At 34.5% G+C, this 57,671-nt stretch carries 47 protein-coding genes and 2 tRNA genes (1 of these 49 running past the window's edge); 20 read left to right on the top strand and 29 right to left on the bottom strand.

All coding sequences use genetic code 11. The annotated features are described in order from the left end of the window. From FEF17_RS03770 to FEF17_RS03735, 8 genes are all read right to left on the bottom strand, one after another. Positions 1 to 778 carry the 5' portion of an ABC transporter permease gene (locus FEF17_RS03770; RefSeq protein ID WP_139001026.1) on the bottom strand. The gene continues 5 nt to the left of window position 1, outside the view, so 778 of the gene's 783 nt are visible here — the first part of the coding sequence; the start codon lies at positions 776 to 778; its stop codon lies off the left edge, out of view. Continuing rightward, positions 771 to 1,478, bottom strand: a complete 708-nt coding sequence (locus tag FEF17_RS03765) for an ABC transporter ATP-binding protein (RefSeq protein ID WP_139001025.1) — start codon at positions 1,476 to 1,478, stop codon at positions 771 to 773. Before FEF17_RS03765 ends, FEF17_RS03770 begins: the two co-directional genes overlap by 8 nt. Beyond that, positions 1,472 to 2,707 (bottom strand): nitrous oxide reductase family maturation protein NosD, encoded by a 1,236-nt coding sequence (locus FEF17_RS03760; protein ID WP_139001024.1) that lies wholly within the window; start codon positions 2,705 to 2,707, stop codon positions 1,472 to 1,474. The genes FEF17_RS03765 and FEF17_RS03760 overlap by 7 nt, the downstream gene beginning before the upstream one ends. A gap of 4 nt (positions 2,708 to 2,711) precedes the next feature. Next, complete coding sequence (locus tag FEF17_RS03755) at positions 2,712 to 3,116, bottom strand: nitrous oxide reductase accessory protein NosL (protein ID WP_425552620.1); 405 nt, start codon at positions 3,114 to 3,116, stop codon at positions 2,712 to 2,714. 62 nt (positions 3,117 to 3,178) lie between these two features. After that, positions 3,179 to 3,778, bottom strand: a complete 600-nt coding sequence (locus FEF17_RS03750; RefSeq protein ID WP_139001022.1) for a hypothetical protein — start codon at positions 3,776 to 3,778, stop codon at positions 3,179 to 3,181. A gap of 116 nt (positions 3,779 to 3,894) precedes the next feature. Continuing rightward, positions 3,895 to 5,859 (bottom strand): Sec-dependent nitrous-oxide reductase, encoded by a 1,965-nt coding sequence (nosZ, locus tag FEF17_RS03745; protein ID WP_139001021.1) that lies wholly within the window; start codon positions 5,857 to 5,859, stop codon positions 3,895 to 3,897. A 25-nt stretch (positions 5,860 to 5,884) separates the two neighbouring features. Then, positions 5,885 to 6,454 (bottom strand): fasciclin domain-containing protein, encoded by a 570-nt coding sequence (locus FEF17_RS03740; protein ID WP_139001020.1) that lies wholly within the window; start codon positions 6,452 to 6,454, stop codon positions 5,885 to 5,887. Positions 6,455 to 6,460: 6 nt separating this feature from the next. Further along, positions 6,461 to 6,961, bottom strand: coding sequence for a c-type cytochrome (locus FEF17_RS03735; RefSeq protein WP_139001019.1), 501 nt, complete (start codon positions 6,959 to 6,961; stop codon positions 6,461 to 6,463). Positions 6,962 to 7,078: 117 nt separating this feature from the next. Between FEF17_RS03735 and FEF17_RS03730 the strand changes: the two genes are divergently transcribed. Then, a complete protein-coding gene (locus tag FEF17_RS03730; protein WP_139001018.1) occupies positions 7,079 to 7,510 on the top strand; it encodes an RrF2 family transcriptional regulator in 432 nt (143 codons plus the stop codon). A 2-nt stretch (positions 7,511 to 7,512) separates the two neighbouring features. Here FEF17_RS03730 and FEF17_RS03725 read toward each other — a convergent pair whose 3' ends face one another. After that, the gene (locus tag FEF17_RS03725) at positions 7,513 to 8,043 is read right to left on the bottom strand and encodes an alpha-ketoglutarate decarboxylase (protein WP_139001017.1); all 531 of its coding nucleotides are present in this window, start codon (positions 8,041 to 8,043) and stop codon (positions 7,513 to 7,515) included. A 156-nt stretch (positions 8,044 to 8,199) separates the two neighbouring features. Here FEF17_RS03725 and FEF17_RS03720 point away from each other — a divergent pair, with 156 nt between their 5' ends. Together FEF17_RS03720 and odhB are read left to right on the top strand one after the other, a co-directional pair. Beyond that, positions 8,200 to 10,941, top strand: a complete 2,742-nt coding sequence (locus tag FEF17_RS03720; protein ID WP_139001016.1) for a 2-oxoglutarate dehydrogenase E1 component — start codon at positions 8,200 to 8,202, stop codon at positions 10,939 to 10,941. A gap of 29 nt (positions 10,942 to 10,970) precedes the next feature. Then, complete coding sequence (gene odhB, locus FEF17_RS03715; protein WP_139001015.1) at positions 10,971 to 12,182, top strand: 2-oxoglutarate dehydrogenase complex dihydrolipoyllysine-residue succinyltransferase; 1,212 nt, start codon at positions 10,971 to 10,973, stop codon at positions 12,180 to 12,182. 566 nt (positions 12,183 to 12,748) lie between these two features. Here the strand turns inward: odhB and FEF17_RS03710 are convergent. Together FEF17_RS03710 and FEF17_RS03705 are read right to left on the bottom strand one after the other, a co-directional pair. Beyond that, positions 12,749 to 13,381: a response regulator gene (locus FEF17_RS03710; RefSeq protein WP_139001014.1), complete on the bottom strand. Its 633-nt coding sequence runs from the start codon at positions 13,379 to 13,381 to the stop codon at positions 12,749 to 12,751. Positions 13,382 to 13,423: 42 nt separating this feature from the next. Beyond that, positions 13,424 to 13,879, bottom strand: a complete 456-nt coding sequence (locus FEF17_RS03705; protein ID WP_139001013.1) for a retropepsin-like aspartic protease — start codon at positions 13,877 to 13,879, stop codon at positions 13,424 to 13,426. Positions 13,880 to 13,930: 51 nt separating this feature from the next. Here FEF17_RS03705 and FEF17_RS03700 point away from each other — a divergent pair, with 51 nt between their 5' ends. From FEF17_RS03700 to FEF17_RS03665, 8 genes are all read left to right on the top strand, one after another. Further along, complete coding sequence (locus tag FEF17_RS03700) at positions 13,931 to 14,698, top strand: TatD family hydrolase (protein ID WP_139001012.1); 768 nt, start codon at positions 13,931 to 13,933, stop codon at positions 14,696 to 14,698. 3 nt (positions 14,699 to 14,701) lie between these two features. Continuing rightward, entirely contained in the window at positions 14,702 to 15,733 is a 1,032-nt protein-coding gene (locus tag FEF17_RS03695; RefSeq protein WP_139001011.1) for an asparaginase, read from the top strand. Positions 15,734 to 15,812: 79 nt separating this feature from the next. Beyond that, positions 15,813 to 15,900 (top strand) — tRNA-Ser (locus FEF17_RS03690). Positions 15,901 to 15,975: 75 nt separating this feature from the next. Further along, on the top strand, positions 15,976 to 16,749 hold the full coding sequence (locus FEF17_RS03685; RefSeq protein WP_139001010.1) for a MotA/TolQ/ExbB proton channel family protein: 774 nt from the start codon (positions 15,976 to 15,978) through the stop codon (positions 16,747 to 16,749). A 52-nt stretch (positions 16,750 to 16,801) separates the two neighbouring features. After that, complete coding sequence (locus FEF17_RS03680) at positions 16,802 to 17,173, top strand: hypothetical protein (protein ID WP_139001009.1); 372 nt, start codon at positions 16,802 to 16,804, stop codon at positions 17,171 to 17,173. Between the two features lies 1 nt (position 17,174). Then, entirely contained in the window at positions 17,175 to 17,783 is a 609-nt protein-coding gene (locus tag FEF17_RS03675) for an ExbD/TolR family protein (protein ID WP_139001008.1), read from the top strand. Between the two features lie 24 nt (positions 17,784 to 17,807). Further along, entirely contained in the window at positions 17,808 to 18,287 is a 480-nt protein-coding gene (locus tag FEF17_RS03670; RefSeq protein ID WP_139001007.1) for an ExbD/TolR family protein, read from the top strand. A 115-nt stretch (positions 18,288 to 18,402) separates the two neighbouring features. Continuing rightward, a complete protein-coding gene (locus tag FEF17_RS03665; RefSeq protein WP_139001006.1) occupies positions 18,403 to 19,095 on the top strand; it encodes a porin family protein in 693 nt (230 codons plus the stop codon). Here the strand turns inward: FEF17_RS03665 and FEF17_RS03660 are convergent. From FEF17_RS03660 to FEF17_RS03595, 14 genes are all read right to left on the bottom strand, one after another. Beyond that, a complete protein-coding gene (locus tag FEF17_RS03660; RefSeq protein ID WP_170180958.1) occupies positions 19,090 to 19,695 on the bottom strand; it encodes a hypothetical protein in 606 nt (201 codons plus the stop codon). The genes FEF17_RS03665 and FEF17_RS03660 overlap by 6 nt on opposite strands. Beyond that, entirely contained in the window at positions 19,695 to 21,149 is a 1,455-nt protein-coding gene (gene rpoN / locus FEF17_RS03655; RefSeq protein WP_139001005.1) for an RNA polymerase factor sigma-54, read from the bottom strand. The genes FEF17_RS03660 and rpoN overlap by 1 nt, the downstream gene beginning before the upstream one ends. A gap of 69 nt (positions 21,150 to 21,218) precedes the next feature. Then, complete coding sequence (gene asnS / locus FEF17_RS03650) at positions 21,219 to 22,655, bottom strand: asparagine--tRNA ligase (RefSeq protein WP_139001004.1); 1,437 nt, start codon at positions 22,653 to 22,655, stop codon at positions 21,219 to 21,221. Between the two features lie 80 nt (positions 22,656 to 22,735). Beyond that, a complete protein-coding gene (locus tag FEF17_RS03645; RefSeq protein WP_139001003.1) occupies positions 22,736 to 25,123 on the bottom strand; it encodes an efflux RND transporter permease subunit in 2,388 nt (795 codons plus the stop codon). A 58-nt stretch (positions 25,124 to 25,181) separates the two neighbouring features. Then, positions 25,182 to 26,432 carry a hypothetical protein gene (locus FEF17_RS03640; RefSeq protein WP_139001002.1) on the bottom strand — a complete coding sequence of 417 codons (1,251 nt, stop codon included), beginning with the start codon at positions 26,430 to 26,432 and terminating at the stop codon, positions 25,182 to 25,184. Between the two features lie 47 nt (positions 26,433 to 26,479). After that, on the bottom strand, positions 26,480 to 27,037 hold the full coding sequence (gene frr / locus FEF17_RS03635; protein WP_139001001.1) for a ribosome recycling factor: 558 nt from the start codon (positions 27,035 to 27,037) through the stop codon (positions 26,480 to 26,482). Between the two features lie 48 nt (positions 27,038 to 27,085). After that, positions 27,086 to 27,793, bottom strand: coding sequence for a UMP kinase (pyrH, locus tag FEF17_RS03630; protein ID WP_139001000.1), 708 nt, complete (start codon positions 27,791 to 27,793; stop codon positions 27,086 to 27,088). A gap of 139 nt (positions 27,794 to 27,932) precedes the next feature. Then, entirely contained in the window at positions 27,933 to 28,907 is a 975-nt protein-coding gene (tsf, locus tag FEF17_RS03625; protein ID WP_139000999.1) for a translation elongation factor Ts, read from the bottom strand. Between the two features lie 85 nt (positions 28,908 to 28,992). Next, positions 28,993 to 29,766 carry a 30S ribosomal protein S2 gene (gene rpsB, locus FEF17_RS03620; RefSeq protein WP_139000998.1) on the bottom strand — a complete coding sequence of 258 codons (774 nt, stop codon included), beginning with the start codon at positions 29,764 to 29,766 and terminating at the stop codon, positions 28,993 to 28,995. 191 nt (positions 29,767 to 29,957) lie between these two features. Next, positions 29,958 to 30,344, bottom strand: a complete 387-nt coding sequence (gene rpsI, locus FEF17_RS03615) for a 30S ribosomal protein S9 (protein ID WP_139000997.1) — start codon at positions 30,342 to 30,344, stop codon at positions 29,958 to 29,960. Then, the gene (gene rplM / locus FEF17_RS03610) at positions 30,344 to 30,799 is read right to left on the bottom strand and encodes a 50S ribosomal protein L13 (protein WP_139000996.1); all 456 of its coding nucleotides are present in this window, start codon (positions 30,797 to 30,799) and stop codon (positions 30,344 to 30,346) included. The genes rpsI and rplM overlap by 1 nt, the downstream gene beginning before the upstream one ends. 218 nt (positions 30,800 to 31,017) lie before the next feature. Next, complete coding sequence (locus FEF17_RS03605; protein WP_139000995.1) at positions 31,018 to 32,043, bottom strand: hypothetical protein; 1,026 nt, start codon at positions 32,041 to 32,043, stop codon at positions 31,018 to 31,020. Between the two features lie 200 nt (positions 32,044 to 32,243). Then, on the bottom strand, positions 32,244 to 38,297 hold the full coding sequence (locus FEF17_RS03600; RefSeq protein WP_139000994.1) for a VPS10 domain-containing protein: 6,054 nt from the start codon (positions 38,295 to 38,297) through the stop codon (positions 32,244 to 32,246). A 210-nt stretch (positions 38,298 to 38,507) separates the two neighbouring features. Beyond that, complete coding sequence (locus FEF17_RS03595) at positions 38,508 to 39,467, bottom strand: L-threonylcarbamoyladenylate synthase (RefSeq protein ID WP_139000993.1); 960 nt, start codon at positions 39,465 to 39,467, stop codon at positions 38,508 to 38,510. Between the two features lie 116 nt (positions 39,468 to 39,583). Here FEF17_RS03595 and FEF17_RS03590 point away from each other — a divergent pair, with 116 nt between their 5' ends. Further along, on the top strand, positions 39,584 to 41,536 hold the full coding sequence (locus FEF17_RS03590; protein ID WP_139000992.1) for a YgiQ family radical SAM protein: 1,953 nt from the start codon (positions 39,584 to 39,586) through the stop codon (positions 41,534 to 41,536). Here the strand turns inward: FEF17_RS03590 and polA are convergent, their stop codons facing one another. Further along, a complete protein-coding gene (polA, locus tag FEF17_RS03585) occupies positions 41,537 to 44,386 on the bottom strand; it encodes a DNA polymerase I (RefSeq protein WP_139000991.1) in 2,850 nt (949 codons plus the stop codon). 175 nt (positions 44,387 to 44,561) lie between these two features. On the opposite strand from polA, the gene FEF17_RS03580 reads away from it, so the two are divergent. Beyond that, the gene (locus tag FEF17_RS03580; RefSeq protein ID WP_139000990.1) at positions 44,562 to 45,797 is read left to right on the top strand and encodes a metallophosphoesterase; all 1,236 of its coding nucleotides are present in this window, start codon (positions 44,562 to 44,564) and stop codon (positions 45,795 to 45,797) included. Between the two features lie 146 nt (positions 45,798 to 45,943). Then, positions 45,944 to 46,240 carry a thioredoxin family protein gene (locus FEF17_RS03575; RefSeq protein WP_139000989.1) on the top strand — a complete coding sequence of 99 codons (297 nt, stop codon included), beginning with the start codon at positions 45,944 to 45,946 and terminating at the stop codon, positions 46,238 to 46,240. Here the strand turns inward: FEF17_RS03575 and FEF17_RS03570 are convergent. Together FEF17_RS03570 and FEF17_RS03565 are read right to left on the bottom strand one after the other, a co-directional pair. Beyond that, on the bottom strand, positions 46,237 to 46,896 hold the full coding sequence (locus FEF17_RS03570; RefSeq protein ID WP_139000988.1) for a polysaccharide deacetylase family protein: 660 nt from the start codon (positions 46,894 to 46,896) through the stop codon (positions 46,237 to 46,239). The genes FEF17_RS03575 and FEF17_RS03570 overlap by 4 nt on opposite strands. Positions 46,897 to 46,901: 5 nt before the next feature. Then, positions 46,902 to 50,204, bottom strand: coding sequence for a glycosyltransferase family 117 protein (locus tag FEF17_RS03565; protein ID WP_139000987.1), 3,303 nt, complete (start codon positions 50,202 to 50,204; stop codon positions 46,902 to 46,904). 151 nt (positions 50,205 to 50,355) lie between these two features. Between FEF17_RS03565 and FEF17_RS03560 the strand changes: the two genes are divergently transcribed. The 5 genes from FEF17_RS03560 to FEF17_RS03540 all read left to right on the top strand — a co-directional run bounded on the left by FEF17_RS03560 (position 50,356) and on the right by FEF17_RS03540 (position 55,626). Then, positions 50,356 to 50,428 (top strand) — tRNA-Gln (locus FEF17_RS03560). Positions 50,429 to 50,577: 149 nt separating this feature from the next. After that, complete coding sequence (gene rimP, locus FEF17_RS03555; RefSeq protein ID WP_139000986.1) at positions 50,578 to 51,039, top strand: ribosome assembly cofactor RimP; 462 nt, start codon at positions 50,578 to 50,580, stop codon at positions 51,037 to 51,039. Positions 51,040 to 51,052: 13 nt separating this feature from the next. Further along, positions 51,053 to 52,285, top strand: coding sequence for a transcription termination factor NusA (gene nusA / locus FEF17_RS03550; protein ID WP_139000985.1), 1,233 nt, complete (start codon positions 51,053 to 51,055; stop codon positions 52,283 to 52,285). Positions 52,286 to 52,313: 28 nt separating this feature from the next. Further along, positions 52,314 to 55,025: a translation initiation factor IF-2 gene (infB, locus tag FEF17_RS03545; protein ID WP_139000984.1), complete on the top strand. Its 2,712-nt coding sequence runs from the start codon at positions 52,314 to 52,316 to the stop codon at positions 55,023 to 55,025. Positions 55,026 to 55,224: 199 nt separating this feature from the next. Next, positions 55,225 to 55,626 carry a phage tail protein gene (locus FEF17_RS03540; protein ID WP_139002128.1) on the top strand — a complete coding sequence of 134 codons (402 nt, stop codon included), beginning with the start codon at positions 55,225 to 55,227 and terminating at the stop codon, positions 55,624 to 55,626. Between the two features lie 66 nt (positions 55,627 to 55,692). Here the strand turns inward: FEF17_RS03540 and FEF17_RS03535 are convergent, their stop codons facing one another. Further along, positions 55,693 to 56,085 (bottom strand): SPOR domain-containing protein, encoded by a 393-nt coding sequence (locus tag FEF17_RS03535; RefSeq protein WP_139000983.1) that lies wholly within the window; start codon positions 56,083 to 56,085, stop codon positions 55,693 to 55,695. A gap of 213 nt (positions 56,086 to 56,298) precedes the next feature. On the opposite strand from FEF17_RS03535, the gene FEF17_RS03530 reads away from it, so the two are divergent. Continuing rightward, positions 56,299 to 57,597, top strand: a complete 1,299-nt coding sequence (locus tag FEF17_RS03530; protein ID WP_139002127.1) for a c-type cytochrome — start codon at positions 56,299 to 56,301, stop codon at positions 57,595 to 57,597. Positions 57,598 to 57,671: the final 74 nt, after the last annotated feature.

Raw genomic sequence — 57,671 nt, 5'->3', positions numbered from 1 at the left:
AATCTTTCTTTTTCGATTTAAAAACAATTCTTAATACAGGTAGAATTACCCAAACTATTAAGGTTGTAAAAGATACTATAAGGCCAAAATTTGTGCCGAAGAATTGTTTAAATATAGCTCCTGTATAGCCTAATAATGCTGAAATATCTAATTTCAATAAAATGAGAGTTCTTGATAAATCTATAGGATTAAGCATTGTACCAACTAAGGATAATTTATCTAACGGATAGTCTTCAAACATAATTAACGTCATTAAAAAGAGTCCGTCGTAAATAATGGCTAAAAACAGCCATAATAAAATGGCGTAACCAAAACCTTTAATTTTATTTTCGTTTGATAAAGCGATGTTAAAAGCTAATGCAGTGAATATTAATGTTAAAAATGTCCCTGTGATTAACAGTAATGAAAAATCCCAAATAGCATTACTTTTAAATAAACCATAAAACACAAATGGAATACCTAGACCTATGATTAAACTCACAGAAAGTGATAAAGCAACACCTAAATATTGTCCTAAAAATATAGATGAACGTTTTAATGGCTGTGCTAATAACAATTCTGTGAATTCTTTAGAATTATAGTAGTACATCACACCAAAAATAGCACCTATTAAAGGCACGAGAACGATAATGACATTCATTAATGTGATGACGGCTTTAGATAAGTCGTTGTTCAAGAACAGGAGTAAAATACCTAGTAACAAGTAAAATGCAAAATACACATAACTCCAACGGCTACGCATCAAATCATAAAAACTATATTTTAATATCTTAAGCATGGTTATCCGTTAATATTGATGCAATGGCATGTTCGAAATCAGGCTGATTGGTCTTTGTTTTCAATTCTTGAATCGGTCCTTTGAAGTAAATTTCCCCTTCTAACAAGAATACGATTTCGTCGGAGACCTCTTCAACAAAACTCATAATGTGCGAGGTGATGAGAATCGTTTTTCCCTTGGCTTTTTCTGCTTGGATCAGGTCTTTTAATCGAATGAGTGAAATAGGATCCAATCCAGTAGTTGGTTCATCAAGGATAATCAGTGGACTGTCAAACATGAAGGTCAGTAAAATATTCACTTTTTGCCTCGTACCTCCAGATAGGTTTCCTAATTTCTGATTTAAGAATGGTTGAAGCTTGAACACTTCAATCAATCGCTCGTCATGGGCAGCTTTACCGCGTAAGTCCTTAATCATCCTAATGAGCTCTTTCACTTTAAGATTATTCGGGAAATTCGCTATTTGTGGTAAATAATCGATCTTGTACCTATAGTCAGTATTTTTCCGAATATCCTCTCCATGAACCTTGATCTCGCCTTTATTCGGGACTACCATTCCTAAAATCGCCTTGATAAGTGTGGTCTTTCCAGACCCATTCGGACCTAAAACCGCGAATATACCACCATCTCCAATGCTCAAGTCAATACCGTTAAGTACCTGGTTCTTGCCGAATTTTTTGTGAAGACCTTTAATGCTTACCATGTGTTTCTTCTTGTTAATGGATTATTGTCCAACAGGTTATCGGGCGTAAATACAGGTGATACTTTTTCAGAGAAATCTATAATATCTATGAACAAACTTCGCAGCAATATAATGGTTTCTGGAGTTCGGTTAACGATATAAGAAAATAACTTCACAGGTCTATAAGGCACATCTCCTATGCCATCCTTGTCTAAATCGTAACCGGTATAGTTACTCCAATAATTATTATTGAAAACATTGTCATTTACTTTGCTATTATAAGCAATGTCGAAGGAATTGTATAAAAAATTGTTCTCGATAAATTGATTGGCATAGCAGGCACCCCGAACTTTAATGGCCCAGCCATTACCTATAAAATCATTGTTTTTATATACAACCCTATTCGATCCTTCCGTGTTTATTCCAATTGTGTTTTCTTCAAATGTGTTGCCTATGATTTCAGCATCGTTTATTTCTTTTAAAAGTAAACCATATGAGGCCGTACCCCAATTTTCCTTGAATATATTGTTATACATCTTTATGTTCTTGGAGAACATCACAGCCACACCTGCCCCATTGTTCTCGAAAGTATTGTCTTGATAGATATCGTCATTCGAAAACATGAAGTGCAAGCCATATCGAAGATTCTCGGCACTAAAATTATTTTTAATGGTACAATCGTCAGAGAATTCCAAATAAATCCCATCACGAACGTTTTGCACATGGTTCTGCTCGATGCCTATATGATTACTATGCCATAGTTGGATGCCGTTTCCAGAACTATATTCTTGAACTGCATCACCTATGATTTTATTATGAAATACCTTGCCATAGCTAGATTTTTCCAGATAGATACCAAAAAAGAGTTTCTCTAACACCACATTCTGAATGACGAAATTCTTACTCTTTTTAACTCGTATGGCTGCGAAATCTTCGGTATAACTCATCCCAACATTTATTAAAAATAATCCATCGATAGTAACATTATCCGATTTTATTGTGATGATCTCACCTTTTAATTCGCCATCAATTACAGGATAATCCTTACCTAGGATAGTCAATGGTTTATCAACAATAATATCATATTCTTTGTAATTACCTTTTGCAACAACGATGGTATCATTGTTGCTTGCTTGTGCGATAGCCTGTTTTATTTTTGAAATAGGACAGGTCTCGCAAACTTCAATAAGCTGTGCAAAGCCAATTGATGTCGTGAAGAATATTAACAAGAAAGCTAGTATGTGTTTCATACTATTATTGATTGAAATGCCCAAGTAATTCCTCCCAATTATATAAGGCCCCTCCTTTTTCCGATTGTGCTTTTTCGGCATCGGATTTGTTCTTGAATGCAGATAGAAAGGCTCCCATCGGACTTGGGACATTCTCACTTATCAAGAATGTCGCATTCGTTGCATCGATCAAGGATTCAGGTTCTGTGTAGTTATTGGATAAATAAAGTCCGACTTCAGTAGCATCAAAATCCTTAAGGAAATTGACCATACATTCGGTAGCATCGAATTTGTATACCTTTCCTTTTTTTGTGACTATTTCGGCTGCATGGACCTTGTCCACAATAGTCATCGAACAAAAATGACAGGCATCATTGCCATAATCTATAGCTTGAGGAGACACATTACAACTGCATAGTGCAAGAAGCAATGCGAAGATTGATACTAGTTTTAGTGTTTTCATGATTTTAGTGTTTTGGTAATCTGTATAATCTACATAGATAAAGTCTTTTTATGAATTTTGTTTCCTGCAAAATAAGCTAATAATGATCCACCAATGCCAAGCGCCAAGAAAAATGCGCCTAGTCTTGGGTATGAATGTGCCGTAAAATTCAGGATGTCCTTGCTGCCAAATAATGGCGGTTGAAAACCCATGACCGTTCCATCCGGATTAGTGAATTTCATAATGGCTTTTGGATCCAGGTCATGACCGTAATCATGTTCCCATATATAAAAATCATAGAGTCCAGCTGAACTTAATATAATCATGAGAATGAACCAATACAAAAACCATTTATAGCTACCCTTAAAGGCGATTATCAAGCCGATGATTGTTGTTATGATGATTCCAACTGGGAATATCTTGAACTCCGGAATTGCATCAGGAATATACTTCATCCCAACATAGTGATTCATCAGATTTATGTTCTTGATATCATGTGGATGCACATCTGAAAAATCATTGATATGAATGTTCATTGCCAATGGAATTGGATATTGTGGTGCTTCAAGAGTGATTCTCCATAAAGGAAATAAGAACAGTCCTAAAGGCAATAACGCCGCAATTAACATAATGATGTTTGATCTTTTCATCTTAAAATTTTTTTGAGAATTTTCAGTGTTTGTAAATGAAAGGCGAGAGCGGAAAAGATTGCCCTCGCCTTTTTATCAGGAAAATAAACACTAAAACAAAATCTTCCTAATTATAGTTACTCAATATCCTCACCTAACGACCATTTAAGTGGTGTATTTGCATTAGCGGCAGATACCCTTACATAGCCTTGCATTTCTTGGTGCAGTGCTGAACAGAAATCCGTACAGTAAAATGGCCAGACACCTACCTGTTTAGGTTCCCAAACAGAGGTTTTGGTCTGTCCAGGCATAATTAAAAGTTCCGAAGTGTTTTGTCCTATAATTGCGAAACCATGTGGAACATCAAAATCTTGCTCTAGATTGGTGACATGAAAATAAACCTTGTCACCGACTCTAATACCTTCTATGTTATCTGGAGAAAAGTGACTTCTTATTGTTGTCATGGATATATGAACTTCATTACCATTTCTAACAACTTTTACGTCATCATCGGTTTTGGCTACATATGCATGGTTATTCTCTTCAAGCTTATAGATCTTTTTAGATCGTTCTTTAATGATATCTGCTCGCATTGCTGCTGCATAATGTGGTTCTCCGTGCGTTGGGAAATCTAAAAGCAATTCCATTTTATCTCCGGAAATATCATACAATTGAGCACTATGCTCTAACTCTGGACCTGTTGGCAAATAACGGTCTTTCGTGATTTTGTTCATCGCAAACATATATTTTCCGTCTGGTTTTCTCGAATTTCCACCTGCGATAGTCAAGTGCCCAACAGAATAGAATGTTGGTTGTCTATCTAATACTTCCCATGTACCTAACTTCCATTTTACGACTTCTGATGATATAAAGAAGGTAGTATATGCATTCCCTCTATCATCAAATTCTGTATGCAAAGGTCCTAATCCAGGTTGCTCAACAGCTCCTGCAAGTACGTCTTCAAAATTCAAAATTGGAATACCATAAGCATCACCTGAAAACTTCTCATTTTTGATGGCATCTAGCATTTTAGTAAACGAATGTACAGTTACATTAGCTGATAATTTACCACTACCTACGATATATTCTCCTGTTGGATCAACATCGCAACCATGAGGAGATTTTGGCATAGGTAAAAAATACAATGCGCCTGGCACTTCTGAAGGATCAATCACACGAACTTCTTTTTTCATTGTAGATGTTGCCGTATGCGTGCTTTCATCATAGACATTATGTGCATAATTAGTTGGCATCATTTTTCCACCACCATTATTTACATATTCTTCAATCATTTTCCAGTTCACAGCAGCCACAAAATCCTTGTCATTTTGAGATGCGTTAACTTCTAGAAGCGTGCTCGCCTCTTCCGTATTATAGGTTGTGAAGAAGAACCAGCCATGAGACTTACCACGTCCTGGATGCGCTTTGTCATAATCGAAACCTGGCATTAAAATTTGAAATTTAATTTCCATGCCACCATCTTCTGAATCTACTTTGATAAAAGATAAAGTTCCTTTAAAATTACCTTTGTAATCTTTTATGGCCATATCTTTTTGAGGTACTGGAACCGCAAATCGTGTTCCCGCAACGACATACTCTGTATTATCTGTTACATAAGAAGAACTATGGTTACCGGCGCTATTTGGAATTTCGATAATTTCAGTGGTCTCAAATGTGAGTAGGTCTATTTTCGCAATACGCGGTGTATTATTACCATTTACAAAAATATATCGACCATCTATTTCTCCATTAGTTTGAGAAATATCTGGGTGGTGAGCATCATCCCAAGGAATAAATCCGTAAGACGTATTCAATAACGGTTTGGTTTCTTCAGAATATCCGTAACCTGATGTTGGAAATTGAGAAAACACAGGTATTTCCTTGAACATTCTTCCAGAAGGTAAACCATAAACGGTAACATTCCCACTGTAACCTCCAGAAATAAAGGCATAATGTGAATCATGCTGTCCAGGTGGTACATAAACTCTCTCTGCTACATTACTTGATAATGCCCCAGAAGTTGAACTATTTGAATTATTACAACTCGTAAATGCTACAAGAACAACTAGTGTTGCAATGATTAGTTTTAATAAATTCTTCATTGTTATTTTCATTTGATTAGTGATTTTACTCCTTTGTTGGTGGTAGTAACACTTTATCGATAACGTGCACTATCCCATTACCTGCTTTTACACTGGCTATAATATTGGCACCTCCAATAACAGGCTTGCCATCTACGACTTCAATTTGTATATATTGATTATTAGCTTGACCTAATTTTGGAAGTTTTTTTAGGATCGATTCATTTAAATTACCTGGTGTTACGTGGTACTTTAAGATATTTGCTAATGCGGCCTTGTTTTCGGGCTTTACTAAATTTTCTACTGTGCCCTCGGGAAGAGCAGTAAAAGCCGCATCTGTTGGAGCAAAAACAGTAAGAGGCCCTACATTTACCAAAGCGTTTTCTACTTCGGCTGCTTGTACTGCTGCCACTAGTGTTTTGTGATCTGGAGAATCTATTGCTATTTGCAAACAATTTGGTGTTGATCCATCATCTTTTATAAATGCTTGTCCCGTTTGCTCTTTAGATATTTCAATATCTATAGAGGGCGTTGCCGTTTCTTTGTTTTCATTTTTGCAAGAATAGACCAATGCTATTAATGCAAAAACAATAAATAGTTTTTTAATAGTTTTCATATATAATTAGTTTAGTGTTCGAAAATATTCTAATACAGCTCTAGCATCTTCTTCAGATAAGTTTTGATTCGCCATTGGTGAGCCATTAAATTCTATAAGTAGTTCTTTTGCAAGTGGATCTTTTTGAGTCATTTCCTCAGGATTTAAAATTATATTCATAATCCATTCAGGTGTTCTACGCTCTAAAATACCCGTTGGTGCTGGTCCAATAAATTTTTTATCTGTTCTGTGGCATGCGGCACACATTTTTTTATAAACATCTGCACCATGTGCAGCCATAGTTTTGTCAATTTCAGCGGGTAAATTTAATGAAGAGATAGGACCAATTCCTTTATTAGATAAGTCTACTCTTTTTGAAGCTGATATAGTTTCAGCTTTTTTTGTGACTTTTTCTGTAGCTTCCTTTTTTTCATAAGAGAATCCTTCTTTTTTATTTTCTTGTTTACCACCGCAGCTTATAACTAGTGCTGCAAATAAAATAGTCAATAGTTTTAGTGTTTGATTCATATCTATAGTTTTTATGACGCAAATCTATAATCTTGATGTATATTATAATATGATAAAAATCATATTTAAGATGAAAAAGTCTTTTTTATATTTGTGTCAGATTTATTAATTTAGAATATGGTATCAAACTCATCAAAGTACGCTATAAAAGGGGTGTTGTTTTTAGCGTTACACTCCAATGAAGAAAATAAAATTGCGGTAAAGGATATCTCAGAACCTATTAACGTGCCTCAAGCCTACATCGCAAAATTATTACAAGAGTTATCAAGAGAAAATATCATTTCCTCTACTCGTGGGCCTAAAGGAGGTTTTTACTTAAGTGAAGAAAATAAAAATCAACCTATAATTAATATTTTAAAAATTATTGATGGAGAAAAGAGACTAACATCCTGTATGTTAAGTCTAGAAAAATGTAACGAAGATAAACCCTGTCCGTTACACAAAATATTAAGCGCTTCTAGGAAGGAAATTTTAAAAAACTTTGAAAGAAAAACAATTAATGATTTGGTATTTGACATGAAAAAAGGAAATTCCTTTTTACCACTTTAAGGTTAAAAATAAAATCGAACAAAAGGCAGCCAAGGGTCAATATAAATGCTTTTATCTCTATCATAAAGAACGTCATAGCGAATTCCAAAAGTAACATTACCACTTCTATATCCTGCACCAATGAATAATGCGGGAACCCAATAATTTTCATTTGGGATATTAACATTCATATCGAAGTGTCTATCGACATTTAAATTTTCAAATTCGGTTGATAATTGTATTTCAGGGATGACATTATATAATCCAATAATACTTCCTCCTAAAATTGTAGATTTATATTCTCTTTTTAGGTTATTGAAGGTCGCGTTTAATCCAATTCCCAATGCCACGGAATTATTAAATTCATAAATAGCACTAGGAGCTATAGTTCCGCTAAAGAAGTCATTTCCAAAATTAAGCCCAATGCTACCTCCAAAACGAACATGATTCCAAAAATCACTTTTAACTTCTTGTGCATTACTTTGCACTAAAACAAAAACAGTTACAAATAAAACGGATATTTTTTTATAAATAACTGAATAAAAAACCTTCATTTATTTGGAGTGTCTTTACAAATTTAACAAGATTTAAAACAAGTTTGTTAAATAGTGATTATACACTTATAAATATAACAAAACAAACATCTAATTTTAGTAAAAGTTGTATTTTTGATGAATATTTTGACCAAGCCAAAGGTATTAAAGATTATAATGGATAAATTTTCATTTTTAAACGCAGCACATACAGCTTATTTTGCTGATTTATACGACCAATATTTACAAAATCCCGATTCCGTAGAACCTAGTTGGAGAGCTTTTTTTCAAGGCTACGATTTTGGGAGTGAAAACTATGGATTAGACGGTGAAATTATTGAAGGTGTATCTACCCAAATACCAGAACATGTTCAAAAGGAGTTTAATGTTGTTAAGCTTATTGATGGCTATAGAATGCGAGGGCATTTATTTACTAAAACTAACCCAGTTAGAGAACGTCGTAGTTATTCTCCAACTTTAGCAATTGAGAATTTTAATCTATCAGAAAGTGATTTAGAAACGGTTTTTAGTGCAGGTGAAATTTTAGGTATTGGTGCTAAAACCTTAAGAGAAATAGTTCACCATTTAGAAAATATTTATTGTAGCTCAATAGGGGTGGAATATATGTATTTGCGTAACCCAAAAGTTATTAAGTGGTGGCAAGATCAATTAAACAAAAACGACAATCAGCCCAACTTTTCTGAAGAAAAAAAGAAATACATTCTTTCTAAGCTCAACCAAGCTGTGACCTTCGAAAACTTTTTACAAACTAAATATGTTGGGCAAAAGAGATTTTCTTTAGAAGGAGGAGAGTCTTTAATTCCAGCAATAAGCAACGTACTGTTTTACGCTGTAGAAAAGTATGGATTAAAGGAATGTGTTTTAGGAATGGCACACCGTGGTAGATTAAGTACTTTGGTAAATATTTTTAGAAAACCTCTAAACGAATTGTTTAGTGAGTTTGATGGTAAAGATTTTGAAGATGAAAATATTGATGGAGATGTTAAATACCATTTAGGATTAACACTTTATAAAACTTACCAAAATGGTAAGAATATCAAAATGAATTTGGTGCCTAATCCGTCACATTTAGAAACTGTTGCCCCTGTTGCCGAAGGCATTACTAGGGCTAAAATTGATAAAGATTATGAAGGTGACGATTCTAAAATATTGCCAATAATAGTGCATGGTGATGCTGCAATAGCAGGACAAGGTGTTGTATATGAAGTAGCTCAAATGAGTCGATTAAATGGTTACAAAACAGGCGGCACAATACATATTGTAGTAAATAACCAAATAGGATTCACTACCAATTATTTAGATGCTCGTTCTAGCACGTATTGTACGGATGTCGCTAAGGTTACCTTATCGCCTGTACTTCATGTAAATGCAGACGATGCTGAAGCTGTTGTTCATGCCGTGGAGATGGCTCTTGAATATAGAATGCGTTATAAGAAGGACGTTTACATTGATTTATTGGGGTATAGAAAATATGGGCACAATGAAGGTGATGAGCCAAGATTTACACAGCCAAAACTCTATAAAAACATATCAAAACATCCCAATCCGTTTAAAATTTATTCAGATAAACTAATTTCTGAGAACACAATAGACAAATCCTACCTAGATAATATTATTGCAAATTTTAGAGATACCCTAGAAAAAGAGTACGTTAAATCTAAGGAAGCGGAATCGTCTAAAGTTCGTGAGTTCATGCAAGATCGCTGGACTGATTTTGAGCGTAAAGGCATTGAAGAAATGTTAGAGACTGAGAACACCAAATATCCTAAAGAGAAATTGGAACATATTTCAAAAGTGGTGTCAACAGTTCCTAAAGGTGTAAAATTTTTAAGAAAGGCTGAAAGAATATTGGCTGGTCGTTCAAAAATGGTTTTTGAAACTGACCAATTAGATTGGGGAATGGCCGAAACCTTAGCTTATGGAAGTTTAATGGAAGAAGGGTTTGATGTTCGAATTTCTGGTCAAGATGTGGAACGAGGTACGTTTAGCCATAGACATGCCATTTTAAGAGATGAGATATCAGAGGAACGAATTAACCTTTTAAATATCAATCCAGATAATAAGGGTGAAATGCAAATTTATAATTCCTTTTTATCTGAATATGGTGTTTTAGGCTTTGATTATGGGTATGCGATGGCAAACCCTAATACCCTTACAATTTGGGAAGCTCAGTTTGGAGATTTCAGTAATGGTGCTCAAATAATTTTCGATCAATATTTGTCCGCTGCAGAAGATAAATGGAAAGCTCAAAATGGGATAGTGGTTTTACTTCCTCATGGCTACGAAGGTCAAGGGTCAGAGCATTCATCGGCCCGAATAGAGCGTTATTTACAACTTTGCGGAGAAGATAATATGATTGTAGCAGATTGCACCACGCCTGCAAACTTTTTTCATCTATTACGTAGACAAATGAAACGTAGTTTTAGAAAACCACTCATTGTATTTACCCCTAAAAGTTTGTTGCGTCACCCAAAAGCTATTTCATCTATTAATGACTTGGCATTTGGAGAATTTCATGAGGTAATTGATGATACTATTGATAAAAGTAAAGTTAAAAAACTGGTTTTTTGTACAGGTAAATTTTATTATGAATTGTTGGCTGAAAGAGAAACTTTAGAAAGAGAAGATTTAGCATTGGTAAGAATCGAACAATTATTTCCTTTGCACTTAGATAAAATTCAAAAGGTAATTGATTCGTATCCGAATGTTGACAAATATGTTTGGGCTCAAGAAGAACCAAAGAACATGGGAGCATGGAGCCACATGGCTCAACGTATGGATTTAGTTAAATTAGAAGTTTGTTCTAGATCATATAGCTCTGTGCCTGCACCGGGTTCAAGTACAAGAGATAAAAGAAGACAACAACGCGTTATCAATGCCGTTTTCGATAAAGAATAGAAATTAAATTATAGTTAAAATTATAAAAAATGATTTTAGAAATGAAAGTGCCTTCACCAGGTGAGTCTATTACAGAAGTAGAAATTGCATCATGGTTAGTTGAAGATGGTGATTATGTTGAAAAAGACCAAGCTATTGCTGAGGTAGATAGCGACAAAGCAACTCTTGAATTGCCTGCAGAGGTAAGTGGTACAATTACATTAAAAGCTGAAGAAGGTGATGCTGTTGAAGTTGGGGCAGTTGTCTGTTTAATTGATACCAGCGCAGAAAAACCAGAGAGTTCCGATAAACCAAAAGAAGAAAAGAAGGTTGAAGCTTCTAAACCGGAAACAACTAAGCACCCTGTGACTGAAACAAAAACTTATGCTACAGGAAGCGCTAGTCCTGCAGCTAAAAAGATATTATCTGAAAAAGACATGGATGCTAGTATGGTTTCTGGAACTGGTAAAGATGGAAGAATTACCAAAGAGGATGCTACAAATGCTGTGCCTTCCATGGGGACACCAACAGGAGGTAGTCGAGGTACTTCAAGAAGTAAAATGTCGATGCTACGCCGTAAAGTAGCAGAGCGCTTAGTTGAAGCTAAAAACACTACAGCCATGTTAACCACATTTAATGAGGTTGATATGTCATCAATTTTTGGATTACGTTTAGAATATAAAGAGACGTTCAAATCAAAACATGGTGTTGGTTTAGGGTTTATGAGTTTCTTTACACTTGCTGTAGTCAGAGCTTTAAAAATGTATCCAGCGGTTAACTCCATGATTGACGGTAAAGAAATGATTTCTTATGATTTCTGTGATATTAGTATTGCTGTTTCTGGACCAAAGGGCTTAATGGTTCCGGTCATGAGAAATACAGAAAATTTAAGTTTTAGAGGGGTAGAAGCAGAAGTAAAAAGATTAGCTATTCGGGCACGAGACGGACAAATAACTGTTGATGAAATGACAGGAGGAACATTTACTATTTCCAATGGTGGTGTATTTGGAAGTATGCTTTCAACACCAATAATTAACCCGCCACAAAGTGGTATTCTAGGAATGCACAATATTGTTGAACGGCCTGTGGCTATAGATGGAAATGTAGAGATTAGACCAATAATGTATGTAGCATTATCCTATGATCATAGAATTATAGATGGTAAAGAAAGTGTTGGGTTTTTGGTAGCAGTTAAAGAAGCTTTAGAAAATCCAGTTGAATTGTTAATGAATAATAATGTTAACAAAGCTTTGGAGCTTTAAAATATAATATAAAACATAGTCAAAAAAAGGGATTCTGTAAACAGAATCCCTTTTTTTGACTAACTAAAAGGCTATAAAAAATTACTGATAATATTGATTGAAATTACATCAATAATTAGAATAACCATTCCTCTAATGAAAGATTTTTCTATTGAGCTATTACCTTTTTCCATAGGTTATAAAAATTATAGTTTGGGGAACCTTTTTATTTAATGGAAAACTCTGTGTCATTACAACACAGAGTTTAATTAAAAATTCTCTCTCAAAAGAATTATTAATAGCAAGGTAAAGGTAAGGTTCACTTGTGAAAAAAAAAATACGCACTTGTGCGTATTTTTTTGAGGATTATTTTATACTATTTATTGTTTCAATTAATAAAGTATTTTGACTTCGCTTAATTCCGACAAGAATTTCTCAAGTAACTTATGATATTGGGTTTATAAAAACCGAAGGCTCTAAATCATTACAATTTAGAGCCTTCTATAATTCTCCCTAAGAACTAATTAATAGCACTGTAAAGATAAATCAAGCGATTCATTTAAAAAATACGCAGTTGTGCGTATTTTTTATAAAAAATCTTTATTCAAATTTGCCCAAATTGAAAGAGATGTAGGTTTATTGTCTAGGTTTAACTTCGCAAGAATATGGCTTCTATGTTTGTGAATTGTTTTTATAGATACCGAAAGTAAGTCTGCAATTTCTTGACTTGTCTTGTTTTCAGAAATAAGTTTTAATATTTTTAATTCAGATTTGGTTAAGGTATCTAGTGCTTCGGGTTTATCATCTAAATTGCTTGCGCTTAGGTAAGAAGCTATTTCTTTACTAAAATAGGGTCTGCCTTTTATAGTATGTTCAATGCATGTTTCAATCTCTTCAACTGCAAATTCCTTTAAAATATAACCATATACACCATAGGATTTCGCTTGGTCATATAAGATTTCTTCTTTATCAAAAGTAATAAGTATTATTTTGGTGTTTAGCCTATTCTTTTTGCAAGCTTCAGCAATTTCTAATCCAGTTTTATGTGGCATTCTTATATCTAAAATTGCAATTTGAGGTTTAAGTTTAACAATAAGGTTGTAAGCAGAGTTTCCGTCTTCAGCACTCCCTATAATATTGAAACCTTTTGATGTTAAGAAATCGGTAAGACCACGAAGCATGAGAGGATGGTCATCAGCAATAACAATTGATGTCTGCATTTATTTTTAAAGGTCTTGGCTATTAATAATTAGAATTGCACCTTATTTGTTAAGGTTTTGCAATTTTAAATATAGATATTTCTTTTCGTAATCAATGACGGCTTTTGCTTTTTTTAAGATGTCTGCACCAATTATACCATCAACAGGTTGAGAGTTGTGATTTTTTAGCGCTGTGTTTACATGTGTTAAATTGAATAAGACCAACGCAATTTTATTAGTACGCCATTTTCCAATTTTTATTTTATTTATTTTAGCTACTTTAGTATCCATATCCACTGCTCCAGCTCCAGCTGCCTTTATAAGGGACTCTTTGGCATCTAGCTTAAAAGTCTCAATAGCCTCAAAACCAACACAAGAACTTGATGCTCCAGTATCTAAAATAAATAACCCTTTTACACCATTTATGGTTGCTTTAATTTCGAAATGATTCGTTTTAGTAAGATGCAGCTTTACCTTAGTGTAATTTTTATTCAGAAGAAATTCTTGAAGCGTTTCCATCTATTTAAGTTTAGACAAATATAATCATGTAAAAACAATTATTTTTACATCATGATAATAACCGATACTCATACCCATTTATATAGTGAAGCTTTTGATGAAGACAGATATGAGATGATAAGTCGTGCTTTAGATAAAGGCATTTCTAGATTTTTTATTCCGGCTATCGATTCATCTTACACATCTTCCATGTTGCAGTTGGAAAAGGATTATCCGGAAAATATTTTCTTAATGATGGGGTTGCATCCTACTCACGTAAAAGAAAACTATAAAGAGGAACTAACACATGTTCAGGATATGCTATCGAAGCATAAATTTTATGCTGTCGGGGAAATTGGTATAGATCTATATTGGGATAAATCGACTCTAGATATTCAAAAACACGCATTTAAAACTCAAATTCAGTTAGCGAAAAAGCATAAGTTACCTATTGTAATTCATTGTAGAGAGGCTTTTGATGAAATTTTTGAAGTTTTAGAAACTGAAAAAAGTGATGATTTATTCGGGATTTTTCATTGTTTCACTGGGACATTAGAACAGGCTCATCGAGCTATGTCGTATAACATGAAATTAGGTATAGGGGGCGTTGTGACATTTAAAAATGGAAAGATCGATCAGTTTTTGAATCAAATAGATTTAAGTCATATCGTTTTAGAAACAGACGCACCATATTTATCTCCAGTACCTTATCGTGGTAAACGTAATGAAAGTTCATATATAATTAATGTGCTTAAAAAACTAGCATTACTTTACAATCTCTCTCTTGAAGAGGTAGCTGAAATTACAACAAGAAATTCAAAAGCTATTTTTAAAATTTAGTCAATGGGAAATTCAAAAGCTAACATATTATTAATTTACACTGGAGGCACGATTGGTATGGTCAAGGATTTTAAAACGGGAGCGCTAAAAGCTTTCAATTTTAAAAATCTTTTAAATAAAATACCAGAACTTTATCTATTGGATTGTAACATTAATACTATATCATTAAAATCGCCAATAGATTCAAGCAATATGTGTCCAAAATATTGGGTGGAGATAGCTGAAATTATTGAATGCAAATATCAAGTTTATGATGGTTTTGTAGTTTTGCATGGAAGTGATACGATGAGTTACACGGCTTCTGCGTTAAGCTTTATGCTAGAAAACTTAGCTAAACCTGTTGTCTTTACAGGCTCCCAATTGCCTATAGGAGATTTAAGAACAGATGCAAAAGAAAACTTAATAACCTCTATACAAATTGCGGCATTGCGTTCTAGAAATTTACCCGAAGTTAGAGAGGTATGTCTTTATTTTGAATATAAATTATATCGCGCAAATAGAACTACAAAGATTAATGCAGAACATTTTGAAGCATTCTCTTCACCAAATTATCCAGATTTAGCAGTTTCTGGTGTACATCTAAAGGTTAATCATGAATATTTGTTTAGGACAAATAGAAGAAAGGAACTAAAAGTGGGCTATAACTTTGATAAAAATGTGACAATCATTAAATTATTTCCAGGGATCTCGGAAGCGGTGTTACAAAATATTTTGAGCACACCAAATTTAAAAGGTGTCATAATAGAAACTTATGGTGCTGGAAATTGCACTACAGAAAAATGGTTTTTAACATTGTTAAGAAAAGCTATTTCTAATGGGATACATATTGTTAATGTTACTCAATGTTCTGGAGGAGGTGTTATTATGGGGCATTATGATACGAGCAGTGAATTGAAAAAAATGGGTGTTATATCTGGTAAAGACATTACTACAGAAGCAGCGGTAACAAAATTAATGTATATGTTGGGAGAAAACATTTCAGCTAAGTCCTTCAAAACCATTTATGAAAGTCCATTGAGAGGGGAAATCTCCTAAAATTAACGATGAAAGTTTTATCATTCAAAGAATTTTTTGTTATTTGAGCCTCCATAAAATTATAAGCTGTAAAAAATACAGAGAGGTGGCCGAGTGGTCGAAGGCGCACGCCTGGAAAGTGTGTATACCTCAAAAGGGTATCGAGGGTTCGAATCCCTTCCTCTCTGCTGTTATTTTTATTTTTTAATTGCTTTTTTTTTATATCTTTAACACTTTAACTAATTAAAATTAAGATCGAGAACATGAAAAGATTATTTTCTATCCTAGCCATATCAGGAATGATGGCTTTCGGAACTACTGTTAATGCAACTACAACTGCAAACACAAGTACAGCTGTAACAACCGTAGCAAGTATGACACAAGATGATGCAGCTCCTGCTGAGGAAGCAAGTTTTCATCAAGAATTAAAGAAACGATTTATTGAAGGTGGCCCTGGATTTATGGGGATTGTATTGTTATGTTTAATTCTAGGTTTAGCTATCGCTATCGAGAGAATTATCTTTTTAAACCTTTCTACTACAAATACTAAGAAATTAACTCAAGAAGTTGAAGATGCTTTATCTTCTGGAGGAGTAGAGGCTGCTAAAGAAGTATGTAGAAATACTAAAGGACCTATCGCCTCAATTTACTATCAAGGTTTAGATAGAACAGACGAAGGTTTAGAAGCTGCTGAAAAAGCTGTTGTTGCTTATGGTGGTGTTCAAATGGGACAATTAGAGAAAAACGTTTCTTGGATTTCATTATTTATCGCTTTAGCACCAATGTTAGGTTTCATGGGAACTGTAATTGGTATGATTCAAGCATTCGATAAAATTGAAGCGGCCGGTGATATGAACCCTTCGTTAGTAGCAGGTGGTATTAAAGTGGCACTTTTAACAACAGTATTTGGTCTTATTGTGGCTATTATACTTCAGATTTTTTACAATTACATCATTGCAAAAATAGATAGTATTGTAAATAGTATGGAAGATGCGTCTATAACATTAATGGACTTATTGATTAGACAAAATAAGTAATAACCTAAACATAAACTATTATGCACAAAATATTTAAAATAGGGCTTTTGTTTTGGCTATTGCTGGAATTGTATTTACTGCAATGTTAGCATCAGGAAACGAAGGTCAGATAGGTAGCGTATTATTTATAGCCTATATTACCTTAGCAATAGTTTTAGTTTCTGTTGTTTTATTTACCTTAATTAACTTACTTTCAGATTCGGCAACTCTAAAAAGCACCCTTAAAGGCGTAGGTTCATTTGCGCTTTTGGGAGTAATATGCTACTTCTTAGCTACCGGAGTTGAAACACCTTTAAAAGAAGGCGGAACTTTATCAGCTGGAGGTTCAAAGTTAATAGGAGCAGGACTGTACTTATTCTATGCACTTATTCTTATTGCAGGAGGAACTATGTTGTTCTCTGGAATTAAAAAAATGATAAAATAATATGGCAAAACGAGCAGCACCAGAAGTTAATGCAGGCTCAATGGCCGACATTGCCTTCTTATTACTGATATTTTTCTTGGTAACTACAACCATTGAAAAAGATTCTGGAATAAACCGTAAGCTTCCTCCAATGGAAGAGTCAGATGAGGACGTTATCATTAAGCAGAAAAATATATTTACCGTATTGTTAAATGGTAAAGATCAATTGCTTGTTGAAGATGAACTTATGGAACTTAAAGATTTAAGAAAAGCTGCAACAGAGTTTTTAGATAATGGAGGTGATGGTAGTTGTAACTATTGTCAAGGAAGAAAGGATCCAGCATCTTCTGATAACCCAGATAAAGCTATTATATCTTTAAAGAATGATCGTGAAACATCTTATGCAGCTTATATTGCAGTACAAAATGAAATTGTAGCAGCTTATAATGTTTTGAGAAACAGGAGAGCGCTTCAAATTGGTCCTCAGAGAGGATTTCCAGGTATGGATTTTATAAAAATGCAAGAAAGCTATAAAGACGTTCGTTGGACTGGGAATAAAGAGAAACTTAAAGAGGTTATTGACCAAATTAAAGTAGAAATTCCTCAGAAATTCTCTGAAGTAATAGAATAATTTAGAATTAAATAAATATTAATTATGTCTAAATTTAAGAAGAAAAAAGATGGAGGATTAGCTCCAATAAATACAGCATCATTACCAGATATTGTATTCATGTTATTATTCTTTTTTATGGTAGCTACCGTGATGAGAGAAGATACATTGATGATTCAAAATTCATTACCCGTTGCTGACCAAATTGAGAAATTAGATAAGAAGAACCCGATAAGTTATGTTTATATGGGTAAACCTAGTGCTAATTACAAAAAGTTTGGTACTGAAGCTAGGATTCAACTTAATGATAAGTTTGCAGATATTAAAGACATAGCGCCTTTTATTAGTGCAGAAAGAGCTGCTCTAAGAGAAGAACTAATACCTTTTTTAACTGTGTCTCTAAAAGTTGATAAAGAAGCTAACATGGGGATTGTTGGTGATGTGAAACAAGAACTTAGAAAAGTGAACGCATTAAAGATAAACTACACAACCGGGAGTGGTGATGCTTTAACGAATATGAAATAAAGTTATCTTAATAAAATTTGTTAATAGATTAAGGCATTCGTTTAGAATGCCTTTTTTTATATTTGAGTTTGAAGCTGATATATCACTATCACTTAAAAAGATTTAAATTTAGGTCATGAAAAAACTTTTCATTTTATTGTTCTTTGTCTTATACGGGCAATTAGTTTGTTCTCAAGACTACACAGAAAAGGTGGTTGACTCGCTCTATCGTGAAGACCAATTTTATATTGGGGTATCTTATATCTTGATTGGCAATAAGCCTGAAAATTTATCTCAGACGGGTTTTTCTAGTAGTTTTCTGTTAGGTTTTATAAGAGATATGCCAATTAACAAAAATAGAAACGTGGCATTAGGTCTTGGTTTAGGTGTGTCTTCTAATTCAATTAATCCTAATTTGTTTATTAATAAGGATGATTTGGGAAATACCAGTTTCCAAATTCTTAATGATAACAGTACATTTTCAAAGAATAAATTCTCTACTTTTTTAATTGAACTGCCGTTTGAGTTTAGATGGAGAACATCTGCACCAGAGGAATATAAATTTTGGCGTATATATACTGGGTTTAAGATAGGTTATTTATTTGCTCATAGATCGAAGTATAAAGGTGAATTGGGTAATATTCGACATGACAGTATATCGAGCTTTAACGACTTTCAGTACGGACTTACCTTAAGCGTAGGTTATAATACTTGGAATATTAACTTTTATTATGGTTTAAACCCAATTTTTTCTGATGGCAGTCTACTTAATGGAAAGCAATTAGATATGAATGTTATAAAATTTGGTTTAATGTTCTATATTTTATAACCAATAATTTACTAGTAATAATTGTGGAACAAAGCCAATAAAAATACCAATCACTAATTCTTTAGAAGTGTGTGCGTTTAGATGGAGTCTTGAAGTTGCAACACCACCTATTATAATAGACATTAACGCTAATGTGCCATTAATATTAATGCTAAAATGGATGCTAAGCGCTACAAAAAACATGAACAGGCCAGAAACAGCCATCATGTGTATACTGGCTTTAAACTTTAGTATTGCTAGTATTAAACAGGCTAGTGTTGAAATTAAAATTCCAACAAAAAAATAGTAAAGCTCAATAACTTGGGTTGGTGTTAGGATACGTTGTAGTACAATTAAAATCACACCAAAATTTAACGTTAAAGGGAAAATACGCTCTCGAGCAGACTCTAAATAAATAGATTTTACCTTCCTCAAAGTTTTAAGCAAAAAGTAAAGCAGAATAGGTAAAATTATTGTTAGTATAAAGAGAGAAACCAACTTTGCTTTAATGATCTCTGGAGGGATATAACGCGGCGATTTCGCAAAATAAAAGACAACACCTAGTATTGGCATTATTAATGGATGAAAAATAAACGAGATACTCTTAAGAATTTTATCCATTATATTTTTTTACGTAAACGCGCAACGGGAATATCTAGTTGTTCTCTATATTTAGCGACGGTCCTTCGCGCAATTGGATATCCTTTTTCTTTTAAAATTGATGCTAACGTTTCGTCTGTTAATGGTTTTCTTTTGTTTTCTTCTTCTATAACTGTTTCTAATATTTTTTTAATTTCTCGAGTAGATACATCCTCACCTTGGTCATTCTTCATAGATTCAGAGAAAAATTCTTTTATTAACTTGGTGCCATAAGGAGTGTCTACATATTTACTATTTGCTACCCTCGAAACTGTAGAAACGTCCATAGATATCTCATCGGCAATATCTTTTAGTATCATTGGTTTTAATTTGCGCTCATCACCGCTTAAAAAATACTCTTTTTGGTAATGCATAATAGCACTCATGGTAACAAATAGCGTTTGTTGACGTTGCTTTATGGCTTCGATAAACCACTTTGCTGCATCTAATTTTTGCTTTATAAAAATTACAGCATCTTTTTGAGATTTCGATTTATCTTTCGATTCCTTATAACCTTTGAGCATGTTATTGTACTCTCTAGAAACATGCAATTCTGGAGCATTTCGACCGTTTAATGTTAATTCTAATTCGCCATCAACAATTTTAATGGCAAAATCGGGAACAACATGTTCTACTATTCTGTTATTTCCAGAATAGGATCCACCAGGTTTTGGATTTAGATGCTCAATTTCTGAAATAGCATCTTTCAATTGCATTTCCGAAATATCGAATTTTTGAAGTAGTTTTTTGTAATGCTTTTTAGTAAACTGATCAAAAGCATTATCAATAATATTAATAGCTAATTCAACATTTGGTGTCTTTTCTCTTCTATGAAGTTGAATACTCAAGCACTCTTGCAAATTCCTTGCTCCAACACCTGCAGGGTCTAGTTGGTGTACAATGCGTAATATATGTTCTATTTTATCTTCGGTGGTATATACATTTTGTGTGAAGGCCAAATCGTCCATAATATCAGAAAGTGAACGCCTTATATAACCACTTTCATCCACGCTTCCTACTAAAAATTCAGCAATTTCTCGTTCTTCATCATCTAATCGATATGTATTTAGTTGATTGATGAGATGTTGCGTAAACGACATGCCTGCAGCGTAGGGGATGGATTTCTCATCGTCATCACTACTGTAATTGTTTACTTGTGTTCTATAATCTGGTATTTCATCATCACTTAAATAGTCATCAACATTAATGTCATCTGCCTCTATAGTTTCATTATCATTGTAATCGTCATCAGAATTATCTAAGTCAAAATCACTGTCATTATCTTCTTTACCACCTTCAAGAGCAGGATTTTCCTCAAGTTCTTGCTTTAATCGCTGTTCAAAAGCTTGGGTAGGCAACTGTATCAATTTCATTAATTGAATTTGCTGTGGCGATAGCTTCTGAGATAATTTAAATTGTAAATATTGCTTGAGCATATTGTGATTTGGTTTAAGCTAAAAATATAAAAAAACTTTTATCCTTAGCAATTGGGCTTATTTTTTAGATTAAAATTCGGCGCTTTGTGGTGTTCTAGGAAAAGGTATCACATCTCTTATATTACCCATACCAGTTGCAAACATTACTAAACGCTCAAAGCCTAATCCAAAACCAGAATGCACAGCTGTTCCATATTTTCGTAGATCTAAATACCACCACAGGTCTTCTTCAGGAATATCTATGGCTGCCATTTTTTCTTTTAAAACATCCAAACGTTCTTCACGTTGTGCTCCACCAACAATTTCTCCTATACCTGGGAATAAAATATCCATAGCTCGTACCGTTTTTCCATCTTCATTCAAGCGCATATAAAAAGCTTTGATATTTGCTGGGTAATCAAATAATATTACTGGACATTTAAAGTGTTTTTCAACTAAAAAACGTTCATGTTCACTTTGTAAATCGGTACCCCATTCGTTAATTAAGTATTTAAATTTCTTCTTTTTGTTCGGTTTGCTATTTCTTAAAATCTCAATGGCTTCAGTATAACTGAGACGCATAAAGTTGTTTTCAGTTACAAACTTTAATTTATCAATTAAGCCCATATCACTGCGTTCAGCTTGAGGTTTTGTCTTTTCTTCATTTTGTAAACGCGTATCTAAAAAGGTTAAATCTTCAAGATTATGCTCTAAAATATACTTCAAAACAAATTTTAAAAAGTCTTCAGCCAGATCCATGTTTCCTGCCAAATCCATAAAGGCAACTTCTGGTTCTATCATCCAAAACTCCGCTAAATGACGAGAAGTATTTGAGTTTTCCGCTCGAAAAGTCGGGCCAAATGTATATACTTTACCTAATGACATGGCATAGGTTTCAGCTTCAAGTTGTCCAGATACAGTAAGATTAGTTTCTTTGCCGAAAAAATCTTCTGTATAGTCAATGTGTCCTTTTTCATTTAAAGGCGGATTTTTAGCATCTAAACTTGTAACCCTAAACATTTCACCAGCACCTTCCGCATCACTACCTGTAATTATAGGAGTATGCATATAATAAAAGCCATTCTCATTAAAGTATTTATGAATGGCAAATGATAAAGATGAACGCAATCGCATAACAGCGCTAAACGTGCTGGTTCTGGTACGTAAATGTGCTTGCTCTCTTAAAAATTCGAATGAATGTTTTTTGGGTTGTATTGGGAAAGTCTCAGGGTCTGAATCTCCTAAAACTTCTAAAGTATTTACTTGAATTTCTACTTTTTGCCCTTTTCCTTGGCTTTCAACTAAATCTCCCATAACGTGAATGGCGGCACCAGTGGTAATTCGCTTTAATAAATCTTCATCAAACTTTTCAAAATCTACTACACATTGAATGTTATTTAATGTAGAACCATCATTTAGGGCAATAAATCTATTTGCTCTAAATGTTCTAACCCATCCCTTAATAGATACACTTTGAAAAATTGACGATTCTTTTTTAAGTATTTCTGAAACAGTATATGTCTCCATAAACAAGATAATTTATAAAAAGTAAAGATAAAAAAAGCATGAAGCTTTAAAGAACGAAAAGATGAAATTCTAACAATGAATTAATCTGCTTCGTCTTCTTCTGGAATTATATTAATTGAAGGCTCTCTAAACACTTCTTTGTTAGCAATACTGCGCTCTAATGAAAGTAAAAGAGATGGTAATAAAATTAAATTGGAAAGCATTGCAAATAGAAGTGTGGCAGAAACTAGTGCTCCTAGTGCAACGGTACCACCAAAGCTGGAAATTGTAAATACAGAAAAACCAAAGAATAGCACAATTGAGGTGTAGAACATGCTTACTCCAGTTTCTCTTAGTGCGTTATAAACAGAAACTTTAATTTTCCATTGATTGGCTAACAATTCTTGTCTGTACTTAGCTAAAAAATGTATGGTATCATCCACCGAAATACCAAATGCAATACTAAATACCAAAATAGTAGATGGTTTAATAGGCACTCCTAAATATCCCATTAAACCTGCTGTAACTAGCAGAGGTAGTAAGTTTGGAATTAGTGAAACAATAATCATTCTGGCAGACCTAAACATATAAGCCATAAAAATTGAAATAAGAAGAATGGCTAAAGACAATGAAATGGCCAGATTTTTAACCAAATATTTTGTTCCTTTTTGGAAAACGAGTGCCTTACCTGTCATGGTTACATTATACCGCTCATTTGGAAAAACCTTATCAATTTTGTTTTGAATGTTTTCTTGGATGCGTTCCATCTTATCGGTACCTATATCCTTCATAAAAGTTGTGATTCGTGCATACTGGCCGGTACTATCAACAAAGTTTTTTAGCAAATCGACATTTGAGGAAGAGTTTTTGGCATATGATAAAATAAAGCTGTTTTCTTGAGATGATGGTAGCTGGTAAAACTTAGGGTTTCCATTGTAATAGGCTTGCTTCGAGTATTTAACTAAGCTAACAACTGAGACAGGTTTCGAAAGCTCTGGAGTTTCAATTATTAAGTCCTCTAGCTCATTCATTCGTTTTAAAGTTGATAATTTCATGACACCTTTTCTGCGTTTTGTGTCAATCATTATCTCCAAAGGCATAATGCCATTAAATTCTTCTTCAAAAAACCTTATATCGCTAAAAAATTCAGTTTTTTTAGGCATGTCCTCTATTAAACTTCCAGAAATTTTTATTTGATAGATGCCAATAATACTAGCAATTAGAAGTATTACAGAAGTAGCATAAACAGCTATGCGTTTTTGCCTTACCATATACTCCATCCAGTTAACAAACCCCCCAATCCAACGTTTGTTTAAATGCTCCAGATGGCGATCCTTAGGGAACGGTAAAAATGTATATATTATTGGTATAATTAATAAGCATAAAATAAAAATTGCCAAAATACTTAGAGAAGCTACAATACCAAACTCCTTTAATAATTTACTTTCTGTTAGAATAAAAGTAGCAAATCCAGAGGCAGTCGTAACGTTAGTCATTAAAGTGGCATTACCAATTTTAGTTATAACACGTTGCAAGGATTTTACTTTGTTTCCATGTAATTTTACTTCATGTTGGTATTTATTTATTAGAAAAATGCAGTTTGGAATACCAATAACAATTATTAGCGGAGGAATGAGCGCCGTTAAAACAGTGATTTCATAATTTAATAGCCCAAGAATACCTAGAGTCCACATCACCCCAATGCATACAACAACCAACGATATGAATGTGGCTCTAAAAGATCTAAAAAAGAAAAAGAAAATAATAGACGTTACAAACAAAGCGGAACCAACAAACCATCCAATTTCATCAATAATAATTTGTGAATTAAGGGTTCTTATGTATGGCATACCAGATACGCGGACGTCTAATTCGTGCAAACTTTGAAATGCTTCAATCTCTGGGATTAATTTCTCTACAATAAATTCTTTTCTAGCCGGTGTATTAACAATCTCCTTCTTTAAATATAAAGCAGTCCTAATTGTTTTAGTTTCAGAATTGAACAAAAAATTATCATAAAACGGATATTTATGGAATAATTCTTCCTGAAGTTTTTCAATCTGACTAATTGTAGTGATTGAATCTTTTATAAACGGCTCAAGATTAAATTTTTCATTTGGAACATCTTTTATCAGCTTTTGCAAATCTTTTATTGATATAACCGTTTCTACAGCATCATATTTTTTAAAAGTTTCAGATAATCGATTCCAAGCATTTAATTTAGCAACACTAAAAAGAGCTTCATCTTTTACCCCTAACAAAACCAGATTACCTTCTTCTCCAAAGGTTTTTAGAAAATCATTGTAAGTAAGATTTACTTCGTGGTCGTCGGGCAGTAAATTAGCCTCGGTGTAAGTAAATCGCATGTTAGTCCACTGTAAACTAAAAAAGAAAGTAATAATTGCAATGCCAATTAGAATCCCAATTTTATTACGTAAAATTAACCGGGCAACGACATCCCAAAAATCTTTTGTAAAAAGTTTAAACATGCTTTAATTTAAGATGGGCAAAGGTAGGAAAAACAATGAATTACTATACTTAAATGGCTTATAATGTTATATTAAAAGTAAACTTAAACGCAACATTATCGGCAATACTTGGCAAATGGTAAGCGCCGTATCTATAAGTTAGACTTAGCCCAAATCCAAATAGTAGTTTATTGATTTCAAATCCTGATTCCGTGTAGCCTTTTTCCAGTGTATTGAAGGTGACGTTTTGATGCCTTTCTAAGTTGTCAATATCTCCAATCGCGTAACGCGAAATTAATACCATTTGGGGTTTATAATGCTCAGAAATATTAAATGGTTTTAGGTAGTGTTTAAACTGAATGGTAGTAAACTTGTCTGAAAAAAATTCATTAAAAAACATGGTTTCAAAACTATTTAAACCTGCTACAGAAAACCTTTGCATTATTGTTTCTTTTCTTATGTTGTTTGGATAAGCGTGATAAAGATGAGTGAGTGGAGCTTTTCCACGAGCTAATCCAGAGGTTACTGCAATTTCAGAATAACTTTCTTGCCCATAGTAAAACCTATGTAATCCTTTAAAATCTATTTTTGAAAAATTAAAATCGCTTTTAAAAACATCTTTAAAACTTTTGGTGTATTGCAAGGTTAGCCTTGGAAAAACAAGTTTTGATTGCTTATCCTTTTTAGGATGCCATTGCAAAGCCCAAGTAGAGGAGCTTATTTCGTAATTAGAATAGTTGTCATCGCCAACATTAAAAATGTAATTATGAATGGGATGAATATTACTAACTGTAAACTGGAGTTTAGAAAGTAAATTTGGCTGTATATTATGTTCAAGTAAAAGTGTTGAAGTAATATGACGATAAAACAAATCTATGTTAAGTAATCTGGGTTCGAAAAACTGAAAAAATCTACCATCTGTTAAAAAGTTTGTACTTCCAGTTTCTTGTAGATCATCTGTATAAGAAAGATTTAGCCAAGTGTTGTGCTTTTCATTAAGTTTCAAGCCGCCACCAAAACTATACTTGAACTTTTGATCACCAAAACCATAAACAACATAAGTGTTTAGTCTAAATTTATTAGAAAATGCATTGTTTGTTTTACCTCCTAACCCAGTTCTAAAACCTTCATATTGATTAAATTTAATGAGGTATCGTAAATCAAAATCAAAATAACGTGTAGGAAAGTAACCATTGCCTATATGTTTAATGAAGGCTTCTTTCTTAATAGAATCTTGTTCTGTTTTAGTGGAGTCTTGAGACGATGTTGGTTCTTGTCCGAATGTGTTAATAGTAATAATTAGAAATAATAGAACACAGTAATTTCGCATACAAGAGAGGATAAGATAAAAAAAGCGACCGCTTCGGTCGCTTTATATTAAACAGTCATTATTTCTTTTTCCTTATTATCAAATAGATCATCGGCAATCTTAACGTATTTATCAGTCATTTGTTGTACATCAATTTCGGCATTACCTTTTAAATCTTCAGATACATCGTCTAATTTTTTAACCTCATTATTAGCATCTTTTCTTGCAGATCTTATACTTATTTTGGCTTCTTCAGCTTCCGCTTTTGCTTGTTTAGCTAAATCGCGTCTCCTTTCTTCAGTTAGTGGCGGTACATTGATAATAACAGATTCGCCATTATTCATTGGGTTAAATCCTAAATTAGCATACATAATACCTCGTTCTATTTCCTGAAGCATGCTTTTTTCCCAAGGCTGCACTGTAATGGTTCTACCATCTGGAGTATTAACATTCGCTACCTGATTTAATGGTGTTTGTGTTCCATAATAATCAACCATTACACTGCCTAACATTGCAGGACTAGCTTTTCCAGCTCTAATATTAACAAATTGCTTTTTAAGATGAGCAATTGCGTTATCCATAGCTTCTTTTGCCGAATCTAATATAAATTGTATGTCTTCGTTCATAGTTCTAAACTTTTATATCAATCAATGTTTCAAAAATTACGCCAATTTTTAAATATTTACCTCGGTACCTATTTTTTCACCAGAGACTACTTTAAGAAGATTACCTTTTTTGTTCATGTCAAATACAATAATTGGTAATTCGTTCTCTTGACTTAGCGTAAAAGCTGTTGTATCCATAACTTTTAACCCTTTACTAAGTACGTCGTCAAAAGATATGAAATTAAATTTAGTAGCATTGTTATCCTTTTCTGGATCTGCATTGTAGATTCCATCAACTCGAGTTCCTTTTAAAATGACATCTGCTTGAATTTCAATAGCTCTTAAAACCGCTGCAGAATCAGTCGTAAAATATGGGTTTCCAGTACCACCTCCAAAAATAACAACTCTCCCCTTATTTAAGTGACTTAAAGCTTTACGACGTATGAAAGGCTCTGCGACTTCATTAATTTTTATGGCGGTCTGTAACCTAGTTTTAAGCCCTGCATCTTCTAATGCACTTTGCAAAGCAAGTCCGTTAATAACTGTTGCAAGCATGCCCATATGATCACCTTGAACACGATCCATACCATTACTTGCCCCTGCAACGCCTCTAAAAATATTACCACCACCAATTACAATGGCAACTTGCACCCCTTTTTCTGTGATTTCTTTTATGTCTTGAGCATATTCAGCTAAGCGTTCTGGGTCAATACCATACTGGCGATTTCCCATTAAGGCTTCACCTGATAATTTGAGGAGTATTCTTTTGTATTTCATGTTAACTTTTGAAGTTTAACAAAACTACATAAATTTTTTATTTCTGAAATCTTATGTTGACTTGATTTTAAACACAAAAAAACCATCATACTTAAGCGTATGATGGTTTTCTATTTTAATAAGTTTTGTTACTTATTTGTTATCCTAAATTAACACGTTTGAAACCTGTAATTTCTACATCACCATAAGAAGAAACATAGGTTGCTACAGTTTTCTTTTCATCTTTTATAAAGTTTTGATCAAGTAAACATTGTTCTTGGTCAAGCGTTGTATTATCTGAAATAAATCGATCCATTTTTCCTGGAAGAATTCTATCCCATATTTGTTCTGGTTTACCTTCAGCTTTAAGTTCTGCTTTTGCAGCTTCTTCTGCTTGAGCTAAAACTTCAGGAGTTAATTGCGCCATAGAAATGTGTTGTGGTACATTTTTAAGGGTTTTTCCTAAACGTGCCAATTCTTCATTATCTTTCTCAATAACAGCAATCCTTGCTTCAGTTTCTGAAGCGATGTAAGCAGGGTCAAAATCTTTGTATGATAATGTAGTTGCTCCCATAGAGGCAATTTGCATAGCTACGTCTTTGCCTAGTGTTTCAATATTATCTACTACACTAGAAAAACCTACTATTGCAGCAATTTTATTGATATGTACATAAGAACCAACATATGCAGCTTCTACTTTCTCAAAAGCGTTGATGTCTAATTTCTCGCCAATTACACCGGTTTGTTCAACTAATTTCTCTGCAACTGTCATACCACCAAAATCAGCAGCTAAAAATTCTTCCTTGGAAGATGTAGTTAAAGCAATATCACCTAATTGGCTGGCCAATGCTAAAAAGTTTTCGTTTTTACCAACAAAGTCAGTTTCACAACCTAAAACAATAGCTACGCCAACTGTATTATCAGCGTTTAATTTTGCCACAGCTGCACCTTCACTAGATTCTCTATCTGCTCTTTTAGCGGCAACTTTTTGTCCTTTTTTACGTAAAATTTCGATGGCTTTATCAAAATCACCTTCGGCCTCAACTAAAGCTTTTTTGCAGTCCATCATACCTGCGCCAGTGGCTTGTCTTAATTTATTTACTTCAGCGGCTGTTATTTTTACTGTAGTACTCATAATTTCTTATAATTTAAAAAAGTCGTTCAATTTACTTTCAATGAAGAAAAGAATTAAACGACTTAATTGTTTGTTTTAAAATAATTTATTCTTCTTCTTCAGCTACAACGGCTTTAGCTGGAGCAGCTTTTGCCTGTACCTCAGCTTTTGGAGCTGCTGCAGCTTCTTTTTCAGCTTTACGCTCTGCTAAACCTTCAGATATAGCATTAGTAACGTGAGATAAAATTTTATCAATTGATTTTGAAGCATCATCATTTGCTGGGATAACATAATCAACTTGACGCGGGTCTGAGTTGGTATCTACCATTGCAAAGATTGGAATGTTTAATTTTTGAGCTTCTTTAATCGCGATATGCTCACGTTTAATATCAACAACAAATAAAGCACCAGGTAAACGAGTCATATCGCTAATAGATCCTAAGTTTTTCTCTAACTTAGCTCTAAGACGATCTACTTGTAAACGCTCTTTTTTAGATAAGGTCATGAAAGTACCATCTTTCTTCATTCTATCAATTGAAGCCATTTTTTTAACAGCTTTTCTAATAGTTACAAAGTTTGTTAACATGCCTCCAGGCCATCTTTCAGTGATGTAAGGCATATTAATAGATCCTGCTTTTTCAGCTACAATATCTTTTGCTTGTTTTTTCGTTGCAACGAACAAAATCTTACGTCCAGAAGCTGCTATTTTTGCTAAAGCTGCTCCGGCTTCGTCAATTTTTGCCGCTGTTTTGTAAAGGTTAATAATATGGATGCCGTTACGCTCCATATAAACATAAGGAGCCATGTTTGGATCCCACTTACGTGTAAGGTGTCCGAAGTGTACACCTGCTTCAAGTAATTCTTTTACTTCTACTGCCATTTTTGTAATAGTTTACGTTCTGTTGAATTAGCAATAATTAAGTGGTCATTTTTTAAATCGCCTTAACTATTTAGATGCTAAACTAAATCCTGTTTTTACACTAGGACAACAATAACTGTTTTTAATTTATTATTTTGTTTTGAAAATGATAAAGGAATCTGATAACCAGATTCTGAACCAAGTTCAGGATATTAACGTTTAGAGAACTGGAATTTCTTACGAGCTTTCTTCTGTCCGAATTTTTTACGCTCAACCATTCTTGGGTCTCTAGTTAATAACCCTTCTGGCTTAAGGGTTAATCTGTTTTCCGCATCAACTTCGCACATTGCGCGAGAAATTGCTAATCGAACAGCTTCGGCTTGTCCAGTAATACCACCTCCATATACATTAACTATAATATCAAAGTTGCCGTCATTGTTAGTCAAAACTAATGGTTGTTTTACTTTGTACTGCAAAGTAGCAGTAGTAAAATAATTAGCTAAGTCTTTTTTATTAATTGTAATGTTCCCTTTTCCTGGGGCAACATAAGCGCGTGCAACAGCCGTCTTTCTACGGCCAATTTTGTGAATTACATCCATTATTTGAATTCGTTTAAGTTAATTGTTTTAGGCTTTTGAGCATCATGTTTATGCTCTGCACCAACAACAACTGTTAGATTACGGAATAAATCTGCACCTAATTTGTTTTTAGGCAGCATTCCTTTAACTGATTTTTCAACTACTCTTGCAGGGTCTTTACCATACAATTCCGTAGCTGTTAAACTTCTTTGACCTCCAGGATATCCTGTGTGACGAATGTATGACTTATCAGTCCATTTGTTACCAGATAACGTGATTTTTTCAGCATTGATAATTATAACATTATCTCCGCAATCAACATGAGGTGTGAAGTTTGGCTTGTGCTTGCCTCTTAAAAGTTTTGCAACCTTAGAAGCTAATCGACCAAGCGCTTGACCTTCAGCATCAACCAAAACCCACTGCTTATTTACAGTAGCTTTGTTTGCTGAAATCGTTTTGTAGCTTAATGTGTCCACACTTTGATTTTTTAATTATTAAACATTCCTCTCTCAAAAAGAGTTTGCAAATTTACGATTATATATTTTATTACCAAATACTGTGAGCTATTATTTTTAGTGGAAAATTAGGTTGTTTTATTCTGATAATTCTTTTGGATTTTCGATATTTAAAATTGCATGAAAGAAGTATTTTAAATTAAATAGAATTGAACTAATCTATTGATTAAAATACTTAGCTAGTGTTGTGGTTGCTGTAAATTATTTATTTGGTTTAGGAATTCGTGTTTGTCGTCAACGTAAATGGCTAAATTTTTATATTTTCGTTTTATCCCATAAAGTCCAACTAGGGTGTTTTCTTCTTTTAAACGAATAACCATATTGTGACTTTCTAAATCACCTAACAGCGAAAGTTTTCTTGTCTCTTTGTTTTTTTCTAAATCTTTAGATGTTATTTCTATACTTTCTATATCTTTAATGTCTATTATCGTTTCAGTCATAATTCCATATCTCAGCAAAAGTTGTTGATTTTCTATCAGTATTGGTCGTTTAACCATAGATTTCAGAAAGCCAAAAATTTGAATTCCCGAATAAATACTTAAAAATGTTAAGATCCAAGCTGCCAAATGGCTCCATCTTACCAAAAGTTTATGTAAGACAAAAGTTTCAATAGCAACTATAAAAATTATAGCTATTAATACTATAATTGTCCCACTATTTTTATGATATGAAAATTCATTAACATTTAATTTCCGCTTTTTCCAATATATAAAACCATAGTAAAACACAGCTATTTCAGTAACCAATGGCATTACCACATTTTCCGGAAGAATTTCATAACACGTACTTTTTAAGGTTGTAAAAAAATCAACCGAAGCATCTTTTTTTAGCTTAAATGATTTTATTGCTTTTCTGACGTTATAAATTACAAATGACAGAACGGTTAATTCAACTATTGGAAGAATCCAGATCTTAAAAAGGTTTAAATAAAATTGATGTTCTAATGGAAGAATAGCAGAACAAATAACTATTGCAAGAATTAATAATGGTATTATAGTTGTTTTTGGAATATTTGTTTTCCTTATAAGTAGGAAATAAACAATTGGTAATGTTAATAAAAGATCGAAGGTAATTCCTGTTGCTAAGGCGTTTGAGTTTATTTGAAACAAAGAAGTTTTTGCAATTAAAATCATCGTTAAGATAATTAGTAATGGAATACCAAAAACTAGATAATTATTATGTGAACCTACATGTTTGTTGTTCATATTTTTCTTTTGATTTAGAATTAAAAATGCATTAGGGCTGATGCATGCTAAGTTACAAAAACAAACATTTATTGATGTCCTTTTAAATAGGAAAAACAGCAAATAAAAACCACCTAAAGCTAACCTTAGGTGGTATTATTTTTAGTTAATATTTGAACTTACCGTATTTCGTTAACTTAGATTATCGAACAAAATATGTTTTAGTGTTGGATAACAACTTTTTCAACAAACACATGTTTTTCAACATTAATAATTACAAAATACATTCCAGATTGCCAATTACTAGCATCTAGTTTAGAATTTGATTTATCTCCAGAACCTAGCCCCTTGGTTTTATATACCCTTTGACCTAATATAGATTTAACTTCAATACTATAGTCTCCATTATTTGGACTTGCAAAAGAGATATTTATTTCATTATTCGCTGGGTTCGGGAATATTTTCAAGTCAATTTCATCAATATTACGGCCGTTATCTTCTGTTGGAAGCCCATTAGAAGGTTCAGTCTCACTAGGGTTTTGAGCACAATAATTGATTCCTGATAGGTTTACACTCAAGGCAGTTGAACTACCAGAAATACCTTCGCTCAATGTTACCGATACCTGAGTAATGTATTGATTGATGTTCACATTGGCGTTGCTCGTATTGGCACCGCTGTAGGTTAATGTTTGTGAACCGCCGCTAGCCAAAACATAGGTAACATCAACAATTTCCTCATATCTGTTTCTTGGATTACCATTTATCTTGGCGTTCAACCCGGATATTGAGAATTGTACGTCTTTAGATGGGTTTGCAAAAACAAAGTCTACATTACTAGAACCTCCTCCTGAATGATTAAGCGTACTTTGACTAAAATTTCCGGTTTCCCCTGTACAATCACAATCATCAGGAATTCCATTACCATTTAAATCTATATTGTCATCACCTCCAGGGCACACATCATCTCCATCACAAACACCATCACCATCAGAATCTGCATAGGTTCCAGAACAATTGCAGTCATTTCCATAAACATCATTTATGGTACACGGATTATCGTCGTTGCAGGCCGTTCCAATCAGATTATCATTGAAGTCTGGACATATATCTTCACCATCGCAAACACCATCACCATCAGAGTCAGTACAATCTAGAGTCACACATGTATTGACGGTTCCTAGGTTAACACTTAATGCATCTGTATTACCTAAAGCATCCGACAAACTAACTGTTATAGATTGAACTTTCCCTATAATGGATACATTAACGCTGCTAACAGCATCACCTCTAAAAGTACCATACGATACACTTTGTCCATTGCCGTTCACATAGCTAACAGCAACTTGTTCTACGAAACGTCGGTTTGGTTTTCCTCCTGTTCGTGCATTCAATTCGCTTACAGTAAAGCTTACGTTTTTATGAGTACCACCGCTTAAATTTAAGGTAGTACTTGAGTAACCACTTAATGTATTTGAATTAAAATTGGAATCGGTGCTTGTACAATCACATGCATCTGGAGTACCATCACCATCAGTATCTACTGTGTCATCGCCAGCAGGACATTCATCATCACAATTAGGAACACCATCGCCATCATCATCATTTGAAATGCCGTCAGCATCAACATCAAGCGGACAAGGCGAATTAATCTCTAAGTCATTACAGTCTAATACACCATCGCCATCTGTATCTATATCAGCAACACCGCAACCACAATCTCCAGGTTCAGTTTTATTAGGGTCGTTCTCACAATTATCGGTGCAATCTGGAGTACCATCGCCATCACTGTCAATTCGATCATCACAGTCGTCAAGACAGTTTGCAATGCCATCACTATCGTCGTCATTCGAAATACCGTTGGCATCTACATCTAGTGGACAAGGCGAATTAATCTCATTATCATTACAATCTAAAACACCATCGTTATCACTGTCAATATCAGTAACACCGCAGCCACAATCTCCTGGTTCTGTTTTATTAGGATCGTTAGGACAGTTATCGTTGCAATTAGGAATGCCATCGCCATCATCATCATTAGAAACTCCAATACTATCAACATCTAGCGGACATAAAGAATTAAGTTCTTGATCATTACAATCAATCACACCATCACCATCGGCATCCGCTTCTGTTGCACCGCAACCACAATCTCCAGGTTCAGTTTTATCGGCGTCGTCAGGACAGTCGTCGCTACAGTTTGGAGTACCATCGTTATCATTATCATTAGAAACACCGTTCGCATCTACATCTAGAGGGCAAGGTGAGTTTATCTCTTGATCATCACAGTCGAATATACCATCACCATCGGAATCTAAATTGCTATTGCAAGAATCATTACAATTAGGAATACCGTCGTTATCAACATCATTGGAAACTCCATTGACATCTACATCGAGAGGACAAGGCGAATTAATCTCTTGGTCATTACAATCCAGCACACCATCGCCATCAGTATCAGCTTCAGAAACACCACAACCGCAATCTCCAGGTTCAGTTTTATTAGGGTCGTTATCGCAATTATCTAAACAATTAGGAGTGCCATCGTTATCATTATCATTAGAGATACCGTTGGCATCAACATCCTGAGGACAAGAAGAATTAACTTCTAGATCATTACAGTTAAGGATACCGTCACCATCAGTGTCGATTGATATCCCATTAGCATCAACATCCTGAGGACAAGGAGAGTTAATCTCACTATCGTCACAATCTAAAACGCCATCACCATCTGTATCATTGTCTGCAACATTACAGCCGCAATCTCCTGGTTCTGTTTTATCAGGATCGTCAGGACAGTTATCGTTGCAATTTGGAATACCATCGCTATCATTGTCATTAGAAACGCCATTGGCGTCAACATCTAATGGACAAGGTGAATTAAGTTCTAGGTCATTACAGTTAAGGATACCATCACCGTCAGCATCTACTTCAGCAACACCACAACCGCAATCTCCTGGTTCAGTTTTATCAGGATCGTCAGGACAGTTATCGCTGCAATTAGGAACACCATCATTATCATTGTCATTTGAAACACCATTGGTATCAACATCTAATGGACACGGCGAATTGATTTCTTGATCATCACAATCAATAACACCATCATTGTCTGTATCTGTTTCAATTAAAGTTCCCGCACAATTACAGTCGGCGTCTAGTACATCGTTTTCTGTACAATCGTCTCCATCGTCACAAGTCATACCTTCACTTCCAATATTAGGGTCGTCATCATCACAATCTATATCGGCACAAATACCATCACCATCGGCATCACCTCCATTTGAAGAACATGCGCCAAAACTAGCATCGACAGTGATTAAGTCTACTGCAATGTCACTGCTCCAACTAGTTCCTGTCGTTACAGTAAATGCATAGGTTAACTCAGATCCAATATAGGCAGTTAAATCTACATTAGCATTTAACCATAAGTCTCCTTTATTACCCGTTTGAGTCCATACAGTTGTATAATTTGTGCCTCCATCGGTTGAGATATCTAGTTTTAATTCATTAACCGAACCACCATACATGTGATACCAGAAATCTATTGATGCTGCACTGGCGTCGGATACGTCAAAACATGAGCCTTTGAATTTAGCCACTTTAGTTGGGAAGTTAGGATCACTAGCTTCTACATAAAAATAATTTGAACCAGAATGAGCGCCAGAAGGTCCTGTTCCAGTAGATCCAGTAGATCCACTATTTACTGTCCAGTCTAAATCATCCGATCCAAATTGACATATACCATTTGTTCCGCTTTCAAAATCCTCGACATCTGGAAAATTACTTATCACAGTTTCGCATGAATTACAGTCTACACTAGAATCACATGCATCTGGTATACCATCCTGGTCGATATCTATGTTATCATCAAAACCTGGACATTGGTCTATGGTATCGCATACACCATCGTTATCGGAGTCTGCTACTGGCGTTCCTGCACAATCGCAGTTAGCATCATACACATCATTTTCTGTACAGGCGTCAAAATCATTACAAGCTTGTCCGGTTAAACTGCCGTCACAACCAAAGTCGTATTTCCAAAGTCCTCGACCATAGGTGCCAACATATAATACTTGGTTTCGTATTTCTAATTCCGTAATACGGACTTTTGGTAAATTTATTGTAACATCACTATAACTTGGAGCTGCTGTATCGCTGGTATAATAAATACCAGGATTTCCACCTGCATAGAAGCCACCATCAGATGCCTCATCATACAATACACATTCAATACTTACAGAAGAAGGTATGTTACCTGTAATATTTGTCCAAGTTGCACCGCCATCCAAACTTTCATGCAGCTTATTACTTGAGCCAGAAACTGCAATAGCTAGTCGCAAAGCATCTGTAGGATGAACCGTAATATAGTTAATTCTTGATCCAGCAGGAATGGAACGTATTGTCCAGTTGGAGCCACCATTTGTTGTTGTGTAAAGAGTTGCCCCATAACTGACATAAATATAGTTGGGGTCTACCGGTGATATTTTCATTTCGTCGGCATTTCCGCTTGAGAAATTAGAAATGGTTGACCAGCTACCACCGCCATTAGTACTTTTATAGACTTGATTTACAGCCGCATATATTGTTGAAGGGTTAACTGGGTCTTGTTCGAAAGGAGTTACCCAGTTTCCATTAGGTGGTGAATTAGATATTGATGTTCTGGAATTACCACCATCAATAGACTTATAAAATGTTCCATTTTGACTAGTACCATAAATAATATCGGCATTATTCCAATCTATAAAGGTTTCCATACCATCGGCACCAAGCCAGTCTCTCCAAGTTCCAGAAACTAATGTTCCTGTACCATTATCTTGACTCCCGCCAGAAACTCTATCTGCATCCGTCTCAGAAGCACCAATTCTGTAAAATTGTCTAATAGCCAAACCAGCAGAAATGTCTGTCCAATTATTAGCTTCATCGGTAGAATAGAAGATTCCGCCATCAGTGCCAGCTACTATTCGGTTTCCATCGTAAATTAAAAGGTCGATGTCTGCATGTATAAAGTCGCTTGCTCCCGGAGCATTCCATCTTGTAGTTTTCGTCCAGTTTTGTCCCAAATCGTTCGAACGCCATGTTTCAACACCTGCAACATGAATGATGTTACCATTTACAGGAGATACAACTATGTCCATATCTCGAGGAGCTTGCCCACTTTGTACATTTTGATCGTAGCCCATAATGTTATTTGTGCCATCATAACTATCTAATGTTGTCCAAGTACTTCCTGCATCTTGTGATAAGTATAAAGCATTAAAACCGCCACCTTGCTCTTCAAGTGCATAAAGATTGTTAGGAGCAGCAAGAGTAGTAGCTAACATAATTACATTGCTAGAACCGTTCCATGGACCAGTTGTTACTTGAGAGAAAGCGTTTCCTCCATTTGTTGATTTGTAAACTGTATCTTCTCCTGAAACGTAAATAATATTAGGGTTGGTTGGATGAAATTCTAAGTCGAATAAATCTTTGGTTATATCCAACATCAATGAAAAACTGTTTCCGCCATCTGTAGATTTGAAAACCTTTCCTCGATATTGTCCGATTGCAAAAATAATATTGGGATCGGTTGGATGCACTGTAATAGTATTATATAGATCGTTAGTATCAATACCTGAAACATTCGACCAACTTGTACCACCATTAGTAGTTCTTACTAGGCCCCCATTTAGACCAGCCCAATAGTGGTTGGAATTGCTATGGGAAATTTCAAGTGCATAAACATCAATATTAGCTTGGTCATCAAATAAAGGTGTCCAAGTACCTCCTAGGTTGGTTGTTTTCCAGATGCCACCAGTTGGAGATCCAACTAAAATATGATTATCATTGTTTGGGTCAAGCCCAATAGCACTTACCCTCCCAAGACCAGAAGACCATGTTGAAGTATATGTGGATGTTAAAGGTCCTAATTCAACATAACTAGTCGCAAAACTTCTAGCGGCAGCAATTTTAGCATCGCCAGAACTTTTGGATTCCGAGGCCTTACTTTCCTTTGAGAATTTTTTGTAAGACTGTAACGCTTTCATGGTATTTCTAACTTTACCATTGTCTTCAAGGTTACGTTCAGCCCAGTATTTCCATCTTTGAAATTGTTTATAGCCAACACCTTTGCCCCGGCCTATGCGATCGAAATGCTGTTCGGACTGGTTAACAATTTGTTTGAAAGTGTAATTACCACTGCGTTCTAACTTTTCGTGAATTTGAGCATTTACTGAAAGACTTAAAAGAAGAAAAGTCAGTAGAATAGTAAAAAACCCAAAGAATTTAATTTTGGTTTTCATTGTAGATGGGGGTTAAATTGATTAATCAACTATTGAATAACAGTTAACGAAGGAGGGAAATAACGTACTCAAAGTGAGACCAATATAAACTATTGTTAAGAAAATCCTAAAATTAATAGATGTATGGAAGCGGTTTTAGATAAAACTTACATAAAAGTCGTTGAAGGGTTTAATTTTCGTTGTAAAATCATAATGAATTCGAGCTAGGAACTAATTAAATGTAGCGCGTTCAAGTCTGTCATTAATAGATTTTCCTAATCCAAAATTAGGAAAACGTTCTGCAATAATAACATCTAGGTTCTGGTGGTCTAAATCGTGCATAGCATTATAAAGGTGTGATGCCGCTTCTTGCATATCTCCTTTTTCGGATAAAATAATTTGAGATGTAATATTACTATCCTTTATGACTGATTTAAAAACTAAGATTCCAATGCGTTTTCCTAAATGTTTTTTTAATTCTTGTGAAATATTTTCGGTTAGAAATGTTTTGGTTGATGGTGCGTAATGACGCTCTAGCATTCCTGGAGCATCTGGATTAATTTCTTTTTTGTTTTTTATAGCTACTTTACCAACAACAGCTTCAATATCTTCTATAGGTAAAGCACCTAAACGATAAATGATAGGTTCATCATTTTCAAAACCTATGATGGTTGATTCTATTCCATTAATGCATGCGCCACCATCTAGAACTTGGCCGATAGCATCTTTGAAATAACGTTCAACGTGTTCTGGTTTTGTAGGGCTAATACTCCCGAAAGGGTTGGCGCTTGGAGCTGCTAGAGGAAAAGGGAGTTGTTTTAGTAATTCCAAAGTTACAGGATGTTTCGGAACACGAACCGCTACGGTTTCTTTTCCAGCTGTTATTATATCTGGTATTGTAACTTGTTTTTTTAAAACCAAGGTCATTGATCCTGGCCAAAAGGCTTCGGCTAATAATCTTGCTTTTTTAGGGACGTAACTTACAATATCCGATAAAGCATCTACTGATGGAATGTGAACGATTAAAGGGTTGAAAAAAGGGCGTTTTTTAGTTTCAAAAATTCTTTTTATAGCGGTTTTGCTATAAATATTTCCAGCTAAGCCATAGACTGTTTCAGTTGGAATGGCAACCAATTTGTCTGCACTTAAAAGTGCAATGGCTTTTTGTATGTCTTTCGAAATAACGCTCATTAATTAATTTAAAGCGCTGCAAAAATACATGGATTTCTTGAAATTACTTATTTGTGGGGTGGTCATTCTTTCAAATATCATGTGATGCGTAGTTTTTTGTCTATTTTTGCAGGGCTATGGAGGAATTAAAACTTTCCAGTTGGTTGCCTACCACAAATAAAGAGGTGAAAATTCGCGGATGGGATGAACTGGACGTTATCCTATTTAGTGGCGATGCTTACGTGGATCATCCTACGTTTGGGCCTGCTGTAATTGGGCGTTTGCTGGAAAATTTTGGTTTGCGAGTGGCTATTGTGCCACAACCAAATGTAAATGATAACCTTCAGGATTTTGTAAAATTGGGGGCTCCGAAATTGTTTTTTGGAGTAACAGGTGGCTGTATGGACCCCATGATTAGTAATTACAATGCGAATAAAAAACGTCGTGATAAGGATGCATATACGCCTAACGGAGATATTGGTTTTCGCCCAGATTATGCAACGACGGTTTATTCGAAAATTTTAAAGGAGAAATGGCCTGATGTACCTGTTTTACTTGGTGGTATTGAGGCATCATTACGTCGTGTAACGCATTATGATTACTGGAGTGATACGCTGATGCCTACAATTTTGGAAAGCTCAAAGGCTGATATGTTGGTATATGGAATGGGTGAACAACCTTTGAGAGAAGTGGTTCGTTTAATACAAAAAGGGGTGCCGTTTTCGAGCATTACCACTATTAAGCAAACGGCTGTTTTATTGAATGCTGATGCTAAAATTCCGAAGAATAGTAATTGGGAGGATGTTGAAATTGCATCGCATGAGGTTTGTTTGAAGGATAAAAAGAAATATGCTTCTAATTTTAAAATTATAGAGCAGGAGAGTAACAAATTAGCTGCTCGTAGAATTTTTCAGAAGGTAGGTGATAAAACGTTGATGATTAATCCGCCTTATCCCACAATGACGGAGGATGAAATTGATGCCTCTTTTGAGTTGCCTTATACACGTTTACCGCATCCAAAATATAACAAACGCGGACCCATTCCTGCGTTTGAAATGATTAAGTTTTCTATTAACATCCACCGTGGATGTTTTGGAGGGTGTAGTTTCTGTACTATTTCTGCACACCAAGGAAAGTTTATTGCGTCTCGAAGTCAAGAATCGGTGTTGCGAGAGGTAGATAAGGTAGCAAATATGCCAGATTTTAAAGGGTATTTATCTGATATTGGTGGCCCAAGTGCGAATATGTATAAGATGAAAGGGAAAGTGCAATCGATTTGCGATAAGTGTGTAGCGCCTTCGTGTATTTCGCCTGTTATTTGTAGCAATCTGGATACGTCTCATAAGCCTTTAACAGATTTATATAAAGCGGTGGATAGCCATCCGAAAGTAAAGAAATCTTTTATTGGATCTGGTATTCGGCATGATATGTTAGTGCCAGAGTTCAATAAAAATGCCGACCCAAAGGAGTTGGATGATTATACTGAGGAGGTGATGACGAAGCACGTATCTGGACGTTTAAAAGTAGCGCCAGAGCATACTAGTGATCCCGTGTTGAAATTGATGCGTAAACCTTCGTTTAGTTATTTCCATAAGTTTAAGGAGCGTTTTGATAAGATTAATATTAAGAAAGGGTTAAAACTGCAATTAATACCGTATTTTATTTCGAATCACCCAGCTTGTGAAGCTGAAGATATGGCTAATTTGGCTGCCGAAACAAAAGATTTGGGCTTTCAACTAGAACAGGTGCAAGGATTTACGCCAACTCCTATGACGGTAGCAACAGTGATATATTACAGTGGGTATCATCCATACACACTTAAGAAAGTTAAAACCCCAAAGACTAGAAAAGAAAAGGATGAACAACATCGCTTTTTCTTTTGGTATAAGGATGAAAATAAAGCTTGGATTAAAAATACTTTAAATAAGTTGGGGCGTCAAGATTTATTAGATGTATTACTGCCAGCAAAAATCGAGAAATGGCGCAAAAATAAACCGAGCGATGAAGCCAAACATACCTTTGATGATGCTGTTCCATTTAATAAACGGAAAAATAAGGTGAAGTATCGGGGAAAGAAGAAGCGTAGGTAATTAATGTGCCTCTAACCAATTATCACCTGCATCTAACTCCACATCCAAAGGAACTTCTAGTTTAAAAGCACTTTCCATTTCGGTTTTAATCAAAGATTTCATGACTTCAAGTTCAGGTTTATAAACATCAAAAACTAATTCATCATGCACTTGTAATAACATTTTGGTTTTATAATTACCTTCTTTAAGCTTATTGTAAATGTTAATCATTGCAATCTTTATGATATCTGCAGCACTTCCTTGAATGGGTGCGTTTACGGCATTACGCTCTGCAGCACCACGAACTACCGCATTACGAGAATTGATATCTTTTAAATAACGGCGACGCCCTAAAACGGTTTGCACATAGCCATTGTCACGAGCAAAATCGACTTGCTCATTGATGTAAGCACGCAATTTTGGATAGGTCTCGTAATAAGTGTCAATAAGTTCTTTAGATTCACTTCTAGATAAATCGGTTTGATTACTTAATCCGAAGGCAGAAACCCCGTAAATAATCCCGAAGTTAACAGTTTTAGCATTGCTACGTTGCTCACGAGTGACTTCATTTAAAGGGACATTAAATACTTTTGAAGCCGTAGAGGCATGAATATCTTCTCCATTTTTAAATGCTTCAATCATTGTTTCTTCTTTACTTAAGGCAGCAATAATTCGAAGTTCTATTTGTGAGTAATCTGCAGCTAATAAAATGTAGTCCTCATTTTTTGGTATAAAAGCTTTTCTAACTTGTCGCCCTCGTTCTGTTCTAATTGGAATGTTTTGAAGATTCGGATTGTTGCTACTCAAACGACCTGTTGCTGCAACTGTTTGCATATAATCGGTATGTACTCGACCTGTTCCTTCTTCAACCTGTGTTGGTAATGCGTCCACGTAGGTGCTTTTTAATTTTGACAACCCTCTAAAATCTAAAATATTTTGAATAATGTCGTGATCTTTAGCTAAATAACTCAACACATCTTCCGCAGTAGAATATTGTCCCGATTTTGTTTTTTTTGGTTTATCAACCAACTTCATTTTCTCAAAAAGAATAACTCCTAACTGCTTTGGTGATGCTATATTAAATTCTTCTCCAGCTTCTAAATAAATTTTACTTTCTAATGTTTTTATGTCTTTGTCTAGTTGTTCGGACAGTCCATTTAAAAAGCCTTTATCTAAATTGATCCCTTCTAATTCCATAGCCGCCAAAACACGCAGCAACGGAATTTCAATCTCATCAAATAATTTCTGAGTATTGGCTTCTCCTAATTCGTTTTGAAAATGCTCTTTTAACTGCAATGTGATATCCGCGTCTTCAACCGCATATTCGGTTTGTTTTTCTAAAGGGACTTCACGCATCGATAATTGGTTCTTTCCTTTTTTACCAATAAGGGTTTCAATGGAAATAGGAGTGTAGTTTAAGTAGGTTTCGGCCAGCACATCCATATTATGCCGCATATCTGGATTTATAAGATAATGCGCGAGCATGGTGTCGAACAACTTACCTTTTACATCAACATTATATTTTGCTAAAACTTTTATATCGTATTTTAAATTCTGTCCTACTTTTTGAATGGTTTCACTTTCAAAAAACGGACGCAGTTCCTCTATGAGTTCTTGAGCTTCATTTTTATCTTCAGGAAATGGTAAGTAAAACCCTTTGCCTACTTCCCATGAGAAAGCGATGCCTACCAATTCTGCAGTTAATGGATTCAACCCAGTGGTTTCAGTATCAAAACAAACCGAAAATTGACTCATCAAATTTTTAATGAATAATTTAGTAGCCATTCCAGAAGCTACACTTTGATAAAAATGCGATGTGGTTTCAGCCGTTTTTCGAGTGTATGCATTAATTGTTTCTGCTTCATTAGATGGATCTGCACCAAATAAAGAAAACTGTCCTGCACCAGCAGATTTAGGCTCTTTTGGTTCAGGTTTATTATCTTCTTTGGGTTTAGAGTTGTCTTGTTCCGGAGTTGTATTAGGAATTTCAGTAGCAAATGTCTTAAGGAAGTTCTCGGTAAGTCTTCGAAATTCTAAATTTTGAAATATTTCTTTAACCTTTTCAATATCGGGATGGTCGAGTTCAAAATCTTTGGCATTAAAGTTTACTGGTACATCTAGCATAATAGTTGCCAATTTTTTTGAAAGTAACCCCAATTCACCATTAGCTTCAACCTTCTCCTTTATTTTGCCTTTTAGTTGATTGGTATTTGCTAATAGCCCTTCCATACTACCAAACTGCGCAATGAATTTTTTAGCGGTTTTCTCGCCAACTCCTGGTAATCCAGGGATGTTATCACTAGAATCGCCCATCATACCCAGAAAGTCTATCACTTGCATTGGGTCGGTCACTTCAAACTTTTTTTGAACTTCGGGAATGCCCCAAGTTTCATAACCACCACCAAATACAGGGCGGTACATGAAAATATTCTCGGTTACCAATTGAGCAAAATCTTTATCTGGTGTAACCATATAGGTTTTGAAACCTTCCTTTTCCGCTTGACGAGATAAGGTTCCAATCACATCATCTGCCTCATACCCTTCTTTAACCATAATAGGAATATGCATGGCTTTCAATATCTCGTAAATGTAAGGAACAGCAGTTTTTATGCCTTCTGGTGTTTCGTCTCTATTAGCTTTGTAAGCTTCAAACATTTCAACACGGTCGGTGCTTCCACCTTTATCAAAACAAACTGCTAAGTGGTCTGGTCGCTCCCGTTTAATCACATCCAAAAGCGAATTCATAAAACCCATAATAGCCGAAGTGTCTTCACCCTTTGAGTTGATTCTTGGATTTTTTATAAAGGCATAATAACCGCGAAAAATTAAGGCGTAGGCATCTACTAAAAAAAGGCGTTTTTGGTCTGACATGTTGATTGTTTTGATAGAAAATCAAAGCTACGAAAAGTTACTCGTAAAAAGTATTTAAGATGTTTTCATTTTTTAGTTTGACCGTGGTGTATTTTTAATTCTTAACTATAAGTTAAATAACCTCTTATTTTTAAAGATAGAGATAGATTACCTTTATCTTTGATAAAAAAACGGTATGATTAGGTGGACAATTTTTCTACTATTTTTCTTAATAATTGACATATATGCCTTTCAATCGCTAAAAACACTTTCAAAAAACCCATGGGTTCAAGGCCCTTATTGGTTACTTACTTTTTTAGTGATTGGGAATTTTGTTTTTCATTATTACGGGTTTAATAGGCGAGATGGTTTTTCTCATGCGCATTCGTATGCTTTTGGGTTTTTTATAGCATTGCTAATTCCAAAAATGATTTTATTTATAATAATGTTTGGTGAAGATGTCTTTAGAGTGCCACAAGCAATTTTTAGGTACTTTACAGAAGGAGAAACTGCTAAGGGAAATTATTTTGCATCTAGAAGACAATTTATAAGTAAGCTTGCAATGGGTATCGCAGCTATCCCTTTTGGTGCTATTATCTATGGAATTTATAAAGGTAAATATAATTACAAGGTTTTTGAATACACACTTCAGTTTGAAGACCTGCCTTTAGCTTTTGATGGCTATCAAATCACCCAAATAAGTGATATACATTCAGGGAGTTTTGATAACATGGATAAGGTAGCTTATGCTGTCGATTTAATAAATGAGCAACACAGTGATGCCATTTTATTTACCGGCGATATGGTAAATAATAAAGCTGAAGAGATGAAACCTTATATAGATATCTTTAGCCGTCTTCAGGCTAAGGATGGTTTGTACTCAGTATTGGGTAATCACGATTATGGAGACTATATTCATTGGGATTCTGAAGAAGCTAAAACTAAAAATTTAGAATACTTAAAAGCGATTCAAAAAGAGATAGGGTTCGATTTATTACTAAATGAAAACCGATTTTTAGAAAGACAAGGTGAACGTATTGCACTAATAGGTGTAGAAAACTGGGGTGCTGGAGGTTTTAAAAAAGCTGGTGACCTAAAAAAGGCTGTCCGTTCAGTTGAGAAAAATGATTTCAAGATATTGATGAGTCACGATCCGTCTCATTGGGAAAAAGAGGTTATAAATGATAATAATCATTTTCATCTTACCTTAAGTGGTCATACGCATGGAATGCAGTTTGGCATTGAGATTCCAGGGTGGTTTAAATGGAGTCCTGTGAAATGGCGCTATAAGTATTGGGCAGGAATCTATGAAGAGCTGGGTCAATATATAAATGTTAATCGCGGATTTGGGTATTTAGCCTTTCCTGGGCGTGTAGGTATTTGGCCAGAAATTACGGTTATAAAATTAAAGAAGGGAACCGCAAATGCATAATTGTTATTATATATTGTTTTTAACAAGAAATTGCTTATTTTTATGTTAACAGATTGAGAAAAACCTAGCGAATAATCGCAAATATTTTTAATATGAAAAAAATATGTAGGTTTGTAGAAGTTTATTTGACTAATAATTAAAAAGATATGTCAAAATTTGGTGAACTTATTGACGTTGATATTCCTGTTCTTTTAGATTTCTATACAGAATGGAATGACCAATCTACAGCGATGCATGCTGTACTTAGAGATGTAGCTGCTGCTCTTGGTGATAAAGCGAAAGTTATAAAGATTGACGTTGAAAAAAATCAAGAATTAGCCGATGCTCTTCGAGTTAAAGGTTTGCCAACGTTAATTATCTATAAAGATGGTGAAATGAAATGGCGTCAAAGTGGTGAGCAAGATGCTAATTCACTTATTGGAATTATTAAGCAATACGTTTAAACGGATATCTTTATAGCTTTAAATTCAAATCCTTGTTGGTTATAATGCTCTAAAATTAACGGTAAGGCAAATTGCATATTCTTAGAGGCTTTTACACTATCGTGGAAAACAATAACACTTCCATTTTGTGCTTTTGAAAGGACATTGTTGAAACATTCAGCAGGAGTGACGTCTTTGTCCCAATCAAAAGATAGAACATCCCACATAACTATTTTATAACCTAAATCAGCCAACTTTTTAGCTTGCTTGGGTTTTATTTTTCCATATGGAGGCCGGAATAAAACCTTGTTTTTTAACTCTAAATTATCTGTTTGGATATCAAAAACCTTTTGAGCTTGAGAAATGTTTTTCAAGTAATCTTTGGTTTTAGTTTTCCAACCTTTTAAATGGTTGTAAGTGTGGTTTCCAACAGAATGCCCTTCATTTAAGATACTTTTAAAAATTTCAGGATATTTCTCTATATTATTACCAATGCAAAAAAAAGTAGCTTTTGCATTATACTGTTTTAAAACATCTAAAGTCCAAGTTGTAATTTCAGGCGTTGGGCCATCATCAAACGTTAAATAGATTACTTTTTCCTTGGTTGGAATGTCCCAAATGTAATTAGGGAAAATCTTTTTAGCAATCTTAGGCGTTTTTATTGGTTTGAAATTCATTCGTATTACTCCATAGCATCAATACCACTATCTATTGGGATATCTGCATCTGTTCGAGGTTCTTCTTCAGGCTCATCTTCACCATAAAAATGCTTGAAAAGTTTTAAGTAATTGTTGAAAATATCACCTTCTGTTTCAGCAAATTCTGTGTCATATTCAACTAACACATCAATTAAGCCTTTATAGCGTTGGATATCTGTATAAATGTCTTCAAATAACCTTTCTTGATTATCTGTTTTTAATCCGCTATAATAACTTAAGTTTTCTTGATATTTAGCAGCGACATCCTTAAACAACTGCTGTGCTTTTTCTTTGTTACCTACTTCATAATAAGCACTAATGTACGGTTCTAATAACGTATAGTATCCAAAATAATCAACTGGCATATTTGTCATAGCGATATCAGCAATTTCTTCAGCTTTATCTAACTTTTCTTCATTAATAAGTTGTTCTATTAACCGTGCTAAATTCCCTCTGTATGTTATTGAGTTTTTTCGTGTTTCAACATCATGGTAAATTTCAGAGCTACCGCTATTACCCCAATCCCAATTTTTGACTTTTTCATACATCAAGTCGCTATCTACGCGCCCCATGTCAAATGGGTTTGCTCGGTCTACAGGTGTTCGAATAGGAACTAGTTTATAGCACATTCCATCGAGTTGTAAATAGTCTTTCATCCAAATATAATCGTCGTCGCCAAAACTACCTCCAGTGAAATAAATTGGCCGTTTCCAGTCATTGTTAGCTACAATATCTAACATTAATAACCTATTTTTATATAAGGCATTACCTTTAACTCTTAAATATATAGTATCCTCAATTTTATGAGCGTCTTCAGATTTTACAATCGCATTTTTTACAGCGTTCTCCTTATTAACGGAAAGCTTTAAAAACTCGGTAGGCAGGTAGTTTGCATTTAAATCTTGCGCTCTTACTTGAGCCAAATCAACACCTTTCTGCTGTAAAATATATTGATATTTTGTTCGTGGATGATCACTAGAAATAAAATTTAAAGCTTCTTTAATTTCTAAAGTATCCCTAATTACATTTTCTTTTATCACATAGTCATTCGTGCCATATTTATAATTATTGTGTGTTAATTGCGAAGGTATCGGGTCACTTTCATAAGCCTTACGCTTCATTTGGTCGATATACCAATCTGTTTGAAATAAACTTGTGTTAACCACTCTAACATCGGTTCTGTAGCCTTCAATTTCTTGGGCATACCAAAGTGCAAAAGTATCATTGTCCCCAATGGTGAATAGAATAGCATTTTCAGCACATGAGTCCAAGTATTTTCTCGCCATAGCTTTGGCGGTATATTTACCGGACCTATCATGATCATCCCAATTGTTTGCTGCTAGAATACTTGGCACTAAAATTAAACAAGCCAAAGTTGTAATGTGGGCCGTATATTTAGACTTTAAATATTTTTTAAGTACATCATAAATTGCATATACTCCAAAACCTATCCATAACGCAAACACATAAAAAGAACCCACAACAGAGTAATCCCGTTCACGAGGTTCGAAAGGACGTACATTAGTGTAAAATTGAATAGCTAGTCCTGTGAATAAGAAAAAAACCAGCATGACCCAAAACAATTTCTTGTCTGTGTTAAACAAAAAGAACATGCCAATAAGACCAAGAATAAGCGGTAAGAAATAATAGGTATTTCTGGCCTTATTGTTTTTAACATCGCCTGGTAAATTATCCTGAGACATTCCTAAGTGCCATTCGTCAATTGGTTTTAGACCGCTAATCCAATTTCCGTGATTGTCATATTTACCTTGAAGGTCATCTTGACGTCCAACGAAGTTCCACATAAAATAGCGCCAGTACATATAGCCTAATTGATACTCCAGCATGTAAGCAATATTGCTGCCTAAAGAAGGTTTTTCAATATCAATGTAGTCCTTAAATTGTTTTAGGAAATTATTGTAATCTTCATAATCAACATTACCTTGAACGACATCATTTCTAAAATTAGAAACGGCAGTTCTTAGTTCGTTTTCCAATTGGTACTCAGGCTTTAGTTTAAAATTTAAAAAGCCAGAAAAGAGCATGTAATTTTCAGTATGTTCTGGACTCCACATTCTTGGGAGTATTGAAGCATGTTTCGAATTGTAATTTTGTTTGGCGTTTTTGTAATCGTTAACTATAACATATTCCCCTTTTTCATAATCTTTTTCATATTTAGGCTTATCATCTACATAAGGATTTATGTCGTCTAAGTAAGCATATTGGTCGGTAAATTGTGGTCCATAAAACAAATGTGTTTCGGGGTATTGTTCCAAATTATAATAGGCTAATAATTCCCTTGCACTGGATGGATTGTTTTCGTTTATTACCACGTTAGCATTGGCCCGTATAGGTAACATGAGCCAAGTTGAAAATCCAATAATTATAAAAGTGATGCACAAGATGCCAGTATTGAGATGAACGAGCTCTTTCTTTCTTGTATATTTAAGAGCAAAATGAATAAGCGCAATTATAAAAATTCCAGCTATAATAGACCCTGAATTAAAAGGCAATCCAATAGAATTCACAAAAAAGATTTCAAAAGCACTAAATATTTTTAAGATATTAGGGGCTAGCAATTTAAAAACGAACAATAGTATTGCAACAGAAACTAAGTTTGCGACAATGAAGTTTTTGACTGTAACTTCTTTGTAGTTTTTAAAGTAATAAATAAGTCCAATAGCGGGAATGGTAAGAAGTCCCATGAAATGTACGCCAAACGATAGTCCAATTACAAATGCAATTATTATAAGCCATCTATTCCCTCGAGGTTTGCTCATGTCTTGCTCCCAACGCAACGCTAACCAAAATAATGCAGACATAATTAGCGTTGCCATAGCGTAAACTTCTGTTTCTACAGCATTAAACCAAAAAGAATCTGTAAACGCAAAAGATAAACTACCAACTAAACCGCTGCCTAAAATGGCAATACTTTGCGATGGAGATAAATCAATTTTTTGAACTATTAACTTCTTCATTAAAAGGGTAATAGTCCAAAACATGAATAGAATAGTAAAGGCGCTAGAAACGGCACTCATCATATTCATCATCCATCCAATTAGTTCATTATTACCAAAAGTAAATGTTGAAAAGAAGGCACCCATCATTTGAAAGAGAGGTGCACCTGGAGGGTGACCAACTTGTAATTTAGATGAGGTTAAAATATACTCGCCCGCATCCCAAAAACTCACAGTAGGTTCAACTGTTAAAGTATAGGAAATAAGTGCTATTAAAAAAGAGAACCATCCTAAAATAGTATTCCATTTTTTAAAGTTCAGATCTGCCATGTAGATTGCTATATGTTTGCTTGGGCGAATTTACTAATAAATATCATATCCCAAATATTTTTAAGTAAACGTTAAGTATTGCATATTATTTTTCAATAAAATGCTTGTACAAATAAAACTTTGTGCTAAATTTGCACCCTCAAATAAACAATGGCCTATGGTGTAACTGGCAACACGTCTGGTTTTGGTCCAGAAGAGTCTAGGTTCGAGCCCTAGTAGGCCAACGTAAATTTAAGTCCTAATCTTAATTTTGATTGGGACTTTTTATTTTAATTTCTGCAAGCATTTTAATTAAAATGTATTATATTTGCAGCGCTGAAAGGAAAAATTAAAGAATTGAGGGGACGGAAAGTCCCCTCTTTTTATACTAAAAATGTTTAAGACTACAGTACAGAATTTATTAGATCAGGCTTTAGCAGAAAGAGAAGATTTGTTCTTAATTGAATTTTCAATTTCTGGCGATAATAAAATAAAGGTTGTTATCGATGGCGATAACGGTGTTTTAGTAGAAGATTGCATATTTGTTAGTAGAGCTATTGAACATAATTTAGATAGAGAGGTAAATGATTTTTCATTAGATGTGATGTCTGCAGGTGCAACAGCGCCTCTAACGCATAAAAGACAGTACAAAAAGAATATAAATAGAGCACTAAAATTAAAAACGGATTCTGAACAGATTGAGGGAACCCTTACTAGTGCAACAGACTCTAAAGTTGTGTTAGAGTGGAAAGTTAGAGAACCTAAGCCAATTGGTAAAGGTAAAATAACTGTTAATAAGCAAGCTAGTATTGCTTATGAGGATATTGTAGAAGCAAAAGTTATGATTAAATTTTAATTCAGTAAGAGTTATGGAAAATGTTGCGTTAATTGAATCGTTTTCAGAGTTTAAAGACGATAAATTAATAGATCGTGTAACGCTAATGGCGATTTTAGAAGATGTTTTTAGAAGTGCCTTAAAGAAGAAATTTGGTGACGATGATAATTTTGATATCATAGTTAATCCAGACAAAGGAGATTTAGAAATTTGGAGAAATAGAATTGTTGTTGCGGATGGAGAGGTAGAAGAGCCTAATCAGGAAATATCATTATCTGAGGCACGTAAAATAGAGCCAGATTTTGAAGTTGGTGAAGATGTGTCTGAAGAGGTAAAACTTGTTGATTTAGGAAGACGTGCTATTTTGGCGTTACGTCAAAATTTAATTTCTAAAATACACGAACACGACAACACCATAATATACAAGCAGTTTAAAGACTTAGTTGGAGAAATTTATACAGCAGAGGTTCATCATATTCGTCATAGAGCAGTTATTCTCTTAGACGATGAAGGGAATGAAATTGTATTACCAAAGGATAGACAAATACCTTCAGATTTTTTCCGAAAAGGAGATAATGTAAGAGGCGTAATAGATACGGTTGAACTAAAAGGAGCTAAACCTACCATTATTATGTCAAGAAGCTCCCCTGTATTTTTAGAGAAATTATTCGAACAAGAAATTCCAGAAGTTTTTGATGGTTTAATCACTATTAAAAATGTTGTACGAATCCCAGGAGAGAAAGCAAAAGTAGCTGTAGATTCTTATGATGATAGAATTGATCCAGTTGGTGCTTGTGTTGGAATGAAAGGTTCTAGAATTCATGGTATTGTGCGTGAATTGGGGAATGAAAATATAGATGTAATTAATTATACCAATAATTTACAACTTTATATAACTAGAGCGCTGAGTCCTGCAAGAGTAACATCAATAAAGATTGATGAGGAAACAAAGCGAGCAGAGGTTATTTTAAAACCAGAAGAAGTAAGTAAGGCTATTGGTAGAGGTGGTCATAACATCCGTTTGGCTGGCCAACTAACTGGATACGAGATTGATGTATTTAGAGAAGGTGCAGAGGAAGATGTAGAATTAAGAGAATTCTCAGATGAAATCGAAGGATGGATTATTGATGAATTTAGTAAAGCAGGTTTAGATACTGCTAAAAGTATTTTAGAACAAGACATCGCAGATTTAGTTAAGAGAACGGACTTAGAAGAAGAAACAATTAGCGATGTGATTAGAATTCTTAAGGAAGAATTCGAAGAATAATATATATTTGAGTAATTAAAGGCAATTTATGGCTGAAACAATTAGATTAAATAAGGTACTACGCGAGCTTAACATATCTTTAGATCGTGCTGTAGAATTTTTGGATTCTAAAGGCATAGAAATAGAGAAGCGTCCTACTACAAAAATCTCTGAAGAAACGTACAATATTCTTTCAGATGAATTTGAAGTAGATGCTAATAAGAAAGTAGCATCTAAAGAAGTTAGTGAAGCGAAGCAAAAAGAAAAGGATTTGTTGCGCGAACAACGCGAACGCGAGATTGAAGCGAAGCAGAAAGAAGAAGCCAAAAAAGAAGAGGAGGTTGTAAAAGCAACTAAAACCATAACTGGACCTAAGCAAGTAGGTAAGATAGATTTAAGTCCTAAGAAAAAAGAGGCAGTTCCTCCAAAAAAAGAGGAGAAATCTAAAGCAAAAACGGTTGAGGAGGTTAAATCTTTAGAACCAAAGAAGATTGAAGACTCTGGCAAAAATGAGGAAAAGGTAAAAGAAGAAGTTTCTAAGAAATTAGTTGAAACGGAAGAAGGTTTAGTGCCTGAAGAAAAAGTCACTACTCAATACAAAAAATTATCAGGACCCAAAATATCTGGAGATAAGATTGATTTAAGTCAATTTAACAAACCTAAAAAGAAAAAGGAAGATAAAAAGCCTGATGCTAAAAGCGCTGATCGTAATGCAAATAAAAAGAAACGTCGACGCATAAGTAAAGTAGATTCTGGAAATACTGGACAGCAAAGAGGTGGAAAACCGGGTGATAGATTTAATAAAGGTGGAAATAAGCCAGGACAAGGAAGGCGAAATATTGTTAAGGAGGAGCCTAGTGAAGAGGATGTAAAAAAACAAGTACGTGAAACACTTGAGAAACTACAAGGTAAATCAAGTAAAGGTAAAGGTGCTAAATATAGAAGAGATAAGAGAGATCAACATAGAGAACAATCTGAAATTGATCAGCAAATAGAGGCGGCAGAAAGTAAAATACTTAAGGTGACTGAGTTTGTTACTGCAAGTGAGGTTGCTACAATGATGGATGTAGGTGTTACCGAAGTTATTTCTGCATGTATGTCTTTAGGGATGATGGTAACCATGAATCAGCGTTTAGATGCTGAAACGTTATCTATTGTAGCAGAAGAGTTTGGTTATAAAGTAGAATTTGTTACGGCCGATATAGAAGAGTCTATTGAAGAGGTTGAAGATAAACCAGAAGATTTAAAACCTCGCGCACCAATTGTAACTGTAATGGGTCATGTAGATCATGGTAAAACGTCACTTCTCGATTATATCCGTGAAGAAAATGTTATTGCTGGAGAGTCTGGGGGTATTACACAGCATATTGGAGCTTATGGCGTTCAGCTAGAGAATGGTCAAAAAATAGCCTTTTTAGATACTCCAGGTCACGAGGCATTTACAGCAATGCGTGCACGTGGAGCGCAAGTGACAGATATTGCTATTATTGTTGCAGCGGCAGATGATGATATTATGCCGCAAACAAAAGAGGCGATTTCTCATGCTCAGGCAGCAGGAGTACCTATTGTGTTCGCAATTAATAAAATTGATTTACCAGCCGCTAATCCTGAAAAGATTAAAGAAGGTCTTGCTAATATGAATTTATTGGTTGAAGATTGGGGTGGTAAAGTTCAGTCTCATGATATTTCAGCGAAGGTGGGTACTGGGGTTAAAGAATTATTAGAAAAAGTATTGCTTGAAGCGGAATTATTGGAGCTAAAGGCAAATCCAAATAAACTAGCAGTTGGAACGGTTGTAGAAGCGTTTTTAGATAAAGGTCGTGGATACGTTTCAACAATATTAGTGCAAGCCGGAACTTTGAAAATTGGGGATTATGTGTTAGCAGGTCAGCATAGTGGTAAAGTTAAAGCCATGCATGACGAACGTGGTAATGACATTGCCGAAGCAGGTCCTTCAACACCAGTGTCTATTTTAGGTTTAGATGGTGCACCGCAGGCAGGTGATAAGTTTACAGTATTTGAAGACGAGCGTGAAGCAAAACAAATTGCGACGAAACGCGCACAATTACAACGTGAGCAGTCTGTTAGAACACAGCGCCATATAACACTTGATGAAATTGGTCGTCGTATTGCTCTAGGAGATTTCCAAGAATTGAATATTATCCTTAAAGGTGATGTGGATGGTTCTGTTGAAGCATTAACAGATTCGTTCCAAAAATTATCGACTGAAGAAATTCACGTCAATATTATTCACAAAGGGGTTGGTGCAATTACGGAAAGTGATGTGCTATTAGCAACAGCTTCAGATGCTATTATTATTGGATTTAATGTACGTCCTGTTGGAAATGCAAGAATGATTGCAGATAAAGAAGAGATTGATATTAGAACCTACTCCATTATCTACGATGCTATAAATGATCTTAAAGATGCCATGGAAGGCATGTTGTCTCCAGAAGTAAAAGAAGAGATTTTAGGTACTGCCGAAATTAGAGAAATCTTTAAAGTATCTAAAGTAGGAAGCATTGCAGGATGTATGGTAACTACCGGTAAAATACTTAGATCTTCAGGTGTGCGTTTAATACGTGATGGTGTAGTGGTTTTCACTGGGGAATTAGCTTCGTTAAAACGATTTAAAGATGATGTAAAAGAAGTCGCTAAAGGTTACGATTGTGGTATGCAAGTTAAAAATTATAACGATATTAAGGAAGGCGATATTATTGAAGCCTTCCATGAAGTTGAGGTTAAAAAGAAGTTGAAATAAATAAATTTCAAGATATAGTTAAACAAAAAGCGCTCTTTAAAGGGCGCTTTTTCATTATAATATTTAGCTAATTAAGAAAATATCTTTAGCTTGCTAAGAATTATTACAAACTCAAATTAATATTATGAAAAAAACAATTTTATTGTTGGCCTTACTACTGAGTTTAGGCTTTAGTAATACCGTTTTATCTCAAGAAGCTATGATTGGAGAGATTAAAATGTTTGCCGGTAATTTTGCGCCAAGAGGTTGGGCGTTTTGTGAGGGACAGCTGTTGCCTATTAGTCAAAACAGTGCGTTATTCTCTATTTTAGGCACTACCTATGGTGGCGATGGTAGAACAACTTTTGTCTTACCAGATTTAAGAGGAAGAGCTCCTGTGCATGCTGGGAAAAGTCCTTATCTAAATGAAGTTAGACTAGGGCAAATGGGTGGCGCTGAAGCTCTGGAACTTCGAATAGTTAACGTTTTAAAAGAAGGTACAGATGGCACTTATCAAACATATTCGGTTAAAACTAGTAATTCTGAAATCTACACAAGAAGTCCTTATTTAGGTGTTAAGTATATAATTGCTTTGGTTGGAATTTATCCTTCAAAAAGTTGAAGAATAAATTTGGAGACGTTAAAACAAAGTGACCATAATGGTCGCTTTGTTTTATAGCAATTCTAGTTAATTTTTTTCCTTTTTAGGTTTAAATATAAAAGCACTTGGAAATTCTCGTTTTATCCTTTTCAATGCTCTATCTGCTTCCAATCGTGTTCTAAAACTACCTGCCCAGATTTTAAAATTCGGCGTTTCGTAAACAATTTTCGGAGCCCAATCATTAAAAGTATTATTAAAATTCAATTTTGCAGCTTCAGCGTCATTGCGGTTTCCCGAATAAATCTGAATTTTATAGTAATTACTACTTTCCTTATTTATCTCGCGTTTTAACTTTAATAAAGTAGCTATGTCTTCATCTTGATTAACCGAAACTGAGCCTTCTTGTCCAAAAGTAGAATTTAGAGCAATTAATGAAATGATTACTGCCAAAAAGTTAGTTTTTAAATGGGATAACTTCATGTTTTTTTTTGTTTGTACAAATGTATACGATATTAACTTAAATGTGGACTTTTTTATTATTTAGAATCCCTCTAAATTACCAATTAACAGTTCTCTAACATTTCTCAAATCGAGTTTTAATATTACTTTTGCCAGAGATTTTATAACTGCGTTTTGTCATATATTAGTATGAAAAAACCATACCAAAGTTTAGAAGTTAATTTAACCAACAATATGATACAGGTAAATTACCGAAAATTAGGCAATAACATTCTTCGTTTGAGCTTAATCGTTTTATTAGCGTTTACTACTTCTCTTTCGGCTCAGGAAGGGGATCCAGCAAAAGGAAAATCATTATTCAATGCCAACTGTGCTGCTTGTCATAAACTAGATAAGAAAATGACTGGTCCTGCATTGCGTAATGTTGAGGCCAGATTAGCCGATGAAGAAGGCTTAGATAAAGAATGGCTTTATACTTGGATAAAAAATAGCGCTGGCATGATTAAATCTGGTGATGCTTACGCCAATAAAATTTATAATGAGTATGGTGGTGCTGCCATGACTGCATTTCCGCAATTATCAAATGAAGATATTGACAATATTTTAGCGTATACCGCCGAAGAAAAGAAAGCAACAGAAGTTGCTGGTGGTTCTGGCGCACCAGTTAATCAATCTGCTTCATCATCAAATGGTATTTCAAATGAAATCATTTTAGGAGCGTTAGCCATTTTATTCATCTTATTAGCTACTGGATTATATTTAGTTAATAAAACATTACGTCGTTTTGCATCGGCTCAAAATATTGATTTGCCAGAGTCTTCAGGTAGAACACCGCTTTGGAGAGCTTTTGTTCAAAATCAATTTTTAATGTTGGTTACGGCTATATTCTTTTTATTAGCCAGTGCTTATTTTGCTTATGGTTATTTCATGCAAATTGGAATAGATCAAGGTTACGAGCCTGTACAACCTATTCATTATTCACACAAAATCCACGCTGGCGATAATGGCATTGATTGTAAATACTGTCACTCTTCAGCTAGAGTGAGTAAACATTCAGGAATTCCTTCTTTGAATGTTTGTATGAATTGTCATAAATCAATTTACGAAGTGGCTCCAGAAACTGCCACAGAAGAATACTCAAAAGAGTTTTATGATGGTGAAATCAAGAAATTATACAAAGCTGTTGGTTGGGATGATGCGGAACAAAAGTATACAGGTGAAACACAACCTGTAAAATGGGTTCGTATTCATAATCTTCCAGATTTTGTTTACTTCAATCACTCGCAACACGTTACTGTTGCTGGTGTTGAATGCCAAACGTGTCATGGTCCAGTTGAAGAAATGGAAATTATGTATCAACACGCGCCTTTAACGATGGGTTGGTGTATAGAATGTCATAGAACAACAAATGTAAAAGTTCAGGATAATGCTTACTATGAGAAAATACATGAAGAATTATCTAAGAAATATGGTGTAGATAATTTAACAGCTGCTCAAATGGGTGGATTGGAATGTGGTAAGTGTCATTATTAAAAGAATAAGAATGTCACACTGAGCGCGGTCGAAGTGCTCTACATGTGAAAATATTAATAAGAAGTAATTCAATT

The sequence above is a fragment of the Hyunsoonleella aestuarii genome (assembly GCF_006148925.1).
Lineage (GTDB): Bacteria > Bacteroidota > Bacteroidia > Flavobacteriales > Flavobacteriaceae > Algibacter_D > Algibacter_D aestuarii.
This window is presented reverse-complemented; position numbering and strand designations above follow the sequence as displayed.

What these genes read in the sequence shown, in the direction of transcription:
- FEF17_RS03765 (WP_139001025.1), bottom strand. Translation starts at nt 1,478, where the DNA reads ATGGTAAGCATTAAAGGTCTTCACAAAAAATTCGGCAAGAACCAGGTA.
- FEF17_RS03760 (WP_139001024.1), bottom strand. Translation starts at nt 2,707, where the DNA reads ATGAAACACATACTAGCTTTCTTGTTAATATTCTTCACGACATCAATT.
- FEF17_RS03750 (WP_139001022.1), bottom strand. Translation starts at nt 3,778, where the DNA reads ATGAAAAGATCAAACATCATTATGTTAATTGCGGCGTTATTGCCTTTA.
- nosZ (WP_139001021.1), bottom strand. Translation starts at nt 5,859, where the DNA reads ATGAAGAATTTATTAAAACTAATCATTGCAACACTAGTTGTTCTTGTA.
- FEF17_RS03740 (WP_139001020.1), bottom strand. Translation starts at nt 6,454, where the DNA reads ATGAAAACTATTAAAAAACTATTTATTGTTTTTGCATTAATAGCATTG.
- FEF17_RS03735 (WP_139001019.1), bottom strand. Translation starts at nt 6,961, where the DNA reads ATGAATCAAACACTAAAACTATTGACTATTTTATTTGCAGCACTAGTT.
- FEF17_RS03730 (WP_139001018.1), top strand. Translation starts at nt 7,079, where the DNA reads ATGGTATCAAACTCATCAAAGTACGCTATAAAAGGGGTGTTGTTTTTA.
- FEF17_RS03725 (WP_139001017.1), bottom strand. Translation starts at nt 8,043, where the DNA reads ATGAAGGTTTTTTATTCAGTTATTTATAAAAAAATATCCGTTTTATTT.
- FEF17_RS03720 (WP_139001016.1), top strand. Translation starts at nt 8,200, where the DNA reads ATGGATAAATTTTCATTTTTAAACGCAGCACATACAGCTTATTTTGCT.
- odhB (WP_139001015.1), top strand. Translation starts at nt 10,971, where the DNA reads ATGATTTTAGAAATGAAAGTGCCTTCACCAGGTGAGTCTATTACAGAA.
- FEF17_RS03710 (WP_139001014.1), bottom strand. Translation starts at nt 13,381, where the DNA reads ATGCAGACATCAATTGTTATTGCTGATGACCATCCTCTCATGCTTCGT.
- FEF17_RS03705 (WP_139001013.1), bottom strand. Translation starts at nt 13,879, where the DNA reads ATGGAAACGCTTCAAGAATTTCTTCTGAATAAAAATTACACTAAGGTA.
- FEF17_RS03700 (WP_139001012.1), top strand. Translation starts at nt 13,931, where the DNA reads ATGATAATAACCGATACTCATACCCATTTATATAGTGAAGCTTTTGAT.
- FEF17_RS03695 (WP_139001011.1), top strand. Translation starts at nt 14,702, where the DNA reads ATGGGAAATTCAAAAGCTAACATATTATTAATTTACACTGGAGGCACG.
- FEF17_RS03685 (WP_139001010.1), top strand. Translation starts at nt 15,976, where the DNA reads ATGAAAAGATTATTTTCTATCCTAGCCATATCAGGAATGATGGCTTTC.
- FEF17_RS03675 (WP_139001008.1), top strand. Translation starts at nt 17,175, where the DNA reads ATGGCAAAACGAGCAGCACCAGAAGTTAATGCAGGCTCAATGGCCGAC.
- FEF17_RS03670 (WP_139001007.1), top strand. Translation starts at nt 17,808, where the DNA reads ATGTCTAAATTTAAGAAGAAAAAAGATGGAGGATTAGCTCCAATAAAT.
- FEF17_RS03665 (WP_139001006.1), top strand. Translation starts at nt 18,403, where the DNA reads ATGAAAAAACTTTTCATTTTATTGTTCTTTGTCTTATACGGGCAATTA.
- FEF17_RS03660 (WP_170180958.1), bottom strand. Translation starts at nt 19,695, where the DNA reads ATGGATAAAATTCTTAAGAGTATCTCGTTTATTTTTCATCCATTAATA.
- rpoN (WP_139001005.1), bottom strand. Translation starts at nt 21,149, where the DNA reads ATGCTCAAGCAATATTTACAATTTAAATTATCTCAGAAGCTATCGCCA.
- asnS (WP_139001004.1), bottom strand. Translation starts at nt 22,655, where the DNA reads ATGGAGACATATACTGTTTCAGAAATACTTAAAAAAGAATCGTCAATT.
- FEF17_RS03645 (WP_139001003.1), bottom strand. Translation starts at nt 25,123, where the DNA reads ATGTTTAAACTTTTTACAAAAGATTTTTGGGATGTCGTTGCCCGGTTA.
- FEF17_RS03640 (WP_139001002.1), bottom strand. Translation starts at nt 26,432, where the DNA reads ATGCGAAATTACTGTGTTCTATTATTTCTAATTATTACTATTAACACA.
- frr (WP_139001001.1), bottom strand. Translation starts at nt 27,037, where the DNA reads ATGAACGAAGACATACAATTTATATTAGATTCGGCAAAAGAAGCTATG.
- pyrH (WP_139001000.1), bottom strand. Translation starts at nt 27,793, where the DNA reads ATGAAATACAAAAGAATACTCCTCAAATTATCAGGTGAAGCCTTAATG.
- tsf (WP_139000999.1), bottom strand. Translation starts at nt 28,907, where the DNA reads ATGAGTACTACAGTAAAAATAACAGCCGCTGAAGTAAATAAATTAAGA.
- rpsB (WP_139000998.1), bottom strand. Translation starts at nt 29,766, where the DNA reads ATGGCAGTAGAAGTAAAAGAATTACTTGAAGCAGGTGTACACTTCGGA.
- rpsI (WP_139000997.1), bottom strand. Translation starts at nt 30,344, where the DNA reads ATGGATGTAATTCACAAAATTGGCCGTAGAAAGACGGCTGTTGCACGC.
- FEF17_RS03605 (WP_139000995.1), bottom strand. Translation starts at nt 32,043, where the DNA reads ATGAACAACAAACATGTAGGTTCACATAATAATTATCTAGTTTTTGGT.
- FEF17_RS03600 (WP_139000994.1), bottom strand. Translation starts at nt 38,297, where the DNA reads ATGAAAACCAAAATTAAATTCTTTGGGTTTTTTACTATTCTACTGACT.
- FEF17_RS03595 (WP_139000993.1), bottom strand. Translation starts at nt 39,467, where the DNA reads ATGAGCGTTATTTCGAAAGACATACAAAAAGCCATTGCACTTTTAAGT.
- FEF17_RS03590 (WP_139000992.1), top strand. Translation starts at nt 39,584, where the DNA reads ATGGAGGAATTAAAACTTTCCAGTTGGTTGCCTACCACAAATAAAGAG.
- polA (WP_139000991.1), bottom strand. Translation starts at nt 44,386, where the DNA reads ATGTCAGACCAAAAACGCCTTTTTTTAGTAGATGCCTACGCCTTAATT.
- FEF17_RS03580 (WP_139000990.1), top strand. Translation starts at nt 44,562, where the DNA reads ATGATTAGGTGGACAATTTTTCTACTATTTTTCTTAATAATTGACATA.
- FEF17_RS03575 (WP_139000989.1), top strand. Translation starts at nt 45,944, where the DNA reads ATGTCAAAATTTGGTGAACTTATTGACGTTGATATTCCTGTTCTTTTA.
- FEF17_RS03570 (WP_139000988.1), bottom strand. Translation starts at nt 46,896, where the DNA reads ATGAATTTCAAACCAATAAAAACGCCTAAGATTGCTAAAAAGATTTTC.
- FEF17_RS03565 (WP_139000987.1), bottom strand. Translation starts at nt 50,204, where the DNA reads ATGGCAGATCTGAACTTTAAAAAATGGAATACTATTTTAGGATGGTTC.
- rimP (WP_139000986.1), top strand. Translation starts at nt 50,578, where the DNA reads ATGTTTAAGACTACAGTACAGAATTTATTAGATCAGGCTTTAGCAGAA.
- nusA (WP_139000985.1), top strand. Translation starts at nt 51,053, where the DNA reads ATGGAAAATGTTGCGTTAATTGAATCGTTTTCAGAGTTTAAAGACGAT.
- infB (WP_139000984.1), top strand. Translation starts at nt 52,314, where the DNA reads ATGGCTGAAACAATTAGATTAAATAAGGTACTACGCGAGCTTAACATA.
- FEF17_RS03540 (WP_139002128.1), top strand. Translation starts at nt 55,225, where the DNA reads ATGATTGGAGAGATTAAAATGTTTGCCGGTAATTTTGCGCCAAGAGGT.
- FEF17_RS03535 (WP_139000983.1), bottom strand. Translation starts at nt 56,085, where the DNA reads ATGAAGTTATCCCATTTAAAAACTAACTTTTTGGCAGTAATCATTTCA.
- FEF17_RS03530 (WP_139002127.1), top strand. Translation starts at nt 56,299, where the DNA reads ATGATACAGGTAAATTACCGAAAATTAGGCAATAACATTCTTCGTTTG.